A 47,168-nucleotide genomic window follows, 5' to 3' on the forward strand; every position below is an offset into this window, starting at 1 on the left:
GACGCTCACGGATGTTCTGTGCGCCCATGCGCGTGATGAAGGTCAGGCGGCCCGGCTCGCGCTCCGGATCGAGCTTGTCGATGAGAGCGAGCGCGTCGTCACCCGACGTCGTCGGGCCGAGCTTCACGCCGATGGGGTTCCGCACGCGGGAGAGGAAGTCGACGTGCGCTCCGTCGATGTCGCGGGTGCGCTCGCCGATCCACAGGAAGTGCGCGGAGGTGTCGTACGGCAGGGACGTACGCGAGTCGATCCGGGTGAGGGCGCGCTCGTAGTCGAGGAGCAGAGCCTCGTGGCTGGCGAAGAACTCGACACGCTTCAGCGCCTCGAAGTCCGTTCCGCAGGCGTCCATGAAGCGAACCGCGCGGTCGATCTCCCTGGCCAGGGACTCGTAGCGGGAGTGCGCGGGGTTCGCCATGAAACCCTTGTTCCAGTGGTGCACCAACCGGAGATCGGCGAAGCCCCCCTGCGTGAACGCACGGATCAGATTGAGGGTCGATGCGGACGTGTGGTAAGCCTTCACCATCCGGGACGCATCGTGTCCACGACTCCCGGGCGTGAAGTCGTACCCGTTGACCATGTCACCGCGGTACGCGGGAAGCGTCACGCCGTCGCGTGTCTCGTCGTTCGAGGACCTCGGCTTCGCGAACTGCCCGGCCATACGCCCCATCTTGATGACGGGGAGCGATGCGCCGTAGGTCAGGACGACGGCCATCTGCAGGATGGTCCGTACGCGAGCGCTGATCTTGTCCGCGGTGGCGCCGTCGAACGTCTCGGCGCAGTCGCCGCCCTGGAGGAGGAAGGCCTTGCCCTGCGCCGCGGCCGCGAGGCGCTCGCGCAGGACGTCGACCTCGCCGGCGAAGACGAGCGGGGGCAGTGTGGAGAGTTCCTTGACGGAGGCCGCATACACGCTCGGGTCCTGCCACGAGGGCTGCTGCACCGCGGCCATGGAACGCCAGGCATCGAGGCCGTCGGTCACGGAAGCGGTGGGTGCAGCGGTGCGCGGGAGGGCGGGAGCGAGGGAATCAGTCACAGCCAGATTCTACGGGGCCGCGGCCCGCTCCCCGATTCGGGCGTCATCCGCCCGTCACGGTCATCTGCCCGCCGGATCGGCGTCCTTGTCGGCCCGACGGCGCCTGGCGGACCGCCCACCGGTTCGGGCGTCATCCGTGGACGTGGGCGCAGGAGCATCGGTTACCGCGGGACGCCCGATCTCGGTGACCGCACCCGGCTCCGGCGCCGACGGTACCGCGGGCGCGGCATCGGGTGAGATCCTCACGGCGGCACGGCGACTGTCCGCGCCGGGCTTCGGGGTCTTCCGTCCGGCTGCCTTCTCGGCCGCGAGCCGCTCCTTCACGGTGCTGGCGTACGCGTCCACGTACTCCTGCCCGGAGAGGCGCATGAGCTCGTACATGATCTCGTCGGTCACGGAGCGCTGCACGAAGCGGTCGTCCTCGAGACCCTGGTACCGGGCGAAGTCCAGCGGCTCACCGATGATGATGCCCACGCGGCGGATGTTGGGGATCCGTCGCCCGATGGGCTGCACCTTGTCGGTCCCGATCATCGCCACGGGGATGACGGGTACGCCCGTGGCGAGCACGAGCTTGGCCACGCCGGTCTTCCCCCGGTACAGGCGTCCGTCAGGACTGCGCGTGCCCTCGGGGTAGATCCCGAGGATGCCGCCCTCGTTGAGGATGTCCATGCCTGCGGTGAGCGAGGAGGATGACGCCGCTCCGCCGGAGCGATCCATCGGGAGCTGGTTGGAGAGCCGGAAGAACAGGGCGGTCAGCCGTCCCTTGATGCCCTTCCCCGTGAAGTACTCCGATTTCGCGAGGAACACCACCGGCCGCGGTACCACGATCGGCAGGAAGATGGAGTCGGAGAAGGAGAGATGGTTGCTGACGAAGACCGCGGGGCCGGTTGCCGGGACGTTGTCGAGGCCCTTCACCCAGGGCCGGAACAGAAGGTTGAGGATCGGACCGACGATGATCCGCTTCATCACCCAATAGAACACGCTGCCAGCCTTCCTGGATGGACGGCGCGACGTGTGCCTGCCGCCCGTTTCTTCATTCGGAAGCCTACTCTAGGGCTGCTCTCCGATCGGCGCCGCAAGCACGAACGGCGCCGATCGACACACTGAACACCGGTTGACGCGGCGGGCGCGGGTGGTCACGATGGGAGGTGCACGCCCTCGGAATCCCGAGAGAACGGTCGGACGTCCGCCGACCCGAGCCACCGCACCCCGACAGCAGGTAGCAACGCATGGGCCACCGAGGTCAGGAACCGAACGAATCCACCGACGACGCCGTCTGGCAGGACCTCGTCGCGCGTCTGGAAAGTACGACCGCGGAGTCGTCGGCGACCACTCCTGACCATGCTCCGGCCGCGCAGGACGAGCCTGCCGCGTCACCGCAACCGGCGCCCCCCCTCGCCGACGACAATCAGACCCCGCGGCCGATCGCGCCGGAGAACGGCGGCGGGGCCGACGCCGGAAGAGCACCGTCGGCGGACCGGCCGGGGCCGACCGACCGCGAGCGGGCCGAGGCGATCTTCCGCAACCAACCATTCGGCTCCCGCGGACCGCGCGACTACAGCGCACCCGACGACGGCGACGTGCTCGACGACGACGAGGGCTTCGTCCCCGAAGAACCGCCGCCGCTCGGCACGGGCGAGCCCCTCACGGTCCTCGCCTGGGTCGGCGCCGCCGGCGGGCCGATCGCGCTACTCCTCATCGCCATGTTCTGGCGGAGTGCACCCCTCGGTGCGACGCTCGGCATCCTCGTCGTGTTCCTCGCCGGAGCGGGTTACCTCATCACGAAGTTGCCGAAGCACCGTGACATCGGGGACGACGGCGCCGAGGTCTGAGCGCCGACGAACGGACGGACGGATGGACCGACGCACGGATAGACGGACGGACGGAGTGTCCGGTCGACCGAGGTGATCGTTCGTCGGGGCCGTCGGGGCCGTCGGTGCCGGCCGACGCGGCCGGCCGTCGATGCCGAACAATGGTGCCCGCCATGCGGCCTGCCGTCGATGCCGGTGCTCGAGCGGCGGCGATCAGGCGGTGGCGCGCGAGAGCTGCCTCGACAGGTCCGCAGCTCCGATCAGACCGGCCTCGGGACCGAGCGCGGCCCGCTCGAGCCGTGCCGCCGGGCGGAACCCGCGCCCGGTGAGGTTCCGTCCGAAGGCCCGCCGCGCCGGGTCGAGGAGCAACTCCCCGGCGGCGCTGAGTCCCCCGCCGATCACGAACGTCCCGGGATCGAGCGCCGCCGCCAGATTGGCGAGGCCGAGGCCGAGCCACTGCCCGACGTCGTCGACGAGTTCGCGCGAGGCGGCATCGCCCTCCATCGCCAGCCGGGTGACGAGGGCACCGGTGATGGGCGTGCCGTCCGAGGCCGCGCCGATGATGGCCTGAGCGACCGGCGAGTTCGCCGCCGCGAGTTCGCGCGCTTCCCGACCGAGGGCGTTCCCGGAGGCGTACTGCTCCCAGCACCCGCGGTTCCCGCACTCGCAGCGGTGCCCCTGGGGGACGATGATCTGGTGGCCGAACTCCCCGGCCACGCCGAAGCGACCGCGCTCCACACGCCCGCTCATGATCATGGCGCCGCCGATGCCCGTACCGAGGGTCACGCAGACGAGCCTCGACTCACCCCGACCCGCGCCGAACCGCCACTCGGCCCACGCAGCGGCATCGGCGTCGTTCACCACCGTGACGCGTCGACGCAGCAGCTTCTCGAGGTTGTGCCGGAGGGGCTCGTTGCGCCAGGCGAGGTGCGGACTGAAGAGGACCGTGCTGTTCGTCGGATCCATCCACCCCGCGGCGCCGATACCCACGGAGCGCACGCGGAACTGCTCGGACAGCTCCGCGACGAGTTCGGCGATGACCGCCTCGACCGCCCGGGGGTCGTGACCGGGGGTCGCGCGACGGGCGTCCGCGAGGATCCGGCCATGGACGTCGACCACACCCGCCGCCACCTTCGTCCCCCCGATGTCGATCCCGACCGCGAGCCCCCTGCGGGTGGGGTTCGGGAACGCGCTCCGCGGAACGGCGGTACCCAGCGGGCCTGCACCCGACGCCGGCAGGAACCGGTCCCGTCTGCGGCGTCGCGAACGGGCCGCAGCCGGTTCGGGCGTGATCGCCATGCGGCGCTCCCTTCGTCGGTAGGGCAGGAAGCCCGCCATAGTTACCGTTTCGTACAGTACGGGACGGTGCACGGCGTCCATCTGCCTATAGGCTGATGCGACCGCGATTGTGGTGATATCGAAGGAGCTATCGTGCGCGACATCAGCGTTCCCGTCCTCGTGGACGTCCCCCGCCAGACCAACACCGCGGATCTCGTCATCCGGCAGGCGACCAAGCCCTCGAACCCCGCGCTCTTCGCGGTCAAGGGTGCGTCGGGCGAGTGGACGGACATCAGGGCCACCGAGTTCCGCCGCCAGGTCGAGGACGTGGCGAAGGGCCTCATCGCCTCGGACGTCCAGCCCGGTGATCGCGTGGCCATCATGGCGCGGACGCGGTACGAATGGTCGCTCGCCGACTTCGCCATCTGGTTCGCCGGGGCGGTCTCGGTGCCGATCTACGAGACGTCCTCACCCGCCCAGGTGGCCTGGATCCTGAGTGACTCGGGAGCGGTGGGCGCCTTCGTCGAGGCCGCCCGTCACGAGAACGTGGTCCGCGAGGCCGTGGCACTCGAGAACCTCGCCTCGCTGCAGCACGTGTGGCAGTTCGACGGCAACGGTCTCGACACGCTCCGTACCGCGGGCGCCGGGACGGACGACCAGACGCTGGCGGACCGCCGTGCCTACGCGGGCCTCGACGACGTCGCAACCATCATCTACACCTCCGGCACCACCGGGAAGCCGAAGGGGTGCGAGCTGACACACGGGAACTTCGTGGATCTCTCCGAGAACGCCGCCGCCGCGCTGCCCGAGGTGGCCCACGAGGGCGCCCAGACGATCATGTTCCTCCCGCTCGCGCACGTCTTCGCACGGTTCATCTCCGTGCTCTGCGTCGCAGCCGGCGCCACCGTTGCGCACACGCCGGACGTCAAGAACCTGCTTCCCGACCTTCAGAGCTACAAGCCCACCTTCATCCTCGCCGTACCCCGCGTGTTCGAGAAGGTGTACAACAACTCCATGCTGAAGGCCGAGGACGGCGGCAAGGGCAAGATCTTCCATGCCGGCGCCGACGTCGCCATCGCCTGGTCCAAGGCGGAGCAGGCCGGGAAGATCCCCCTCGGCCTCAGGGTCAGGCACGCCGTGTTCGACCGCCTGCTCTACGGCAAGATCCGCACCGCGATGGGTGGACGCGTGCAGCACGCGGTCTCCGGAGGGGCGCCGCTCGGCGACCGCCTCGGCCACTTCTTCCACGGCATCGGGCTCATGGTCCTCGAGGGGTACGGCCTCACCGAGACCACCGCCCCGATCACGGTGAACACCCCGAAGCGCATCAAGATCGGCACCGTCGGCGCGCCCCTGCCCGGCAATGCGGTGAAGATCGCGGACGACGGCGAGATCCTGACGCGCGGCGTCTGCGTGATGAAGGGGTACTTCGACCGTCCGGACCTCACCGAGGAGAACTTCGTGGACGGGTGGTTCCGCACGGGGGACATCGGCGAGCTGGACGACGACGGCTTCCTCAGCATCACGGGCCGCAAGAAGGAGATCATCGTGACGGCCAGCGGCAAGAACGTCATCCCCGCACTGCTGGAGGACGCGATCCGCGCCAACGCCCTCGTGTCCCAGTGCGTGGTCCTCGGGGACCAGCGCCCGTTCATCTCCGCGCTGATCACCCTCGACGAAGAGGCGCTTCCCGGCTGGCTCGAGCGGCACCAGCTGCCCGCCGGGACCACCATGGCTCAGGCAGCCGAGCACCCGAAGGTCCTCTCGGAGATCCAGGAGCTCGTGGACCAGGCGAACATGACCGTCTCACGTGCCGAGGCCATCAAGGTGTTCCGGATCGTGCCGACCGACTTCACGGAGACGACCGGCCACCTGACCCCGAGCCTGAAGATCAAGCGCGCGCAGGTCCTGAAGGACTACTCGGACGTCGTGGAAGCCATCTACTCGGCCGCCAAGGTCTAGCCCGGCGCCACCGCGCCGGCCAGGGTGAGCTCGGGTGAACTCGGGCGTGAGATGTCGAGGCTGAGCAGCGCGTTCTCGACCACTTCGGTGAGGGCGGGGTGCACCCAGTACTGACCCCTCGCCATGGTGTGGGCGTCGAGCCCGAAGGACATCGCTTGGATGACCGGCTGGATGATCATGGACGCCTCATGACCGAGCACGTGTGCCCCGAGGATTTTGCCCGTCGTCTTCTCGGCGATGACCTTGACGAAGCCCACCGTGTCCTCCATGGCCCAGCCGTACGCCGTCGACCCGTACTCCTGGACGGCCGTCACGATCTCCGTACCCGAAGCGGCCGCGGCAGCCGCCGCCTCGTCCTCCGTCAGTCCGACGGATGCGAGCTGGGGCTGCGAGAACACGGCCGCCGGGACGAAGCGATGGTCGCTCGCGCGCAGCTGCCCGGGGTGCAGCAGGTTGTGGGAGACAACCCTGGCCTCGTGGTTCGCCACGTGCTTCAGCTGGAAGGCACTGCTCACGTCCCCCAGTGACCAGAGCCCCTCCACGGGGTGGCCGTCGCGGAGCACCCGCTGGTACTCGTCGACGGCCAGCCGGCCGTCCTCGTGCACGTCGAGGCCCACATCGGCAGCGCCCAGGCGGTCGGTGTTCGGGACGCGTCCGACCGCGACGAGGACGGCATCCACCTCGAGGGTCACCGTGCCGTCAGGACCGTTGAGGTGCGCCGAGATGCTGCCGTCGTCGTTCGCGCGGAGTTCGGTGACGTCGGTGCTGAGGCGCAGGTCCCACTGGCGCGCCGCCTCGGCGGTGAAGGCGTCGGACACCGTGGTGTCGAGCCGCCGGAGCATGGCGTCCGATCGGACGGCCACGGTCACCCGGGTGCCGAAGGACCCGAAGACATGGGCGAACTCCGCTGCGATGTACCCGCCGCCCATGATCAGGAGCCGCTCGGGGCGCGTGTCGAGGCGCATGATCGTGTCCGAGGTGTGAACCTGCGGCAGGGATATCCCGGGGATCTGCGGCAGGACGGCTCGCGAACCGGTGGCGATGACGAGTTGATCGGCGGTGATCTCCTCGCCCGACGAGGTGACGAAGGACTTCTCCCCCGTCAGCCGGACGTAGTCCTCCACCAGTGTGACGTTCGGGAGCTCCTCCGCGCGGTAGGCCCTGCCGCCACGGGAGATCGCGTCGATGCGCGTGAAGATCCGGTCACGGATGTCCTCCCAGCGAACCCCCTCGAGGGTCAGGTCCACGCCGAGCCGCGAGGACTCCGAGGGCGAGGACGCGAGGTGGGCGGGATACACGTACATCTTGGTGGGGATGCACCCCACGTTCAGGCAGGTGCCACCGAACGTACCGCCCTCGACGAGGACGACGTCGCGGTCGTCCCAGTCGGGGGTGATGAGGGTGTTGCCGGAACCGGAGCCGATGATCGCGAGATCGTAGTGAGTCACCTCCGGAGTCTAGCGGCGCTCAGGACGTGAGCTGATCCACCACCAGCGCAGCGAGCTCGGTGACCGCGCGGCGCGTCGCCGGGGTGAGTTTGGCGAGCTCGACCCGCGAGCCCTCGGCGAGGTGACGGTCGTAGGGGATCCGCACCACGGTGTTCACACGTGACTTGAAGTGCTGCTCGATCTGGGAGACGTCCACCTGGGTACCGTTCCCCGAGGAGAGGTTGATGACGACGATCGCCTTCGCCAGCAGGTCCTGCCGCCCGTGGGCCTCGAGCCAACTGAGAGTCTCCGAGGCCAGCCTGGCTTCGTCGACGCTCCCACCGGAGACCAGCACCACGGAGTCGGCCTTCTCGAGGGTCCCCTTCATGACCGAGTGCACCATCCCGGTGCCGGAGTCCGTCAGCACCACCGAGTAGTACCGGCTGAGGACGTCCGTCACCGCCCAGTAGTCGGCGTCGTCGAAGGCCTGGGCCACCGCCGGGTCCGTGTCGGAGGCCAGGACGTGCAGGCGGGACCCGTCACGCGTGACGTAGCCGGCGAGCTGCGCGAAGGACTCGATCGAGTAGCGGTTCTGCACGAGCTGGCGCGCCGTGAACTCCGCGCGGCCGGGCGAACGGTCGGAGAGGGTGCCGCGGTCGGGATTCGCGTCCATGGCGATGATGCGATCCTCCCGGATGTCCGCGAGAGCCATGCCGAGCAGCGTGGTGACGGTCGTCTTGCCGACGCCTCCCTTGCGTGAGAGCACCGGTACGTACCGGGTACGGTCCCCGAGCCGGACGGCGATGCGGTGCTCGAGGGCGCGCTGCACGCGTACGGCGTCGGAGTCCCCCAGGTTGACCCGTCCGAAGGTGGACCGGTAGAGCCAGCGGCGCCACCCCGAGGTGGGCGGGCGGGCCACCCCGGCCAGCAGGCGATCGGCTGTGAGCGCCGAGGCGGGCTCCGGCCCGGCGTCCTTCTCCCGGCGGCTGCTCCGCTCACCGCCACGATCAGCGGTACCGGACGCCGGGCGGGCCTCCTTTGATCCACCTGCGGTGCCGGAACCAGCCGAGCCGGTGGTGGCTGCGCGCGTTCCCGAGGGCTGCCATCCCGTCTCCCCGGTGCCGGACGCAGGCTCGGACGGTGCGGCGGTCGCCGACGCCATGTCCGGGTAGGCAACACCGGACGGCGCCTGCACGCTGATGGTCGGTCCCTGCAGCGCGGACGGCGGCACGGCGGCGACGGGAACGGCGAACGTGTCCAGATCGATCCCGTCCGACCGATCCGTGGACCCGGGGCCGATGTCGCTGTCCCGGAGAGCGTCCCCGTCGGGCAGATTGCCGCCCGCGGCGTCACCGTCGAGGTCGGAGGGATCCGAGGCGGAAGAGTCCGAGCCGGAGGAGCCATCATCGGAGCCACGTGGCTCCTCGGCGGACTCACCGACGTCATCGCCGCCCGGCATCACCGTCGGCTCGGAAGAGCCCGACGTGGCAGCCCCCGACGCAGGCGCCGGACCGGTCACCTCCGTCTCGCCGGGCACGCCAGCCACGCCGGCCAGGTCGATCTCGCCGGTCGTGTGAGCCGCGTCGGTGTCCCCGACCAGATCCGCGGCCGCGTCGGCGTCGTCCACTCCTTCGGCTCCGCGTGCCGGGTCCGCCGAGGCGGCCCCGTCCGCCTGATCCGACAGGAACGGGACACCCGGCAGGATGGGGACACCCTGACCAGGGTCGTCGCCCGCCTGGTCACGAGGTTCCGGGGAGTCGTTCTGCTCGTTCGCCATGGTTCCTTACATCGTCGGGTCGGACGTTCCCGCACCGGGGCAGCGGCCGAGATGGATATCCCAGCCGCTCACTCTAGCCTGCAGCTGTGATCACGCGGGAGCGATCACCAGGAGAAGGTCTCCGCCCTGCGCGGGGCCCGCTCCGGTGAACGCCACCCGCTGCACCGTTCCAGCCACCGGGCTCGTGATGCTCGCTTCCATCTTCATCGCCTCGATGGTCGCCACGGTGTCGCCCGCCGCGACGGTGTCACCCTCGGCGCGACCGATCGTCACGGACCCGGCAAAGGGTGCAGGGATCTGTCCGGGCACGGAGGGATCGGCCTTCTCCGCGACGACGACATCGCTCTCGACGCTCCGGTCACGCACGCTGACGGGCCGCATCTGGCCGTTGAGCGTGCACATCACGGTGCGCATGCCCTTCTCGTCGGGGTCCGAGACCGCTTCGAGGGTGGCTATGAGCCGCACACCCTTCTCGAGTTCGATCTCGTGCTCCACGCCGGGCTGGAGTCCGTACAGGTAGTCGGCCGTGGCGAGGAGGGAGACGTCGCCGTAGGTGTCGCGGACGGTCTTGAACTCCTTCGTCGGCCCCGCGAAGAGCAGCAAATTCAGCGCGTCGCGACGCTCGGCCGAGGAGCCCTCGAGTTTCGCCGCGTCCTCGGGTGCGAGCTCGGCGATCTGCTGCTTGACCTCGCGCCCTTGCAGCGCCTTGGACCGGAACGGCTCCGGCCAGCCACCGGGTGGGTTCCCGAGGTCCCCGTTCAGGAAGCCGATGACGGAATCCGGGATGTCGAAATCCTGCGGGTTCTGCTCGAAGGCGACCGGATCCGCGTCCCTGCCCACGAGCGCGAGAGCGAGATCACCGACCACCTTCGACGACGGCGTCACCTTCACTAGACGCCCCAGGATGCGGTCCGCGGCCGTGTACATGTCCTCGATCGCCTCGAACTTCTCACCCAGACCCAACGCGATGGCCTGCTGGCGCAGGTTGGACAGCTGGCCGCCCGGGATCTCGTGACGGTACACGCGGCCCGTGGGACCGGGCAGCCCCGATTCGAACGGTGCGTACATGCGTCGCACCGCTTCCCAGTAGGGCTCCAGGGAGCAGACCGCCTGCAGGTCCAGGCCGGTGTCGCGCGGCGTGTGCTCCAGCGCCGCCACCAGGGCGGAGGCGGAGGGCTGGCTGGTGGTCCCGGCGAGGGCGGCACTCGCGACGTCCACGGCGTCGACGCCGGCGTCGATCGCTGCGAGGAGTGTCGCCAGTTGACCGCCCGTCGTGTCGTGGGTGTGGAGGTGGACGGGGAGGTCGAACCGATCACGCAGCGCCGTGACGAGCCGTGATGCAGCCGCCGGGCGGAGCAGCCCCGCCATGTCCTTGATGGCGAGGATGTGGGCTCCGGCGTCGACCATGCGGCCGGCCAGCTCCAGGTAGTAGTCGAGCGTGTAGAGCGACTCGTCGGGGTCCAGCATGTTCGAGGTGTAGCAGAGCGCTGCCTCGGCGACGGCCGTACCGGTCTCGCGGACGGCCCGGATGGCGGGCTCCATCTGCGTGACGTCGTTGAGCGCGTCGAAGATCCTGAAGATGTCGATCCCGGACGCCGCCGCCTCCTGCACGAACGCCGCGGTCACGGCCTCCGGGTACGGGGTGTAGCCGACGGTGTTGCGCCCGCGGAGCAGCATCTGCAGGCAGATGTTCGGGATCTCACGGCGCAGGGAGTCGAGGCGTTGCCACGGGTCCTCGCCGAGGAAGCGCAGTGCGACGTCGTAGGTCGCTCCGCCCCAGGCCTCCACGGAGAGGAGCCCCGGCGTGAGCCGCGAGAGCGCGCTCCCCGCGGCGGTGAGGTCCCTCGTGCGAACGCGGGTCGCGAGGAGGGACTGGTGCGCGTCCCGGAAGGTGGTGTCGGTGACGGCGACCGCTGTCTGGTTGCGCAAGGACCGCGCGAACCCCTCCGGTCCGAGGTCGAGGAGCGTCTGGCGACTGCCGGAGGGCAGGGCGGTGTCCCGCTGGTCCTCGGGGACGGCCGGCAGCTTGTCCCGGGGATCCAGGTGGGCGGGGCGCGCACCGTGCGGCTGGTTGACGGTGACATCGGCCAGCCACGTCAGGAGCTTGGTCCCGCGGTCGGCGGGTACGCGGGCGGTCAGGAGCTCGGGGCGCTCGTCGATGAAGGACGTCGCCACGTCCCCGGCGATGAACGCAGGATCATCGAGTACCGCCTGGAGGAACGAGATGTTGGTCGAGACACCGCGCACCCGGAACTCGGCGAGGGCGCGCCGAGCACGGGTCACGGCCGCCGGGTAGTCCCGGCCCCGGCAGGTCAGCTTGACCAGCATGGAGTCGAAGTGGGGGCTGATCTCCGCCCCGGCGTAGACCGTGCCGCCGTCCAGGCGCACGCCCGCACCACCCGCCGAGCGGTACGCGGTGATGCGTCCGACGTCGGGCCGGAAGCCGTTGGCGGGATCCTCGGTGGTGATGCGGCTCTGCAGCGCGGCGCCGCGCAGGGTCACGGTCTCCTGGCTCAGCCCGAGGTCCGCGAGGGTCTCCCCCGCCGCGATCCGCATCTGTGACTGCACGAGGTCGACGTCGGTCACCTCCTCGGTGACCGTGTGCTCCACCTGGATCCGGGGGTTCATCTCGATGAAGACGTGCTGGCCGGCCCGCTCCCCCACGGTGTCCACGAGGAACTCCACGGTGCCGGCATTCACGTACCCGAGCGCCGTCGCGAACTTCACGGCGTCGCGGTGGAGCGCCTGGCGGATCGAGTCGTCGAGGTTCGGCGCGGGGGCGATCTCGATGACCTTCTGGTGGCGCCGCTGCAGCGAGCAGTCCCGCTCGAACAGGTGCATGACGTTCCCGGAGGCATCCGCGAGGATCTGCACCTCGATGTGGCGGGGCCGGAGCACGGCCTGCTCGAGGAACATGGTCGGGTCGCCGAAAGCGGACTCTGCCTCGCGCATCGCCGCTTCGAGTGCCTCCGGAAGGGCATCCCGGGTGTCGACACGGCGCATGCCGCGCCCGCCACCACCGGCGACGGCCTTCGCGAAGACCGGGAACCCGATCTCGTCCGCGGCCGCGATCAGCTCGGCGACGTCGGAGCTGGGGCGCGAGGATGCCAGGACCGGGATACCCGCCGCCCGCGCGGCGTCGAGCGCCTTGACCTTGTTGCCCGCGAGTTCGAGGACGTCCGCGGGCGGACCGATGAACGTGATGCCGGCATCAGCGGCCGCGCGGGCCAGTCCGGGATTCTCGGAGAGGAATCCGTACCCGGGGTAGATGGCGTCACATCCCGACTCCCGAGCCACCCGGATGATCTCCTCGACGTCGAGGTAGGCACGGACGGGGTGGCCCTCCTCACCGATCAGGTATGCCTCGTCGGCCTTCTGGCGGTGGATCGACCCCCGGTCCTCGTGGGGGAAGACGGCGACCGTCTTCGCTCCCAGCTCATGACCGGCCCGGAAGGCCCGGATGGCGATCTCGCCGCGGTTGGCTACCAGAATCTTCGAGAACATCGCACTCCTGCATCATCACCGGGGTCCTGCACGTTGGACCGATCCTACTGGTAGGCCCGCGCGGTGAGACAGGGACCGGATGTGCGCTGCGTCACCAACTCGGCACGCCGTCGTCAGACCCCGTACACGGGCCGCCGCCGCGCCCACCCGGCGCTGTCGGGCCGCCGATGACGCCACCCGGTGTGCACGAGTCGCTTCGCCGTCCCCTGCCGCGTCGACCGGTCGCGGTGCCTGCGCACCTATGATGGTCGGAGATCAACGAGCAGCCGCCCGCGGCTGCGGCACAGAAGAGGTATGGGTCCACCACGTGCAGGTAGTCAGCATCAGCAGCCTCAAGGGCGGCGTCGGCAAGACCTCCGTGACCCTCGGTCTCGCCTCGGCGGCACTCGCAGCCGGCATCCCGACGCTCGTGGTGGACCTCGATCCCCATGCGGACGCGACCACGGGGCTCGCCGTTCGTCCGTCGGGCCAGACCGACGTCGGACGCCTCCTCAAAAACTCCCGACGGGCCGACCTCTCGGCGAACACGGTGGCGAGCGGTTGGGTGGCGACGGCCGCCGCGCGCGGAACCGCCGCATCACGCCTGGACGTCGCCATGGGCTCCGCCTACTCGGGTGTCTACGATCGCCCCGATCTCGGACGACGGGACCAGCGTCGCCTCGCCTCGCTCCTCTCACGCGTCAGCGGGTACGGCCTCGTCCTCATCGACTGCCCGCCCTCGCTCAACGGATTGACCCGCATGGCGTGGACGGCGAGCAGCCGGGTGGTCCTCGTGGCCGAGCCCAGCCTGTTCTCGGTGGCCGGTACGGAGCGGACCATGCGGGCGCTCGCCCTGTTCCGCAAGGAGTTCGCACCCACGCTGCAGACGGCCGGCATCGTGGCGAACCGGGTGCGCCCGGCGTCGACGGAGCACGTCTTCCGGCTTGAGGAGATGCGTCAGCTGTTCGGCGACGTGCTGCTGAGCCCCACCATCGCGGATCATGCGGACTGGCAGCAGATCCAGGGAGCGGCGCATGCGGTGCACCACTGGCCCGGCGAGTCCGCGCAGGCGGCGGCGAGATCCTTCGACGAACTGCTCAGCGGGGTCGTCAAACCGGGAAGGACGAGGAGCCGGAGCGCCCGCCGTCAGGCGTGAGGTTCTCCCCCGGCTCGTGACCGGACCTGCTCGGTGATCAGCTGATCTTGCGCGTGGCCCGGCGCTTGCTGAGTTCGTCGCCCGGGAAGGCCTGATCGGGAGCATGCTCGCTGGGCAGGGCGGCGAGGCTGCCCTCGACCTCCCGCCACACGCGCCCCACGGCAATCCCGAAGACACCCTGACCGCCCTGGACGAGGTCGATGACCTCGTCGGCGGAGGTGCACTCGTAGACACTGGCGCCGTCGCTCATGAGGGTGATCTGTGCGAGGTCCTCCACGCCGCGCTCGCGCAGATGCTCCACCGCGGTGCGGATCTGCTGCAACGAGACCCCGGTGTCGAGGAGTCGCTTGACCACCTTGAGCACCAGGATGTCGCGGAAGCCGTAGAGCCGCTGGGTCCCGGAGCCCGAGGCGCCGCGGACGGCGGGTTCCACGAGACCGGTGCGGGCCCAGTAGTCGAGCTGACGGTAGGTGATCCCGGCCGCCTTGCAGGCGGTGGGGCCGCGGTACCCGGCGTCCTCATCGAGAACGGGGAGGTCTTCCGTGAAGAGGAGCCCTTGGGCGCTCGCCGGGATGCCAGCACCTGCCGGGCTGGCTGCCTTGCCGGCGTCACCCTTCGGACTCACGTGCTGCCTCCTCGTCGCGTTCCCGGGGAAGTCTGCGGTTCGGGCAGGGCCTCAGGGTGTGCACTCAGTGTGCGCCCGGGCCCCCAACGCACGCAATGGGAACTGTATGCTCCGACGTTAGATCGCGGGAGGGTCGAGGTCAAAGAGGCTGCCCCGCAACCGTCCGCGTGTCGGTCGGTGAACGCCGCCCGATGCGCGGCCCGCGTCACCGCTCGAAATCCTCGGGCTCGACGTCGGCCAGGAACTCACGGAACTGGAGGACCTCCTTCTCGGCGGTCTCCTCCGAGGCGCCCTCCTCGGCGTCGTCGTCGTCCGCGTCCGCGATCTCGACACCGGCGACCGCCAGCACGTCCTCGGAGCAGTAGATGGGGCACGGGATCCGCAGGGCGATCGCGAGGGCGTCCGACGCCCGGGAACTCACGGTGACGCCGTCCGAGAAGACGAGCAACGCGTAGTAGACGGTGTCCTCGACGGAGGTGATCCGGACCTCGGTGATCTCCTTGCCCATGGCCGCCACGACGTCCACCAGGAGGTCGTGCGTCATGGGGCGGGGCGGCACGATGCCTTGCTGCACGAAGGCGATCGCACTCGCCTCGGGCGCGCCGATCCAGATGGGTAGATGCCGCTCACCGGTGGTCTCCTTGAGGAGCACCAGGGGCTGGTTGGACGGCAGCTCGATCCGCACGCCCACCACGTCGACCTCGATCACGGGCGCCGCCTAACTGTCCATCCGGGCGATCTGGCTGTGTACCAGAGCGCTGTGGAGTCCGAGGCACAGCTCGCTGATCTCGCGTGCCCTCTCCGCCGCCCGCGCCTTCGACGCGACGTCCTTCCGCGACGCCAGCGGGGCGACGACGCGCTCGACGAGACCGAGCTCGCGGTCGGCGGCAGCGCGGAACGGCCGCAGGTGCCGCGGCTCGATGCCATGGTTCTCGAGCTGAACGCAGGCGACCGTGATCTTCAGGGCGTGCTCGTCGAACCGGTCGTCCACAGCGGTGATGAGTCCGAAGCTCACGAGTTCGTCGACGAGCTCCCGTGGAGCGCCGGCCTCCGCAGCGAGCGTCTCGGCGGTCAGCCTGCGCGATCGCGCCGTCAGCTCACCACTGAGCTGGTCCGACACCATGCGGGGTAAGAGCGTCATCCCGCCGGGGAGCGAGTCCGGCTTCTCCCCGCGATCGATCGCGTCGACGTAGTCCTTGATGACCTTGAGCGGGAGGTACTGGTCGCGTTGGAGCGCCAGGACGAAACGGAGTCGCTCGACGTCGTGGGCCGCGTACTTGCGGTACCCCGCGCGGGTCCGCTGCGGCGCGATCAGGCCCTTCTCCTCGAGGAAGCGGATCTTCGAGGCGGAGACCTGCGGGAAGTCCTCCGCCAGTTCGCGGAGCACTTCCCCGATGTTCAGGACACCGGTACCCGCGGTGGCGGCGAGGGGGCCGGCCGGACGACGGGCGGAGGGGGAGACAGGCATGGAGCGGACTAGGCCTGCGCGGTCGTGTTCCGGGCGCCGGGCGCCGCCGTGCTCCGCGCCGCGTAGAAGGTCAGACGGAACTTGCCGATCTGGACCTCGTCGCCGTTGCGCAGCGCGACGCCGTCCACGCGGTCGTTGTTCACGTACGTCCCGTTCAGGCTCCGGGTGTCCGCGACCATGAAGCCGTTGTCCGTGCGGCGGAACTCGGCGTGCTGGCGGGAGACGGTGACGTCGTCGAGGAAGATGTCGGCGTTCGGATGGCGTCCGGCCTTCGTGATGTCCTCGTCGAGCAGGAACCGGGCACCCGCGTTGGGGCCGGAGTGGGCGATCAGCAGGGCGGAACCGGAGGGAAGAGCCGCGACGGACGCCTGCTCCTCGCGCGTGAGGTGCCGTTCCAGCTCCGCCTCGACGGTCTGGGGCGGCAACCCGATCGTCGTTGTCTCAGGAGACGTCATGCTCGGCTCTTCTCCGTTCACGGCTGGATTCACGTCTGGCACCATCGGTTGTTCCTCCCCCTGCAGCATGCGGTCCCGATCGTCGCCGACCGCGCCGCCTCCACTGCCGTCCACGTCGGGTAGAGCTAGCCTACCTGCTGGGAGTAGGCGGCCGAACTCAGCAGACCCTGGACCTCGGAGACGTCCGAGACCTTGATCTCGAGCAGCCAACCCTCCCCGTACGGATCCGAATTGATGAGCGACGGGTCGTCGTCGAGCGCTTCGTTGCGCGCAACGACCTCACCGGAGACCGGGGCGTAGATGTCACTGACGCTCTTGGTCGACTCCACTTCCCCGATGACGTCGGAGCCCGTGACGCCTGTGCCCGCCTCGGGCATCTGCACGTAGACGACGTCGCCGAGGGCATCCTGTGCGAAATCGGTCACGCCGACCCGGACCGTGCCGTCGACGGCCGGCTCACTGACCCATTCGTGCTCGGCGGTGTAGCGGAGGCCGTCGGGAATGGTGCTCATGATCGCCTTTCGAACGCGGTGCCCGGCAGCGGCGCGGAAGGCTGCCCGGGACAAGTACTGGTCGAGTATAGGCACAACCGGAGCGGGTGTGACGCGGCTCGCAGGGCGACCTGTGGAGGGGGAACGACGCCGTCGGTGCGGGCGCCCGACGACGACGCCGCACCGACCCCTGAACGCACGGAACGCCCTCCCGAAGGAGGGCGTTCCGTGTTCTGTGTCGGGATGACAGGATTTGAACCTGCGACCCCTTGACCCCCAGTCAAGTGCGCTACCAAGCTGCGCCACATCCCGATCGGCTCGGCCACGAGGGCCAAACCACTCGGTTTACGATACAGCATCCGCGGGCCCGGACCGCACAGCGGCGAACCGGCCCGGATGCTGTCAGCGCTTCTTGCTGCGCTTCTCGCGCACGCGCATGTTGACCTCGATGGGCGTGCCCTCGAAGCCGAACGTCTCGCGCAGGCGACGGGTGATGAAACGGCGGTACCCGGGGTCGAGGAACCCCGTGGTGAACAGCACGAACTTCGGCGGCCGGCTCGAGGCCTGCGTCCCGAAGAGGATGCGCGGCTGCTTGCCGCCCCGCACCGGGTGGGGGTGCGCCGCGACGAGCTCGCCGAGGAACGCGTTGAGGCGTCCGGTGGGGATACGGCGGTCCCAGGACTCGAGCGCGACGTCGAGAGCCGGCACCAGGCGGTCCTTGTGCCACCCGGTCAGCGCCGAGATGTTGACGCGGGGCGCCCAGTCCACGTGGGCGAGATCTTGCTCGATCTCGCGCTCGAGGTACCGGCGGCGCTCGTCGTCCAGCAGGTCCCACTTGTTGAAGGCGAGCACCACGGCGCGGCCGGACTCGATGGCCATGTTCAGGATGCGGATGTCCTGCTCGCTGAGCACCTCGTCGACGGCGAGGAGCACGACGGCGACCTCGGCCTTCTCCAGCGCCGACTGCGTCCGCAGCGACGCATAGAAGTCCGCGCCCTGCTGCATGTGCACGCGGCGGCGGATGCCCGCGGTGTCCACGAACCGCCACGTCCGCCCGCCGAGTTCGATCATCTCGTCGACGGGATCACGCGTGGTGCCGGCGAGGGGGTCCACGACCACGCGGTCCGACCCGGCGAGCTTGTTCAGCAGCGAGGACTTGCCGACGTTGGGCCGCCCGATCAGCGCGATGCGGCGCGGACCGCCGGAGCGCTCGATGCCGCCGTGCTCCGAGAACTCGGGGAGGATCTCGACGACCTTGTCCAGCATGTCGCCCGTCCCGCGCCCGTGGAGCGCGGACACCGGCCAGGGCTGACCGAAGCCGAGGCCCCACAGCACCGAGGCGTCGGCCTCGTTCTGGATGTCGTCCACCTTGTTGGCCACGAGGATGACGGGCTTCTTCTTGCGGCGCAGCATCCGCACCACGGCCTCGTCCGTGGCGGTGGCCCCGACGGTCGCGTCGACCACGAGCAGCACGGCGTCCGCCATGTCGACGGCGATCTCCGCCTGGTCGGCGACGCGCGCGTTGATGCCCTTGGCGTCCTGCTCCCAGCCGCCGGTGTCGACGAGCGTGAAGTTGTGGCCGGTCCACTGCGCCGGGTAGGACACCCGGTCACGCGTGACGCCCGGGGTGTCCTCCACGACGGCCTCGCGGCGGCCGAGGATGCGGTTCACGAGGGTCGACTTACCGACGTTGGGGCGCCCGACGATCGCGAGGACCGGGTTGAGACGGCCCTCCGTCTCGTCCTCGTACTCCTCGTCCTGCCGCGCGAGGAGTGCGGCGTCCTCCTCGTCGAGCTCGTAGTCCTCGAGTCCCGCGCGCAGGGAGGCGGCACGCTGGTCGGCCTCGGCGTCGTCGAGGGTGCCGAGCAGCTCCGTGACCTGGTCCTCGCCGGCCGGCTCGTAGTCCTCGTCCGCACCGGCGCTGTGGCCGTCTGCGTTCGGCGAAAGGTTCTCGCTCATCGTTGGTTCCTTCGGTTGGTGTTCGCCGTCTCCCGACGGCGCTGGCGGGCGCGAGCCCTGTGCGTGGTGGTTGCGCTGCGGTTCCGTGCGGTCAATGAGCCACGGACCGCACGATGTCGAGCACGGCGGTGATGGTCTGCTCGTAGTCGAGGTCGGAGGAGTCGAGAGTGACCACGCCGTCCGCCGCCTGATGGAACTCGACCACCGTGGAGTCCCGGGCGTCGCGTTCCGTGACCTGCTGCTTCAGCTGTGCGTCGGTCTGTGTCCCGCCGAGCTGATCGCCCCGCCGTCGTAGCCTGGCCTCCTCGCTCGCGGTGAGGAGGATGCGCACCTCGGCGTCAGGGGCGACGACGGTGGTGATGTCGCGGCCCTCGGCCACGATCCGGTGGCCCGCGCCCGCGATGAGGGCGCGCTGACGGCGGATCAGCTCCGCGCGGGCCCCCAGGGTCGTCGCGACGGCGCTCACCGCCGAGGACACGGAGGGCTCCCGGATGGCGTCCGTGACGTCCTCCCCGCGGACGGTCACGGACTCGCGGTCGGGGCTCGTGCTGATGAACAGCTCGATGGAGCGCGCCGCGGCCTCGACCGCAGCGGCGTCCTGCAGGTCCACGCCCGTGGCGATGCAGTGCAGCGTGACCGCGCGGTACATGGCGCCGGTGTCGAGGTAGGCCGCGCGGAGGCGGCGTGCCACCTCCCGGCTGACGCTCGACTTGCCCGACCCGGACGGGCCGTCGATCGCGACGACGAGGGACTTGCCGAGCCGGAACGTGGACAGGGCCTCGTGGGCGGCCGCGGTGTCGATTCCCGTCCCGACGGATGACAGCTTGCTCATTGCACGACCTTCCAGCCCCGCTGCGTGAGGGACTCCGTCAGTTCCTGGCGTCTGCCCGGCAGCACCGAGATCTCAGCGAGACCCACCTCACGGCCGGGCGAGTGCTCCAGCCGGAAGTCCTCGAGGTTGATGCCGGTGTGCCCGATCTCCGTGAGGAGCCTCGCGATCTGCCCGGGGGTGTCGTCGACGAGCACGATCAGGCGCGCGAAGGAGTTCGGCGGCGAGCCGTGCTTCCCGGGGATCCGTGCCTGGCCCGCGTTGCCCTCCGACATCAGCTGGGCCATGTCGAGCCGGGCGCCGCCGGCCGTCGGGTCCTCGAGCGTCGCGATGAGCCGGTCGAGGTCCTCGCGCACGCCGTACAGGATGTCGACGAGCCTCCCGGCGTTGGCCGCGAGGATCTGCACCCACAGCCGGGGATCGCTCGCGGCGATGCGGGTCACGTCCCGGAGTCCGTTGCCGGCGAGGGCGAGGGACTGTGGCGGGGAGTCCTGCAGCCTGCTCGCCACCAGGGACGAGACGACCTGGGGAAGGTGGGAGATGAGGGCGACGGCGGCGTCGTGCTCCGCCGCGGTCATGCGCGCGGGGACGGCGCCGAGGTCGACGGCGAGGGACTCCGCGCGCAGCACCGCGCTGGACCCGCTGCGCCCGTGCGCGCACAGCACCCACGGGGCACCGGTGAACAGTTCGGCGCGTGCTGCCACGGGACCGGAGCGTTCGCGACCGGCCATCGGGTGGGTGCCGACGTAGCGCTCGAGGTGCGGCACGGCGTCGTCGTCCGTCTCCAGGGCATGGAGGATCGACTCCTTGACGCTGCTGATGTCGACCACGACGGCGCCCGGGTAGGCACCGAGCGCGCCGGCGACGACTTGGGCGGTCACGTCCGGCGGGGTCGCGACGACCACGAGTTCGGGTGAGAACGGCTCCCCCGCGGCCTCCACGTCGGTGAGCAGACGGCCCGCTCCGATGTCACGGGCCACCGCCTCGGTGGAGGGTGAGCTGTCGGACAGGACCACGTCGAGTCCGCGGGCCCGCAGGCCGAGGCCGATGCTCGCCCCGAGCAGGCCGGCCCCGATGACGAGGACGGGCCCGCTGAGGTGCGTGCCCTGATCCGTGCGTACCTCCACGGGTCAGAGACCCACGGCGGCCAGCAGGTGCCCGACCTCCTGGCGACCGAGCACGCGCACGCTGCCCTGGCGCTGGTCACCCACGCGGATGGGACCCACCTGGGTCCGGACGAGGCGCTCGACCGGATGCCCGACGGCGTCGAACAAGCGGCGGACCACGCGGTTGCGGCCGGAGTGGAGCACCACCTCGACGAGGATGTGCCCGGGGGTGGAGTCCACGAGCTTGAAGGAATCGACCTGCGCGAGGCCGTCCTCGAGCTCGATGCCCTCCTTCATCTGCGCCCCGATGCCCTGCGGCATAGGACCACGGACCTGCACCAGGTACGTCTTCGGCACCTCGTAGGAGGGGTGGGTGAGCCTGTTGGTGAGCTCGCCGTCGTTGGTCAGGAGCAGCAGCCCCTCCGTCTCGGCATCGAGCCGGCCGACGTGGAACAGGCGCTCGCTCTTGTCCTTGTTCTTGAGGAAGTCGCTGATGCAGCGGCGACCCTCCGGATCCTCCATGGTGGAGACGACGCCGCGGGGCTTGTTGAACACGTAGTACTTGAGGTTCTCGTTGAGCTGCAGCCGGAGGCCGTCGACGTGGATGGCGACCTTCGCGGGATCCACCCGCACGCCGAGCTCGGTCACGACGGTGCCGTCCACCTCGACGCGGCCGTCCTCGATCATCTCCTCGCACACGCGGCGCGAGGCGACTCCCGCGAGAGCCATGACCTTCTGCAGGCGGACTCCCTCGGGATCGTGCACGTCGACCTGGTCGGCCGGCCGGCCGGAGCCCTTCGGCCTCGACGATCGCACGGGCCCGAGGTTCTGGCCGAACCGCTCCCGGCCGAAGGCCTTCGCCCCCGCCGGCCGCTGGCGCTGACCGCCCTCACCCGAGCGCGTGCCGGCACCGGTCGAGGACCTGCCTGCGGGTGACCCGCCCCGTCCACCCGTCGACTTCGCGAAGCGGCCGGACGGCGTTCCCGCGGACGGACGTCCACCGGCGGCACGCGCACGGTCACCGGCGGGACGCTTCTCGGCCCCACCGGCATCGCGACCGCCGGAGGCGGACCCTGCACGCGCGTCGCGGCGGGGTGCCTGTCCCGAGCCGGTCCGACCACCGTCGCGGCTCTGGCCGCGGCTGTCGTCACGACTCTGCCCACGGCTGTCATCGCGCGGTTGCTGACGTCCGCGGCCACGATCCTGGGGTGCGCGCTCGTCCGGCGCGCCTGCCCGCTCGTCGCGGTCGCGGAAGGGCCGCCCCTCGGTGGGGCGACCGCCCTGGCCGGTGCGGCGCTGCGAGGGCCTGCCCGTGCGAGCGGCGTCGGACGAGCGCCCGGCCGCGCCACCGCGCCGAGGAGCGTTCCGTCCGGAAGCGGATCCTGGCTGCTGCGTCATGGGTGTTTCCTTCGTCTAGGGTCGTGCTCGTGCTTGCTCGTGCCTGCTCGATCCGCGGTCACGCTGCGGATCAGTACATCGTCTGATCGAACTCACCGAGGCTCTCGAGCCCCGGGAGATGGGGTGCTATGCGGGGCAGCTCGTCGACGCTGCCCAGCCCCAATCTTTCCAGAAAGAGGGTGGTGGTCCCGTAGAGAGAGGCGCCCGTCTCGGCGTCGGTCTCCTGCTCGACGACGAGTCCGCGCTGCAGTAGCGTCCGGACCACGGAGTCGACGTTGACGCCCCGGATCGCCGAGACCCGGGCCCGGGACACGGGCTGGCGGTACGCGATGACTGCCAGCGTCTCGAGCGCGGCCTGCGAGAGTCTCGCCGTCTGTCCGTCGAGCACGAACTCTGCGACGACGGAGGAGAAGTGCTTCCGGGAGAAGATGCGCCAGCCGCCCGCGATGCTCCGCAGTTCGAAACCGCGCACCATCGACCGATCGACAGCAGTGGGATTGACTCCAGTATAGCCGTCGTACTCCCGCTGGAGTTCCACCAGGAGCGCGCGCACGAGCTCGGTGGGCCGCTGCAACGTCGCCGCGAGCTGCTCCTCGGTGACCGGCCGGTCGGCGACCATCAGGACTGCCTCGACCGCACCTCGCATCCCGCCGGGGAGATCGTCGACCGACTCGGGGTTCGTGCCGGCGGTGACGCCGTCGTCCCCCGCTCCGAGGGGCACGTCCTCACTCATCCGACTCCCCGTCGGGTCCATCGGCGTCGTCACCCTCGAAACTGCTCGTCACCCGGTCCGCGGACCACGCGTCGTCGGCGCTCCACCTGACGAGCAGCTCCGCCAGCGGTGCCACCTGCTCGAACGAGACCGCACCGTCGCGGAACAGCTCGAGCAGCGCCAGGAACCGGACCACCAGCACCAGCCGCGGGCCGGCGTCCTCCGTGAGGTGCCGGAAGGAGACCGATCCCCTGCCGCGCAGGAGATCCTGCAGTACCTCGGTCTGCTCCCGGACACTGACGGCGGGCGCGTGGAGGTGCGCGATGTCGACGTCCGTCCTCGGTTCTGCGCGCGGAACGAGCACCCGCGCGGCGAGGGCGGCGAATTCCTCGGGCGAGTGCTTCCAGACGAGGTCCGGCAGGAGGCGTGTGAACTCCGGTTCGAGCGGGACCTCCCGCGGATGCCGGGTGTCCTCTTCCCCGAAGCGCTCCTGGAGGTGCCGGGCCATCTCCTTGAACGCGCGGTACTGCAGGAGCCGGGCGAAGAGCAGGTCGCGGGCCTCGAGGAGCGCGATGTCCTCCTCGTCCTCGACGGCGCCCGAGGGCAGCAGGCGCGCGGCCTTGAGGTCGAGCAGCGTGGCTGCGACGACGAGGAACTCGCTCGCCTCGTCGAGCCTCCACTCCCCCTCGGCAGCCTTGATCGCGTGGATGTGCGCGATGAACTCGTCCGTGACCTGGGCCAGGGCAACCTCGGTGATGTCGAGTTCCCGCCGGGAGATCAGGTTCAGCAGCAGGTCGAACGGACCGGTGAAGTTGACCAGCCGGACGGCGAAGACGGGCGGGCCCTGCACCGCTGTTCCGCCGGCCGCGACGACGGAGGTGGACGCCCCGTCGTCGACCCCGCTCACAGCGAGCCGCACCTACCGCTCCCGGACGGCCGCGGTCGCGGTGCGGGTCACGGCGCTCCGCCCCTGGAGATCAGCTCCTTGGCGAGCCTGCGGTAGGCGTCCGCGCCGGAGTGGTTGGCGGCGTAGGTGGTGATCGGCTCGGCGGCGACCGTGGCGTCCGCGAACTTGATGGTGCGCTTGATGACGGTCTCGAAGACCTTGTCGCCGAACGCCTCCACGAGCCGGGCGATCACCTCGCGGGAGTGCAGCGTCCGGGCGTCGTACATCGTGGCGAGGACGCCGTCGATCTGCAGGCGCGGATTGAGGCGGTCCTGTACCTTCTCGATGGTCTCCACGAGCAGCGCCACGGCGCGGAGCGCGAAGAACTCGCAGATCAGCGGGATGATCACGCCGTGCGCGGCCGTCAGCGCGTTGACCGTGAGCAGACCGAGGGACGGCTGGCAGTCGATCAGGATGACGTCGTAGTCGTCGGCCACCTTGCGCAGCGCCCGGTCCAGCACCTGTTCACGAGCCACCTCGTTGACCAGCTGCACCTCGGCGGCGGAGAGGTCGATGTTGGCGGGCAGGAGGTCGATGTTCTCGATGGCGGTCCGCTGGATCGCGTCGTGGATGGTGACCTTACGGTCCATCAGCACGTTGTACACCGTCACGTCGAGTTCGTGTGGATTGGTGCCGAGGCCGGCGGAGAGTGCGCCCTGCGGGTCGAAGTCCACCAGGAGGACGCGCCGACCGGCTTCAGCGAGCGCTGCTCCCAGGTTGATGGTCGACGTCGTCTTCCCGACCCCGCCCTTCTGGTTCACCATGGCGATCACGCGCGCGGGGCCGTGCGACTCCAGCACGGGCGGCTCGGGGAACTCCGTGACAGGGCGGCCCGTGGGGCCGAGATCGGCCTCCGCCACGCCGGGCAGAGTGGTCGGACCCTGTTCGCTGCTCACCTATGTGTCCACGCTTCCATCAGTATCGGTGCTGCGGGTCCGTGCATCGGCGCGGCCCGCGTTTCGTCTAGTCAACGGTACAACGCCGGGCAGCACCCCCGTGGAGGGAGCACGTCGGCGCCGGACGAGCCTTGAGCCTCAGCCTGACGTCGAACGTTGCTGCGGCGGCTCCGGCCGAGCGCGCCGCCCGCGGCGCTCCGGGCCGGACGTCCCGGGTCGATGCCACCACGCACGACGGCGGCGAGCCGGAGTCCGGTTCGCCGCCGTCGTGGCGGGTTGTGCGCCGATCAGGCGCGGCCGTGGTCAGCGGGCGGAGGTGTTGCCGACCGCCGCATCGGTGGTTGCCGCGGAGCCGCCTTCGACGTCGTTCCCGAAGCGGTGGTCCGTGCTCATGGTGGTCTCGTCGAACGGGAGACGACCCTCGAGCACCTCGTCCACGCGTGCGCGGTCCAGCTCCTTGGTCCACTTCCCGATCAGGACCGTCGCGACGGCGTTGCCCGTGAAGTTGGTCAGCGCGCGGGCCTCGGACATGAAGCGGTCGATGCCGACGATCAGGCCGACGCCGTCCACGAGGTCGGGGCGGTGCGACTGCAGGCCGCCGGCCAGGGTGGCCAGCCCGGCACCGGTGACGCCCGCGGCGCCCTTGGAGGCGATGATCATGAAGACCAGCAGGGAGATCTGCTCACCGAGGGCCAGGGGCTTGCCGAGGGCCTCCGCGACGAACAGCGCGGCCATGGTGAGATAGATCGCGGTGCCGTCCAGGTTGAACGAGTACCCCGTGGGGACGGTGACACCGACGACCGGCTTGGAGACTCCGAGGTGCTCCATCTTCGCGATGAGGCGGGGAAGTGCCGCCTCCGAGGACGAGGTGCTGAAGATGAGCAGGTACTCGCGGCCGAGGTACTTCATCAGCTTGAAGATGTTCACGCCCGTGACGGCCCGCAGCAGTCCGCCGAGGATGACCACGATGAACAGGGCACACGTGAGGTAGAAGGCGATCATGAGGGTGGCCATGCTGATGATGGCCTGGACGCCGGTCTCCCCGACCACGGCGGCGATGGCACCGAAGGCGCCGATGGGCGCGAGCCACATGATCATGACCAGGATGCGGAAGACGAGCGCCTGGATGTGACCGATCCCGCGGAGCACGGGCTTGCCCGCCTCACCCATCTTCTGGAGCGCGAAGCCCACGAGGAGTGCGACGAACAGCGTCTGGAGGATGCTGGGACCCGTCAGGGCGGACAGCAGGGTGGTGGGGATGATGCTCAGCAGGAAGCCGACGGTTCCGCTCGACGCCCCCTCGGCGCTCTCCGGGACGTCGTAGGTGGACCCGGAGATGTCCAGTCCCTCGCCGGGCTGGATCAGGTTGCCGACCACGAGGCCGATCGCCAGGGCGAAGGTGGACATCAGCATGAAGTACCCGAGGGCGAGGCCGCCGACCTTGCCGACCGTCGCTGCCTTGGCGATGGAACCGATACCGAGCACGATGGTGCAGAAGATGATCGGGGCGATCATCATCTTGATGAGATTGATGAAGCCCGTTCCGAGTGGCTTCAGCGTCTTCGCGAACTCGGGAGCGGCGAGGCCGAGAATCGCTCCGAGGACGACGGCCGCGATGACCGCGATGTAGAGGAAGTGGGTCTTGTCGACCTTCTTGCGAGGCTGAGCCGGTCCGCCGTCGGACCGCGCTGACGCGATGGCCATGGTGTACTCCTGGGGTCGTGCCGCCCGGCGGCTCGCGGCGGACGAGGGTCTTTCGTCGTCCACCGGGTCTGACCAGGAAGCATAAGGTTGAATGGTTCCTGGTCATCATGGCACCCGACGTGACCCCGATCACGATTGAGTTCATACTGGTCGTGGCCCGCACCGGGCCCGCCGTTCCCCGAGCGGCGACACGGGAGGGAGCAGGATCACCGCGTGAGCCGATGGAGCCTCGCTCGGCAGTTCTTCCTGGTGCAACTCGTCGTCACGCTCGCCCTGTCGGTGTCCCTCTCCGTGATCCTCTACGTCGACGCCGAGAGGGGCGCGAACGCCTCCGCCGCCGAACGCATGCTGGCGGTCTCCACCGCCATCGCACTGGAACCGGATGTCCTCAGGGCCGTCGAGGGGCCGGATCCCACGGCTGACCTCCAGCCGTACGCCGTGGCGGTCATGGACGAACTCGGCATCGACTTCATCACCATCATGGGGACCGATCGCACGCGTTTCACCCATCGCAACCCGGAGCAGATCGGGAAGCCGTACATCGGGTCGGTCGCCGAGGCGCTCGCCGGCGGCACCCACACCGAGACCTACGCGGGGACGCTCGGGCCGTCCATCAGGTCCATCGTGCCCGTGAGGGACGGGGACGGGACCGTTCGGGCCATGGTGGCTGCGGGCATCACGGTGGACCGTGCGGCGATCGCCCGCAACGCGCAGCTGCCGCTGGTCGCCGGTATCGCGCTGGGCGCACTCGGGCTCGGAGCCCTGGTCTCCTTCCTCCTGAGCAGGCGCCTGCGGGATGCGACCCTCGGCATGGGGCCGGCCGAACTCTCGCGCACCTTCGTGTTCTACGACTCGGTGCTGCACTCCGTCCGCGAGGGCCTGCTACTCACCGATGCCTCGGGTCGGCTGGTGCTCTACAACGACCAGGCCGCCCGTCTGCTCGGCCTCGACGGCAGCCAGGAGCCCGTACCGGCCTCGCAGCTCGCCGTGACGCCGTCGCTCCGTGAGCTGCTGTCCACGGGGAGGCGCGCACACGACGAGGTGCACCTCACGGAGGACCGCGTGCTCGTCGTCAACCAGGAGCCCGCGGTCCCACCGGGGCCGGCGCGACGGGGCCGCTCGGAACCGGGGCCGCTCGGCACCGTGACCACGCTCCGTGACCACACGGAGATCGAGGCGCTCACCGGTCAGGTCGAGACGATGCGCACACTGACGGACGCGCTGCGCTCGCAGACCCACGAGCACGCGAACCGCATGCACACCATCGTGTCGCTGGTCGAGCTCGGCAGGAGCGCCGAGGCCCTGGACTTCGCCACGCGCGATCTGCAGCAGTCCCAGCGCCTCACGGACGAGGTGGTGGAGGCGATCGACGAGCCCTTCATCGCGGCACTGCTGCTCGGGAAGGCAGCCCAGGCGAACGAGCGCGGCGTCAGGTTCGTCCCGGAGATCGCCGACGACGCCGGCGCGGGCTCCTTCAATCCGGTGGACCTCGTGACGATCATCGGCAACCTGCTCGACAACGCCTTCGACGAGGCGGCGGCCTCCGACGAACCGCGTGTGGTGCTGACCGTCGCGCGTGACGCTCCCGCGTTGTCCGAGGGGTCGGCCCGCCTCCTCATCGTCGTGGAGGACAGCGGGAACGGTCTGCCCGACTCCGAGAAGGCGAGGGTGTTCGACTTCGGCTACAGCACCAAGGACCCGCACAGTGCGGGTACGGGAGCGGGGCGCGGTATCGGCCTGGCCCTCGTACGCCAGGCCGTCCAGCGGTTCGAGGGCTCGCTCGAGGTGTCGGACACGGACGACGGCGGCGCGCGCTTCTCGGTCCGGCTCCCCTACCCGGTGAGCACCGCGGACGCGTCGGACGCCGCGCACCCCGACCGGACGGGTGCGCGTGCCACCCTCGGCTCCGGCGCGCACGCCGGCGCGCACGTCGATTCGAATGCCATCGCAGATGACGCGATCCGGACCCCGGACGGTCGTGACCCTCCATGAGCGTCATCCGCGTCCTCGTGGTGGAGGACGATCCGATTGCCGCGGACGCCCACGCCGAGTACGTCCGGCGCCTCGAGGGGTTCGAGCTCGCCGGTGTCGCCCGGAGCGGGGCCGAGCTCGCGGCCTTCCTGCATCTCGCGGGGGACGCCGCGGGCCGGGCGGACACGACGGTGGACCTCATGCTCCTCGACATGAACCTGCCGGACGCCCACGGACTCGACATCATCCGCAGGGTGCGCGGGCTCGGCCTCCCCGTGGACATCATCGCGATCACCGCCGTGCGGGATCTCCACGTGGTCCGGTCCGCGATCTCCTCGGGGATCGTCCAGTACCTGATCAAGCCGTTCACCTACTCGGCGTTCAGCGAGAAGCTCGGCGCCTACCAGGACTTCCGGCGGAACCTCGTGGAGCAGGCGACCGCCACCACCCAGGCCGAGGTGGACCAGGCGTTCGCGTCCCTCAGGACGCTCACCGCGCCATCCCTGCCGAAGGGTCTGTCCGCGGAGACCCTGCGCGCGGTGTCCGCGCTCCTCAAGGGACGCTCGTCACCGACCTCCGCGATCGAGGTCTCGGAGGCGCTGTCCATGTCCCGGGTCACGGCCCGGCGCTACCTCGAGCACCTGGCCGACCAGCAGTCCGTCCTGAGGACACCGCGCTACGGGACGCGCGGGCGGCCCGAGTTCGAGTACAGCTGGGCGCGGCGACCCGGGGAAGGGTAGCCGGGGGCCGGGCCTTCCCCCGCGCAGCTCGGACGGGCGAAGGACTCAGTCGCCGGTCACGTCCGTCCTCGGTCGCAGCAGGGGCGCCAGCGCCTCCAGCACGGACGGGTCCTCGATGGTCGAGGGCACCGCGTAGTCCTCCCCCGCCGCCATCTGACGCATGGTCTTCCGGAGGATCTTGCCGGACCGCGTCTTCGGCAGCGCGTCGACCACGGTCGCGGACCGGAAGTCGGCGACAGGACCGATGGTCGTGCGGACCAGGTGGACGAGCTCCGCCTGGAGGGCCGTGCCGTCGAGGGTCACCCCGGCCTTCAGGACCACGTAGCCGCTGGCGCGCTGTCCCTTGAGAGCGTCCTCGAGCCCGAGGACCGCGCACTCGGCGACCGCTGGGTGCTGGGCGATCACCTGCTCGATCGCGCCCGTGGAGAGCCGGTGCCCGGCCACGTTGATGACGTCGTCGGTCCGTCCCATCACGAACACGTAGCCGTCCTCGTCGATGTAGCCGGAGTCGCCGCTCGAGTAGAACCCGTCGAACGCCCGGAGGTAGGAGTCCCGGTAGCGCTCGTCACTGCCCCACAGCGTCATCAGCGTTCCCGGGGGCAGCGGCAGGCGCAGGGCGATACTGCCCTCCGCCCCCGGCGGCAGCGGTTCCCCTGCCTCGTCGAGGACGACGACGTCGAACCCCGGGGACGGCAGCGACGGCGATCCCGGCTTCAGCGGCACCCCGCCGAGGCCCCGCGGGTTGGCGCAGATCGGCCAGCCCGTCTCGGTCTGCCACCAGTTGTCCACCACGGGCACGCCGAGGACGTCCCCGATCCACGCGGACGTCCCGGTGTCGAGCCGCTCCCCCGCCGAGAAGAGGGACTCGAGGGAGGAGAGGTCGTGGCTGCGCAGGAGGGCGCCCTCCGGGTCCGCCCTCCGAATGGCCCTGAGGGCGGTCGGTGCGGTGAACAGCGCCTTCACGCGGTACTGCTCGATCAGCCTGCCGAACACGCCCGCGTCGGGCGTGCCGAGGGGCTTGCCCTCGTACAGGACCGTCGTCGCCCCCACGAGGAGGGGCCCGTAGACGATGTAGGAGTGCCCCACCACCCACCCGACGTCGGAGGCCGTGAGCATGGTGTCGCCCGGGCCGATGCCGTAGATGGCCCGCATCGACCACGACAGGGCCACGGCGTGGCCCCCGTTGTCGCGCACCACGCCCTTCGGTGAACCGGTGGTCCCGGACGTGTAGAGGATGTACAGCGGGTCGGTCGCCGCCACGTCGACGGGCGCGGCGGGGTGGGCGCGGGAGACGGCCTCGTCCCAGTCGACCCAGGTGCCCTCCTGCTCGATCCCGTGGTCGAACCCGTCCCGGTGCTTCACCACCACGGGCGTGCCGGCGCTTCCCGCGAGCGCGAGGGCCTCGCGGACGGCCGGCAGGTACTCGACGCGCCGTCCGGGTTCGAGCCCACCGGTCGCGGTCACCACCGCCGAGGGTCGGGCGTCGCGGATGCGCGCGGCGAGTTCGGCGGGAGCGAACCCTCCGAACACCACGGAGTGGACGGCCCCGAGGCGAGCGGTGGCCAGCATGGCGATGACGGCCTCGGGGATCATCGGCAGGTACACGAGGACGCGATCCCCCTTCCCGACGCCGAGTCCGGCCAGGACGCCGGCGAAGACCGCCACCTCGTCCCGGAGTTCCGCGTAGGAGTAGCTGCGGGAGACACCGAGCATCGCGGAATCGTAGACGAGGGCCGTCCGCTCCCCGTGACCGGCGTCCACATGCCGGTCCAGCGCGTTGTGGCTCGTGTTGAGGCTCGCACCCGGGAACCACCGGTACAGCGGGGCGGACGAGTCGTCGAGCGCGGTCGCCGGCGGTGTCACCCAGTCGACGGAGCCTGCGGCGTCCAGCCAGAACCGCTCGGGTTCCGCCAGGCTGGCGGCATGCAGGCGCGCGTAGTCCTCGTACCCGTTCCCGGCACTGTTCCCGGCACTGTTCACTGCTGCAGCCATGATCGCCCTCCCTCGCGCGGTGGGGGAACGGTACCACAGCGCCCACGGACCGGGATCGCGCTGTGTATACAGAGCAGGCGTCGAACGCCGATCTGGCCGACTCGTGCTGGTCATCCCAGCGGGATCTGTATACATTGAAGACTGTTCGCGCCCTCATGCGGTGGTGGTGTCGGGAGAAAGGAAGGCTCGGTTTGCGCGCAAGTGATCGCGCCTACGGCCTCCTCCGCGCCGACATCGTGGAGTGGCGGCTCGCCCCGGGCGACCTCCTGGCCGAGGTCGAGCAGTCCGCCCGGCTCGGCGTCTCCCGCACACCGCTCCGCGAAGCGTTGTCCCGTCTCGTCGCCGAAGGCCTCGCCGCACCCCATGCCGGCCGGGGCGTCGTCGTCTCCGCCATCTCACTGGACGCCGTCGCCGATCTGTTCGACGTGCGCCTTCCGCTCGAGTGCGCCGCGGTGCGCCTGGCCGCATCGCGCGGACCCGCCGACGTCTTCGCGGCGCTGGCCATGGAGTTCGAGGCCGCCGCACACGCGCTCGCGACGGACGGACGGCACGAGGACTACTACCCCCTGGTCGCCCGGCTGGACCAGGGCATCGACGACGCCGCGGGCAACCCCTATCTCCTGCAGGCGCAGAAGCCTATCCGCACGCACCTCGCGCGGGTACGCAGACTCGCCCGGGACAATCCTGCCCGGCTCCTGGCCTCCGCGCGCGAGCACGAGCAGGTGGCCCTCGCTATCGCATCGGGCAACGCCGACCTCGCCGAGGCCTCCATGCGCGTCCACCTGCACAACAGCCTCGGTCACCTCCTCGCGCAATCCCCGGTCGACGCCGGTCACGCACCCGCCTCGCCGTCGACTCGGACAGGGATACCCGCGAGGAATTCACCGAGATCCGCCCCATCACTCGTCCCCTCAGCCGTCCCGGCCCATCGCCCTGCCCCCCGCCCAGCCCCTCCCACCGCGTCCCCGAAGGAACACCATGGTTGATCTGCACCCCGTCCGCGTCCACCGCAGCGAGGAGAACCTCCCGACGACCGGCCAGCTCGCGTGGAAGATCGCGGAGGTGGCCACGGACCCGGTGGACGTCACCGCGGACGTCACCGACATGGTCATCAACCGCATCATCGACAACGCATCCGTCGCCATCGCCTCCCTCACGCGGGCACCCGTCGTGGCCGCGCGCTCCCAGGCGCTCAGCCACCCCGTGTCCGCGAACGGCGCGGGAGCCTCCGTCTTCGGGGTGGACACCCCGGTCTCGGCGGAATGGGCCGCCTGGGCCAACGGCGTCGCGGTCCGGGAGCTCGACTACCACGACACCTTCCTCGCCGCCGACTACTCGCACCCCGGCGACAACATCCCGCCGATCCTCGCCGCGGCGCAGCACACCGGCGCCTCGGGACGCGATCTCGTCCGCGCGATCGCCACCGGGTACGAGATCCAGGTGGACCTCGTGAAGGCCATCTGCCTCCACGAGCACAAGATCGACCACGTGGCGCATCTCGGGCCATCCGCAGCGGCCGGGATCGGCACGCTCCTCGGGCTCGCACCCGACGTCGTCTTCCATGCGGTCGGTCAGGCCCTCCACACGACGACGGCGACTCGACAGTCCCGCAAGGGCGAGATCTCGACGTGGAAGGCGCACGCACCGGCCTTCGCGGGCAAGATGGCCGTCGAGTCCGTGGACCGGGCCATGCGCGGGCAGACCTCGCCCACACCCATCTACGAGGGTGAGGACGGCGTCATCGCCTGGCTGCTCGACGGTCCGGACGCGGCGTACGAGGTGCCGCTCCCCGCTCGCGGGGAGGCCAAGCGGGCCATCCTCGACACCTACACGAAGGAGCACTCCGCCGAGTACCAGGCGCAGGCCTGGATCGACCTCGCGCGACGGCTGCACGGCGACCACCCCGAGGTGATCGACCCCGCGAACGTCGCCTCGATCGTCATCCACACCTCGCACCACACCCACTTCGTGATCGGCTCCGGGGCCAACGATCCCCAGAAGTACGATCCGACGGCCTCCCGCGAGACCCTCGACCACTCCATCCCGTACATCTTCACGGTGGCGCTGCAGGACGGGCGCTGGCACCACGAGGACTCCTACGCCCCGGAGAGGGCAGCACGCCCGGACACCGTGTCGCTGTGGCACAAGGTCACCACCGTGGAGGACCAGGAGTGGACCCGGCGGTACCACTCCCTCGACATCGCCGAGAAGGCCTTCGGCGGCCGCGTCGAGATCACGCTGACGGACGGCACCGTCATCACCGACGAGATCGCCGTCGCGGACGCCCACCCGCTCGGGGCGCGGCCCTTCGCCCGCGCCGACTACATCGCCAAGCTGCGCATGCTCGCCGCGGGGATCATCGAGGACGCCGAGCTCGACCGCTTCCTCGCCGCCGTCGAGTCATTGCCCGACCTGCCTGCCGGGTCGCTCGGGCAGCTGAACGTGGTCGCCCGCCCCGGCCTCCTCGATGCGGCCGCCGCGCCGCAGGGACTCCTGTAGGAGGGGCCGTGCTGTACTCGGACGTCACACCCTCGCAGAAGCGCCGCGCTCTCCGGGACGGGCTCGCCTCCGGACGTCTCCAGCAGTTCCCGGGAGCCTTCAATCCCCTGTCCGCACGCCTCATCGGTGACAAGGGCTTCGACGGCGTCTACATCTCCGGCGCGGTCATCGCCGCCGATCTCGGATTGCCCGACATCGGCCTCACCACCCTGACCGAAGTGGCGCAGCGGGCGGGACAGATCGCCCGCATGACGGACCTCCCCTGCATCGTCGACGCCGACACCGGCTTCGGCGAGCCCATGAACGTGGCGCGCAGCGTCCAGGAACTCGAGAACTCCGGCCTCGCCGGGTGCCACATCGAGGACCAGTTCAACCCCAAGCGGTGCGGCCACCTCGACGGCAAGAACGTCGTCGATCTCGACACGGCGGTCAAGCGGGTGCGGGCCGCCGCGGACGCACGCCGCGACCCCGACTTCCTGATCATGGCGCGGACCGACATGCGGGGCACGGACACGCTCCTGGCCACGCAGGAGCGCGCTCGCGCGCTCGTGGACGCCGGCGCCGACGCGATCTTCCCCGAGGCCATGCGCAGTCTGGAGGAGTTCGCCGCCATCCGCGACGCGGTGGACGTGCCGATCCTGGCCAACATGACCGAGTTCGGGAAGAGCGAGCTCTTCACGGTGGACCAGCTGCAGGGCGTCGGCGTGAGCATCGTCATCTACCCGGTGACCCTGCTCCGCAGTGCGATGGGCGCCGCCGAGCGTACGCTGGACTCGATCCGGGCGCACGGCACGCAGGAGCCGGCCGTGGAGCAGATGCAGACACGCAGCCGGCTGTACGAGCTCGTGGACTACGAGGGTTACAACCGCTTCGACTCGTCCGTGTTCAACTTCGAGGTACCGGGCGGCGCGTCCGCCGCCCCGCCTGCACCCGCAGGTCCAGATGCACAGGAGGAGCGATCGTGACAGAGCCGCAGATCTACAAGGGCCTCGCGGGTGTGGTCGTGGACCACACCGCCATCTCGAAGGTGAATCCGGAGTCCAATTCCCTGCTGTACCGGGGATATCCCGTGCAGGAGCTGGCCGGGCACCGCGACATGGAGGACGTCGCCCATCTGCTCTGGCACGGTGAACTGCCGGACGCCGCCCAGCGCCGCGAGTTCGACGCCTTCGAGCGCGCGCACCGTGCCCTGCCCGAGGAGGTCGTCGCTGCCATCGACCTCCTCCCGCTGACGGCGCACCCGATGGACGTCGCACGCACGGCCGTCTCGGTGATGGGCGCGCGTCATCCGCTGGCGGCCGACAACTCGGTCGAGGCGAACATGGAGAAGGCGGCCACGCTGTTCGCCGCCTTCCCCGCCGTCGTCGCCTACGACCAGCGACGCCGCCGCGGCCAAACCCTCGTCGAGCCGCGCGACGACCTCGGGTACTCCGCCAACTTCCTGTGGATGACATTCGGCGAGGAAGCCCCCGCCGAGGTGATCCACGCGTTCGACGTCTCGATGGTCCTCTACGCCGAGCACTCCTTCAACGCCTCCACCTTCACCGCGAGGGTCGTCACCTCCACGCTCGCCGATCTCCACTCGGCGGTCACCGGGGCCATCGGCGCGCTCAAGGGTGCCCTGCACGGCGGAGCGAACGAAGCCGTCATGCACACCTTCGAGGAGATCGGCATCCGGGAGGACGAGAGCGCGGAGGACGCCGCGGCCCGGGCGAAGGCCTGGATGGAGGACGCCCTTGCGCAGAAGAAGAAGGTGATGGGCTTCGGACACCGCGTGTACAAGAGCGGCGACTCACGCGTGCCCACCATGAAGAAGGCCCTCGACGCGATGGTCGCGTACTACGGACGCAGCGAGATCCTCGGCCTGTACTCGGGGCTCGAGACCGCCATGGACGAGGCGAAGGGCATCAAGCCGAACCTCGACTACCCCGCCGGGCCGACCTACCACCTCATGGGCTTCGACACCGAGATGTTCACGCCGCTCTTCATCGCCGCGCGCATCACGGGGTGGACGGCACACGTCATGGAGCAGGCCGCTTCGAACGCGCTGATCCGCCCGCTGAGCCTCTACAACGGTCCCGAGGAGCGGCACGTCCCCTGACGGATTCCCGCTGCGGCGGCCCCACCGGGCTGCCGCGGCGTGAATCAGGAGAGGACGGCCTCCGCCACGGCTTCGTTGTCCTCCGCCATGACGATGCGCGCGTCGATCATGGCGCCCTCGAGCAGCCGGGGTAGCCAGTGAGGCGCGTCCTGCCACATCGCCTGCCACGGGATGGAGCCGACGGGGTACCAGCGGGGCTCGATCTCCTCGCAGGGCACCGGTTCGACGTCGCCCACGTCCGCAGTGAAGAGGGACGCAGCCATGTTCCAGCCCGGCTGGGCAGGGAAGGCCCAGCGGATTCGACCGGCGGACCGCACCGACGACGGCGGCAGCTCGAGGGCTGTCTCCTCGCGCACCTCGCGGACTGCAGCGTCGAGGTCCGACTCCGCGCCGTCGATCTTGCCGCCGATCGCCACGACCCGTCCGGTACCGAAGCCGGTGAGCTTGAGCCCGAGCAGCACGTCCCGGGAGCCGCCGACGGAACGGAAGATGAAGCACAGGACCACGCGTCGGTAGGTGACGCCGTCGAGCATCACCCATTCGCCCGAGGTCTCGGGAGACGTATCGCGAGGTTCGGGGTGCTCAGGCACGGGCCCTCGGATGCGCGGCGGCGTAGACCTCGCGCAGCGTGTCGGCCGTGACGAGCGTGTACACCTGCGTGGTGGTGACGGACGCATGCCCGAGGAGTTCCTGCACCACCCGGACGTCGGCCCCGCCCTCGAGGAGGTGCGTCGCGAAGGAGTGGCGGAGCGTGTGCGGCGAGACGTCGCGCGTCACCTGCGCCCGCTCGGTCGCCGACTTGAGGATGCTCCAGGCGCTCTGTCGGCTGAGCCTCCCACCCCGCATGTTGAGGAAGAGGGCGGGTCCGCCGGCTCCCGAGACCGCGAGGGTGGGCCGGCCGCGCACCAGGTAGGCGTCCACCGCGCGAGCCGCGTAGGAGCCGACGGGCACGAGCCGCTCCTTGGACCCCTTCCCCAGCAGCCGGACGACGGCGGGGCCATCGACCGAAGCACTGACGGAGACGTCGTCGACGTCGAGACCCACGGCCTCGCTGATCCTCGCTCCCGTGGAATACAGGAACTCGAGGAGCGCTCGGTCTCGCAGGCCGGGCGGTGTGGAGGTGTCGACGGATTCGAGGATCCGGACGACGTCCGCCACGGGGATGGCCTTCGGCAGCCGCTTCCCCGTCATAGGTGGGTGCACGTCCCTTGCGGGATCACCCGGGGTGATGCCCTCCAGGGCCCAGAACCTGTGCAGTCCGCGGACGGAGACGACGGTCCGGGCTGCGGACCGCGGGCTGAGGGGAGCCAGCCCGTCGTCACCGGAGACGACGGCCTGCGCGAAGGCGGACACGTCGTGCCGCGTGATGCGCTGCACCTCGTCGACACCGCGATCCACGAGGAAGGCCTGGTACCGGCGGAGGTCCCGCCGGTACGCGGCCAGCGTGTTGACGGACAAGCCGCGCTCCACGGACATGTGCTGCAGGTAGTCCCGCACGAGCTCGGCCACGGGACCATCCGGTTGCTGCGGCTGGGCGCGCGGACCGGCCGCCTGCTCCGCACCGGCGTGCGAACCGTCGGACGGTAGCGATTGAGCGCGCGGACGGTCGGACTGCTCCGCCTCGACGTGCTGGGCGCTCACCGACGGTTCGTCGACTCGCTGCTCGTCGGCTGGATACCCGTCGGTCCCATACCCGTCCGCGCTCGGCGATGCCCCAGGCACGGCGGTCAGGTCCCGAGGACTGCGCCGTGCGGCCAGGTGGAGTGCTGGCTCGGATGCTCCGGCCAGGGGGCGAGAGCTGGCCGAAGGTCCACGAAGCCGTTCTCGCGTGCCACGCGCACCGCGAGGATCGCGGCGACAGCGGACGGGCTGTGGATGCGGCCCTCGAGCACCGCGGCAACCGCGGCGTCCAGGTCCACCCATGCGAGTTCGATCTCGGCTTCCTCGTGGGTGCGGGTGTGACGGTCGGCCTCGGGTACCTCGCCGATCCCCCGGGCAAGGTAGACGCGAAGCGCCTCGGAGGACGAACCCGGCGAGAGGAAGAGGTCCACGAGGACGTCCCACTGCCGCGCCGTGAGGTCGGCTTCCTCGGCGAGCTCACGGGCGGCGGCGTCCACGAAGTCCTCGCCCTCCTCGTCGAGCAGACCCGCCGGGATCTCCCATAGGGCCATCCGCACCGGGTGGCGGTACTGGCGCAGGAGGAGCACCCGGCCGTCGTCGTCCAGCACGAGGACCGCCACGGCACCCGGGTGGCGGATGAAGTCCCGTGTGATGGTCTCGCCGTCCTCCGTGAGCGTGAACCGCTCGCTCACGACGTCCCACACGCGCCCCTCGTAGACGGTGGAGGTGCCGAGCAGCCTCCGGGGACTCTGCTCGTCACCGAAGCCGGACTCGCTGAACGAGGTCACATCAGACCTTCGTGGTCCGGCGCCCGAGAGCGGCCTTCACGAGACCGGCGAACAGCGGGTGCGGACGCGTGGGACGCGAGCTGAGCTCCGGGTGTGCCTGCGTGGAGACGTAGTACGGGTGCACGTCCTTCGGCAACTCGGCGAACTCCACCAGCTTTCCGTCCGTCGTCGTGCCGGAGAACACGAGACCGGCGTCCGAGAGCTGCTGGCGGTACTCGTTGTTCACCTCGTAGCGGTGGCGGTGGCGTTCGAAGACCGTCGTGCGGCCGTAGGTCCCCGCGATGACGGAGCCCTCCTGGAGCTTCGCCTCCCAGCGGCCGAGGCGCATGGTCCCGCCCATGTCGCCGTCGCCGGCGACGATCTCGAGCTGCTCGGCCATGGTCGCGATGACGGGGAACTCGGTGTCCGGCTCGAACTCGCTCGACGACGCGCCGACCAGTCCGACGACGTTCCGTGCGTACTCGATGACCATGCACTGCAGTCCGAGGCACAGTCCGAGGGTCGGGATCTTGTTCTCCCGTGCGTAGGTGAGGGCGCCCAGCTTGCCCTCGAGTCCGCGGATACCGAACCCTCCCGGGATGCAGACGGCATCGACGCCGGCGAGCGCCTTCTTCGCCCCCTCGGGAGTGCTGCACTCGTCGGAGGGCACCCACTTGATGGTCACCTTCGCCTGGTTGGCGAATCCGCCGGCACGCAGGGCCTCGGTCACGGACAGATAGGCGTCGGGGAGGTCGATGTACTTGCCCACGAGGGCAACCTCGACCTGGTGCTTCGGGTTGTGGACGGCGTCGAGAAGCTTGTTCCACTTCGTCCAGTTGACGTCCTTGAACTTCAGGTCGAGGGCCTGGACGATGTACGCGTCGAGCCCCTGCGCGTGCAGGGTCTTCGGGATGTCGTAGATGCTCGCGGCATCGGCGGCGTTCACCACGGCGTCGATGTCGACGTCGCACATGCGCCCGATCTTCTCGCGCATGGCTGCCGGGACCTCGCGGTCCGAGCGGATCACGATGGCGTCCGGCTGGATACCGATGGAACGCAGCATCGCGACGGAGTGCTGCGTCGGCTTGGTCTTCAGTTCCTGCGAAGGGCCGATATAGGGCACGAGGGAGACGTGCAGGAAGAACACGTTGTTCCTGCCGACGTCCTGACGGACCTGACGCGCCGACTCCAGGAACGGCTGGGACTCGATGTCGCCGACCGTCCCGCCGATCTCCGTGATGATGACGTCGGGCACCTTCTTGCCTGCGGACGGCTCCGCGGGCAGACGCATGCGGCGCTTGATCTCGTCGGTGATGTGCGGGATGACCTGGACGGTGTCGCCGAGGTACTCACCCCTGCGCTCCTTGGCGATGACCGTCGAGTAGACCTGACCGGTGGTCACGTTGGCCGAGCCGTCGAGGTTCTCGTCGAGGAACCGCTCGTAGTGCCCGATGTCGAGATCCGTCTCGGCGCCGTCGTCGGTGACGAAGACCTCGCCGTGCTGGAAGGGATTCATCGTGCCGGGATCCACGTTGAGATAGGGATCCAGCTTCTGCATCGTGACGGAGAGGCCGCGCGCCCTCAGGAGGTGACCCAGGCTGGATGCCGTCAGTCCCTTGCCGAGTGAGGAGGCCACGCCGCCAGTCACGAAGATGTGCTTGGTCGTTGCGGGTTTCAGGAACCGGGAGTTTATTTGCTGCGCCACGGAGTTCAAGGCTATCACCGAGCGGACGTGCGGGCGGCATCCGCGAGGAGTTCCTCCGCATGTGCACGCGCTGACGCCGAGTCCTCCTGGCCTGCGAGCATCCTCGCGAGCTCCCGCACCCGCTCGTCGTCGGGCAGGACCTCCACGTCGCTGGCCGTGAAGCCGCCACCGTCGCCGTCCCGTGTGACGTTCTTCGTGACCCTGATGTGACGCGCCGCGAAGGCGGCGACCTGCGGCAGGTGCGTCACGACGATGACCTGGACGTGCTCGGCCAGCATCGCCAGGCGGCGTCCGATCTCCACGGCGGCCTTGCCGCCCACCCCGGCGTCGACCTCGTCGAACACGAAGGTGGGCACGGGATCCACCGCGGCGAGCACCACCTCGATGGCCAGCATCACGCGCGAGAGCTCACCGCCCGAGGCGCCCTTGCCGAGAGCCCTCGGCCCCGAACCGGGATGCGGCTGCAGCAGGAAGGCGATGTCGTCGGCGCCGTGGACGGTCAGGGACTCCGCCGGGGTCACCTCGATCAGGAGGCGTGCGTCCGGCATCGCGAGGGCGGTCAGCTCGTCGCTGACCTGCTGGGCGAGGTTCTCCGCCGCCGTGCGGCGCAGGGTCGAGAGGTCCTGCCCGAGCTGGTGGACCCGGCTGTCGAGATCGGCGATCACGTCGTCGAGCTCCTCCACCCGGGAGGAGTCGCTGCTGAGCTCGAGGAGTCGCTTGACGGCGTCCTCCTGCCAGGCCAGCACGTCGTCGATCGTGGGAGCGTACTTCCTCACCAGAACGGACAGCGCGGCACGGCGGGACTCCACCTCCTCGAGCCTGCCCGCCCCCTCTCCGTCCAGCGACGCGCCGTAGCCCGCCAGTTCGGCAGAGATGTCGGCGAGGAGGTAGCCCACCTCGGCGAGCCGCTCCGCGAGCTTCCCGAGATCGGGGTCGTGCTCCGCGACGGCCTCGAGCTGGCGCTTCGCCTCGTCCGTGAGCGACACCGCGTCGGCGCCGGCGCCGATGTCGTCGGAGACGAGTGCCTGGTGGGCCAGGAGGGCCGCGGTCCGCAGCTCCTCGACGTTGCCGAGGCGCATGGATTCCGCCTTGAGCGCGACGTCCTCCCCCGGCTGCGGTTCGAGCTCCCCGATCTCGGTGAGCGCCGCCTCGAGGCCCTCGGCCTCGCGCAACCGCTCGCGCGCCTCATCTTGGAGGCGCTCCCGCTCGGCGAGGGCGTCACGCCACGCATGGAAGGTCGAGCCGTACTCCCGGAGGGCGGCCTCGACCGGCTCGCCGCCGAACTTGTCGAGCGCCTGCCGCTGGGCCGGTGCGCCCTTCAGGCGCAGCTGGTCGGACTGCCCGTGAACGACGACGAGCTCGTCCCCGAGTTCGGCGAGGACACCCACGGGTGCTGCCCGGCCGCCCACGAAGGCCCGGCTGCGGCCCTCGCTCGTCACGGTGCGGGCGAGGATGAGTTCCGCGACGCCGTCGTGCTCCTCGAGCGCGGCTCCTGCGTCGGCAGCCCTCAGCGCCGCAGCGCTGCCGGGGTCCAGACGCAGCACGGCTTCGGCCGAGGCCGACTTCGCCCCGAGGCGGACGGCACCGGCGTCGGAGCGGGCACCACGGAGCAGACCGAGGGCGGTGATGACCATCGTCTTGCCGGCGCCCGTCTCCCCGGTCACGACCGTCAGTCCCGGGCCGAGGCTGAGCGTGGCGTCGGTGATGACGCCGAGGTCCCTGATGCGCATCTCCTCGATCATGAACTCGCCCCGTCCGGATCCGTCGACGGATCAGCGTGCTTCACCGGATCGGCGTGCCGCACCGGGTCCTGGTGCGTCACGGGCCCGCGCCAGCCCTGCACGGGAAGTTCGAACTTCCGCACGAGCCTCTCGGAGAACGGCGTCTGGCGGGTCCGTGCAAGGCGGACCGGGTGGTCCGACCGGCGAACCTCCACGCGCGCACCGGACGGCAGGTCGATGCTGCGGCGGCCGTCGCACCAGAGCACACCGGAGGCGTCGGTCCGGGTGAGGAGCTCGACGGCGAGCAGCGAGGTGGGCGCGACGACGAGAGGTTTGGCGAACAGGGCGTGGGCGCTGATCGGGACCATGAGCAGGGCTTCGACCTCCGGCCACACCACGGGCCCGCTGGCCGAGAAGGCATAGGCCGTGGATCCCGTCGGGGTCGCCAGCACCACGCCGTCGCACCCGAACGCGCTGACGGGACGGCCGTCGACCTCCATGACCACCTCGATCATGCGCTCCCGGTTGGCCTTCTCGATCGCTGCTTCGTTGAGCGCCCAGCTACTGCCCAGGAGCGTGTCCCCCAGCCAGACCAGGACCTCGATGGTGGTGCGTTCCTCCACCGTGTAGTCGCGGTCCGCCACCCACCGCACGGTCTCCTCGAGGTCAGCGCGCTCGCTCTCGGCGAGGAACCCGACGTGACCGAGGTTGACGCCGAGCAGTGGTACGTCGGCATCGCGGACCAGTTCGGCGGCACGCAGGATGGTGCCGTCGCCGCCGAGCACCATGACGAGCTCGACGTCGTCGAGGTGCACGTCCTCGCCGAGCACCTCTGCGGGCGCGGCGAGGACGCCGTACTCACGCTGGATATCGGCGAGCTCGTCAGCGCTCACCACGGGCTGCAGCCCGAGGTCGTGCAGGCGCGTGCACGCCTCCTGCGCGGCCACCATCGCTTCGCGTCGACCGGTGTGCGCGAGCACGAGAATGCGTCTACTCATGAAGCTCCGTCTGATTGGTCGGGCGGGACGGACGCGGAAACAGGCCGCTCTCCTCGAGCGACTGGTCCGCCATCCGGTCCAGCTCCTCCTCGATCCTAGGCACCATCGCGTCCGAGGGCATCTTTATCCACACGAAGTACTCGACGTTGCCGTCCTGACCGGGGAGCTCGCTCCGGGCGACCCCGCCGATCGCGGTACCGAGCCCGAGGGCGGTCCTCAGGACGCCGACGACGGCGCGTCGCCGTGCGTCGTCGTCCGTCACCACGCCGAGGCGGTTGAGCGCACCTCGCCCCACCTCGAACTGCGGCTTGACCAGGAGGAGCAGGTTCCCACCGGCCCGCGTGGCTCCGACGAGCGCGGCCACAACCAGCCGGAGCGAGATGAAGGACAGGTCGGCGACGGTGAGGTCCACCTGGCCGCCGATCTGCTGTGGCTCGAGGTGGCGGACGTTCATCCCCTCGAAGACCTGCACGCGGGGGTCCTCCCGGACCTGCTGCACCAGCTGCCCGTGCCCGACGTCGACCGCCGCGACCTCCCGCGCACCCCGTCGGAGCAGCACGTCCGTGAATCCTCCCGTGGATGCGCCGGCATCCAGGCACCGGGCTCCCGCGGGGTCCACCGCGGAGAAGGCACGCAACGCACCGTCGAGCTTCGTGCCCGCACGGCTGACGAAGTCCTCGCCCAGCCCATCGACCAGGACGTCGTCGAGCGGGCGGACGGTAGCGGACGCCTTGACGGTCACCGCACCGCCCACCGTGACGCGACCCGCGGCGATGAGCTGGGCCGCCTGGGAACGGGAGCGCGCGAGACCGCGGGTCACCAGCTCCTGGTCAAGACGCGCCATGGTCTCCTGCCCCCCGGAGCGCCCGCTCCGGGGCGAGCTCCCCGCTCAGGCGATCATGGACCTCCTGCAGGAGAGAGGCGTGCCCCCCCACGGGCGTGCGCCCGAGGGCGTCCAGCGCCGAGGCGATGCGATCGACGTGAGGGTCCCCGCTCGACCACGCGGCGTCCTCCGGTTTGTCCGTCACCGCTGCGCACCCTCCACGACCGTCGTCGGTGCCGCAACATCCGCGGGCTCCACGCGACCGGTGCCGGTCGGTTCGGCGGGGGCAGTCGCTGCGCGATCACCCGATCCCCCGCCGCCGAAAGCGACGCCGTGCGTGTTCGCTGTGTTCGCCCCGACCGGCGGCGTGAAACGCACATCGGGCTCGGAAGCCGTGTCGGTCGTCGGGTACGCCTCCCACCATGCGGCGCAGGCGGCTCGCCAGCTGTCGACGTCCTCCTCGGAGCCGACGACGTCGATCGACGTACCGTCCACCGTCGCCGAGGACCGTCCGCAGGAGAAGGTGCCGTCGGCCGAGGTGACCCGGGGGTACGCCTGGTACAGCTCCGCCAGCGAGCTGATGAGGAACACGGGGCGCTGATCGCTCGACGCAGCAAGTGCCGTCCGCACCGTGTCGATGCCCGTCAGCACGAGGGCCGTGGTCATGCTGGCCCTGTTCCCGCCGAGGATGTCCGTGTCCAGGCGATCGCCGACCACGAGGGCGCGGTCCACTCCCGCATGACGGGCGGCGGTCCTGAACAGGGCGGCTTCAGGCTTCCCGGCGACCAGCGGCGTCCGCTTCGTCGCTGCAGCCACAGCTCCGACGAGCGTGCCGTTCCCGGGCGCGATGCCCCGTTCCTGTGGGATGGACATGTCGGTGTTGGTCGCGACCCACACGGCTCCGGCGGCTACGGCGTAGGCCGCCTCGGCGAGGTCCTTCCAGCCGAGATGCGGCGAGAACCCCTGGATGACGGCGTCCGGTCGGTCCTCGGCCGACGCGACGACGGTGAGTCCCTGCGCCCGCACGGCTTCGGCCAACGTCTCGCTGCCGACGACGAGCACCGATGCTCCAGCGGCGACCTCGCCGGCGAGCAGCTCGGCGCCGGCCAGCGCGGACCCGAAGACCTGCTCGGCCGTGGCCGGCGCACCGAGTTCACGCAGGTGTGCCGCCACCTGCTCCGACGATCGGGAGGCATTGTTCGTCACGTAGGCCAGGCTCTTGCCCTCGGTCGCCAGTCGCTCGAGAGCGTCGGTCGCTCCAGGAATCGCCAAAGGCCCCGCGTAGACGACGCCATCCAGGTCGGTGAGCACGACGTCGAAGGCGTCGATCAGGCGCGGGCCCGTGGGCTGCGTGTTCATTCGGCGCTCTCCTGATCAGTTGTCCGCGTGCTGTCGGCCGAGCGTCGTGGTGCGACGGGGTCCATGGTGAACAGCATCTCGGACTGCTCCGGCTGCTGCTCGTCCTGCTCAGCATCGACCTCAGCATCGTCGTCTGCTGGATTTACCTCGTCGAGAACGACATCACCACTGCTCGCGGGTGCTCCGTCGTCCTCTGCGTCAGCTGCCGACTCTGCGCTGTCGGCAGGGTCACCTTCGCCGGTCGGACCAGAGAGAAGATCCGTCACTGCACCGTCATCCGCCGCGCCGTCAGTATCGAGCCGAACCTGATGCTCCACGTCCTGCTGCTGTATGTCGTCGCGCACTGCGTCCTGGTGCTCCATGACGTCCTGACGCACCCCGTCCTCGAGTTCCGGGGCCTGAAGAGACTCGGCAACGGCCTGCGGCGCAGCGCTCTCGGCGTCCTGCGCCGTCGTTCCACTCGTGGACCCGCCGCTCATCTCCGCAGTGTGGGTCCCAAGTAGATCCGACACCTTGGGTACCGGCTCGGCTACGACCTCATAGTCGTCCCCGAGGTCGATGATGTCCGGTTCGGTGTCGTCGTCGTTGCCGAGGGCTCGATCTGCGACGTCGGCTTGCCTGCGCCACCGCCCTGACTCGCTGGACCGCCCCGCGGCGTCGAGCGCGTCTGCATAGGCGCGGAACAGGCGTGGGCTGTAGGAGAAAGCCTTGTGCAGATCCAGCTGCGGAATCTCCAGCGCGGAGACTGCAGCGTCGAACTGACCGAGGTCGGCCCGCGCGCCGCTCACCACCATCGCCAACTCGACGGTGCCCGCGACGTCCAAGGACGCAGCCTCGTCGGTGCGCGCGAGATCGAGTGCCCGATCGGGCCGACCGAGACCCCGCTCGCAATCCGCCATCACCGGCAGATGCACGTTCAATCCGCTGATACGCCGGAACGTCCTGAATTCGCGGAGAGCCTCGCCGTAGTGACCAGCCGCATAGGCGGTGAGACCCACGGCCTCGCGCACAGCGGCAAGGCGACCACCTCGCCGACTCGCCGCAAGGGCATGCTGAAAGGCCAACTCCGGATCGAGATCGATCAACCGGCCTGCCATGACGAGGTGCTTCGCAACCCAGAGAGCGCTCCGCTCCTCGAGATTACGGATCTGGGCGCGGGTCACCCGATCGAGTTCATCGCCCTTGACGTCCTCATCGATCTCCGGTGACCGTTCCCGGTCCGGGCGGTTGGCACTGCGCAGGTCGCGTGCGTTGGGAACGCGAGGGCCGGCCGAGGGCGCAGCTGGACGGTTCGGTCCGCGACGATCATCGGAGCGCCGATCAGCACCGCCTGCTGGGTCCTGGCGGTCGGTCGGACGTCGGAATGGCGTGGTCCTGTCGGAGGAACGCCCGTCGGGAGACCGCCGTCCTTCACGTGCGCGGTCACCATAGGAGGGGCGGTCCGGTCGCGCGCCCGAACCACCGGACGGACGATCGGCGCGCGCATCGGTGCGACCGAAGCGTCCGTGCTTGTCCGCGGAGCCGGAGGCCGAACCGCCGCGCGACGCCGAGCCGCGCAGCTGAGCACCCCGGTCCTGATCACCACGGCGGTCGCCTCCTGTAGCGCCGCGCGTACCGGCGCGGTCGACTCCCGAAGTGCCGCGCGTACCTGCGCGATCGCCTCCTGAAGTGCCGCGGGGGCCTGCCTTGCCGTCGGCCCCACGATTGCCGCGTGCGAAGGGTGCCTTACGGTCGGGTGACGCATGTTGATCCCTGGAATCGGACCGTGGCGCCGACGCACGCTCCGACCGCACGCTCCGGTCCCGCCCGGCATCGCTCGGACCACGTCCCTCAGCGGCTTCGGTGGTGCCTGTGCCTCGTCCTGATACATCCCCGCCATCGGCCGAAAAGCCCTCGGTGCGCGACGCGCGTGTCGCTTCTCCCCTGGTTCCGGTGTCCGCAGAGGCGCGGTCCGACCGGTCCGACGACGCATCGTCCCGAGTACCGGACGCGCCGCTCACGGGGGCGGAGGAAGCCGCCTGGGCATTGGTCTTCGAGCCCCAAGCGTGTCGACGGGCGGGAGGCGTCCTCACCTGCTCCTCGTCACGGCTCCCCTGAGAGCCGGATGCGGCCCCGCGATCCTCGTTCCGTCCAGAGTCGTGCTCCTGATCGGCCATGGTTGCGGCGTCCTCTCGTCGAATGCCGGCAGAAGGAAGCCGACGCGTCTCTATTGTTCTGTATGTACTGCTCTTCAATGGAACCACGAGAGCCACTCATGATTCCTGCCCCACGTTGCTTCCCGCCCGGTGCGGGTGCTGGTCCGTGTTGAGGGGGTGTTGGGGGGGGTTAATGGGGTGAGGCCCCGCACCTGGTGGTGTGG

General features: G+C 70.1%; 37 protein-coding genes, 1 tRNA gene and 1 pseudogene (1 of these 39 only partly in view). 9 read left to right on the forward strand and 30 right to left on the reverse strand.

The annotated features are described in order from the left end of the window. Together AC4D12_RS08465 and AC4D12_RS08470 are read right to left on the reverse strand one after the other, a co-directional pair. Positions 1-1,030 carry the 5' portion of a class II 3-deoxy-7-phosphoheptulonate synthase gene (locus AC4D12_RS08465; RefSeq protein ID WP_490949446.1) on the reverse strand. 353 nt of this gene lie to the left of the window's left edge, so 1,030 of the gene's 1,383 nt are visible here — the first part of the coding sequence; its start codon is at positions 1,028-1,030; the stop codon falls past the left edge of the window. 60 nt (positions 1,031-1,090) lie between these two features. Then, positions 1,091-2,011 (reverse strand): lysophospholipid acyltransferase family protein, encoded by a 921-nt coding sequence (locus AC4D12_RS08470; protein ID WP_490949447.1) that lies wholly within the window; start codon positions 2,009-2,011, stop codon positions 1,091-1,093. 248 nt (positions 2,012-2,259) lie between these two features. Here AC4D12_RS08470 and AC4D12_RS08475 point away from each other — a divergent pair, with 248 nt between their 5' ends. After that, positions 2,260-2,862: a hypothetical protein gene (locus tag AC4D12_RS08475; RefSeq protein ID WP_490949448.1), complete on the forward strand. Its 603-nt coding sequence runs from the start codon at positions 2,260-2,262 to the stop codon at positions 2,860-2,862. Between the two features lie 192 nt (positions 2,863-3,054). On the opposite strand, the gene AC4D12_RS08480 is transcribed toward AC4D12_RS08475, so the two are convergent. Next, on the reverse strand, positions 3,055-4,140 hold the full coding sequence (locus AC4D12_RS08480; RefSeq protein WP_490949449.1) for an ROK family glucokinase: 1,086 nt from the start codon (positions 4,138-4,140) through the stop codon (positions 3,055-3,057). 132 nt (positions 4,141-4,272) lie between these two features. On the opposite strand from AC4D12_RS08480, the gene AC4D12_RS08485 reads away from it, so the two are divergent. Continuing rightward, the gene (locus AC4D12_RS08485; protein ID WP_490949450.1) at positions 4,273-6,081 is read left to right on the forward strand and encodes an AMP-dependent synthetase/ligase; all 1,809 of its coding nucleotides are present in this window, start codon (positions 4,273-4,275) and stop codon (positions 6,079-6,081) included. Here AC4D12_RS08485 and AC4D12_RS08490 read toward each other — a convergent pair. The 3 genes from AC4D12_RS08490 to AC4D12_RS08500 all read right to left on the reverse strand — a co-directional run bounded on the left by AC4D12_RS08490 (position 6,078) and on the right by AC4D12_RS08500 (position 12,789). Further along, a complete protein-coding gene (locus AC4D12_RS08490; protein WP_490949451.1) occupies positions 6,078-7,529 on the reverse strand; it encodes a mycothione reductase in 1,452 nt (483 codons plus the stop codon). The two genes, AC4D12_RS08485 and AC4D12_RS08490, sit on opposite strands and share 4 nt — an antisense overlap. 19 nt (positions 7,530-7,548) lie before the next feature. Next, positions 7,549-9,285 (reverse strand): MinD/ParA family ATP-binding protein, encoded by a 1,737-nt coding sequence (locus tag AC4D12_RS08495; RefSeq protein ID WP_490949452.1) that lies wholly within the window; start codon positions 9,283-9,285, stop codon positions 7,549-7,551. A gap of 90 nt (positions 9,286-9,375) precedes the next feature. Next, positions 9,376-12,789, reverse strand: a complete 3,414-nt coding sequence (locus tag AC4D12_RS08500; RefSeq protein ID WP_490949453.1) for a pyruvate carboxylase — start codon at positions 12,787-12,789, stop codon at positions 9,376-9,378. Positions 12,790-13,096: 307 nt separating this feature from the next. Between AC4D12_RS08500 and AC4D12_RS08505 the strand changes: the two genes are divergently transcribed. After that, complete coding sequence (locus tag AC4D12_RS08505) at positions 13,097-13,924, forward strand: ParA family protein (protein ID WP_490949454.1); 828 nt, start codon at positions 13,097-13,099, stop codon at positions 13,922-13,924. A gap of 37 nt (positions 13,925-13,961) precedes the next feature. Here the strand turns inward: AC4D12_RS08505 and AC4D12_RS08510 are convergent, their stop codons facing one another. The 14 genes from AC4D12_RS08510 to AC4D12_RS08575 all read right to left on the reverse strand — a co-directional run bounded on the left by AC4D12_RS08510 (position 13,962) and on the right by AC4D12_RS08575 (position 26,513). After that, positions 13,962-14,549 carry a MerR family transcriptional regulator gene (locus AC4D12_RS08510; protein WP_490949455.1) on the reverse strand — a complete coding sequence of 196 codons (588 nt, stop codon included), beginning with the start codon at positions 14,547-14,549 and terminating at the stop codon, positions 13,962-13,964. 205 nt (positions 14,550-14,754) lie between these two features. Further along, positions 14,755-15,258, reverse strand: a complete 504-nt coding sequence (locus AC4D12_RS08515) for a bifunctional nuclease family protein (RefSeq protein ID WP_490949456.1) — start codon at positions 15,256-15,258, stop codon at positions 14,755-14,757. Between the two features lie 9 nt (positions 15,259-15,267). After that, complete coding sequence (gene ftsR, locus AC4D12_RS08520; protein WP_490949457.1) at positions 15,268-16,017, reverse strand: transcriptional regulator FtsR; 750 nt, start codon at positions 16,015-16,017, stop codon at positions 15,268-15,270. A gap of 8 nt (positions 16,018-16,025) precedes the next feature. Then, entirely contained in the window at positions 16,026-16,517 is a 492-nt protein-coding gene (locus tag AC4D12_RS08525; RefSeq protein WP_490949458.1) for an FHA domain-containing protein, read from the reverse strand. A gap of 80 nt (positions 16,518-16,597) precedes the next feature. Beyond that, positions 16,598-16,984, reverse strand: coding sequence for a glycine cleavage system protein GcvH (gene gcvH / locus AC4D12_RS08530; protein ID WP_490949459.1), 387 nt, complete (start codon positions 16,982-16,984; stop codon positions 16,598-16,600). Positions 16,985-17,201: 217 nt separating this feature from the next. Next, positions 17,202-17,275, reverse strand: a tRNA-Pro gene (locus AC4D12_RS08535). A 90-nt stretch (positions 17,276-17,365) separates the two neighbouring features. Further along, entirely contained in the window at positions 17,366-18,922 is a 1,557-nt protein-coding gene (gene der / locus AC4D12_RS08540) for a ribosome biogenesis GTPase Der (protein WP_490949460.1), read from the reverse strand. 91 nt (positions 18,923-19,013) lie between these two features. Beyond that, positions 19,014-19,754: a (d)CMP kinase gene (gene cmk / locus AC4D12_RS08545; RefSeq protein ID WP_490949461.1), complete on the reverse strand. Its 741-nt coding sequence runs from the start codon at positions 19,752-19,754 to the stop codon at positions 19,014-19,016. Continuing rightward, the gene (locus AC4D12_RS08550) at positions 19,751-20,878 is read right to left on the reverse strand and encodes a prephenate dehydrogenase (RefSeq protein WP_490949462.1); all 1,128 of its coding nucleotides are present in this window, start codon (positions 20,876-20,878) and stop codon (positions 19,751-19,753) included. Before AC4D12_RS08550 ends, cmk begins: the two co-directional genes overlap by 4 nt. 3 nt (positions 20,879-20,881) lie before the next feature. After that, positions 20,882-22,255, reverse strand: coding sequence for a pseudouridine synthase (locus AC4D12_RS08555; RefSeq protein WP_490949463.1), 1,374 nt, complete (start codon positions 22,253-22,255; stop codon positions 20,882-20,884). A gap of 70 nt (positions 22,256-22,325) precedes the next feature. Next, the gene (scpB, locus tag AC4D12_RS08560; protein WP_490949464.1) at positions 22,326-22,988 is read right to left on the reverse strand and encodes an SMC-Scp complex subunit ScpB; all 663 of its coding nucleotides are present in this window, start codon (positions 22,986-22,988) and stop codon (positions 22,326-22,328) included. Next, a complete protein-coding gene (locus tag AC4D12_RS08565) occupies positions 22,981-23,874 on the reverse strand; it encodes a segregation and condensation protein A (protein ID WP_490949465.1) in 894 nt (297 codons plus the stop codon). Before AC4D12_RS08565 ends, scpB begins: the two co-directional genes overlap by 8 nt. Positions 23,875-23,921: 47 nt before the next feature. Then, positions 23,922-24,809 (reverse strand): ParA family protein, encoded by an 888-nt coding sequence (locus AC4D12_RS08570; protein ID WP_490949466.1) that lies wholly within the window; start codon positions 24,807-24,809, stop codon positions 23,922-23,924. Positions 24,810-25,112: 303 nt separating this feature from the next. Further along, the gene (locus AC4D12_RS08575) at positions 25,113-26,513 is read right to left on the reverse strand and encodes a cation:dicarboxylate symporter family transporter (RefSeq protein ID WP_490949467.1); all 1,401 of its coding nucleotides are present in this window, start codon (positions 26,511-26,513) and stop codon (positions 25,113-25,115) included. Positions 26,514-26,726: 213 nt separating this feature from the next. Between AC4D12_RS08575 and AC4D12_RS08580 the strand changes: the two genes are divergently transcribed. Both AC4D12_RS08580 and AC4D12_RS08585 read left to right on the forward strand, forming a co-directional pair. After that, on the forward strand, positions 26,727-28,505 hold the full coding sequence (locus AC4D12_RS08580; protein WP_490949468.1) for a sensor histidine kinase: 1,779 nt from the start codon (positions 26,727-26,729) through the stop codon (positions 28,503-28,505). After that, the gene (locus AC4D12_RS08585; RefSeq protein WP_490949469.1) at positions 28,502-29,224 is read left to right on the forward strand and encodes a response regulator; all 723 of its coding nucleotides are present in this window, start codon (positions 28,502-28,504) and stop codon (positions 29,222-29,224) included. The genes AC4D12_RS08580 and AC4D12_RS08585 overlap by 4 nt, the downstream gene beginning before the upstream one ends. 45 nt (positions 29,225-29,269) lie before the next feature. Here the strand turns inward: AC4D12_RS08585 and AC4D12_RS08590 are convergent, their stop codons facing one another. Then, a complete protein-coding gene (locus AC4D12_RS08590) occupies positions 29,270-31,216 on the reverse strand; it encodes an AMP-binding protein (RefSeq protein ID WP_490949470.1) in 1,947 nt (648 codons plus the stop codon). Between the two features lie 191 nt (positions 31,217-31,407). Between AC4D12_RS08590 and AC4D12_RS08595 the strand changes: the two genes are divergently transcribed. From AC4D12_RS08595 to AC4D12_RS08610, 4 genes are read left to right on the forward strand one after another with little or no spacing between them, the layout of a single operon-like run. Then, positions 31,408-32,202: a GntR family transcriptional regulator gene (locus tag AC4D12_RS08595; RefSeq protein WP_490949471.1), complete on the forward strand. Its 795-nt coding sequence runs from the start codon at positions 31,408-31,410 to the stop codon at positions 32,200-32,202. After that, on the forward strand, positions 32,195-33,715 hold the full coding sequence (locus tag AC4D12_RS08600; protein WP_490949472.1) for an MmgE/PrpD family protein: 1,521 nt from the start codon (positions 32,195-32,197) through the stop codon (positions 33,713-33,715). The genes AC4D12_RS08595 and AC4D12_RS08600 overlap by 8 nt, the downstream gene beginning before the upstream one ends. Before the next feature lie 8 nt (positions 33,716-33,723). After that, complete coding sequence (gene prpB / locus AC4D12_RS08605) at positions 33,724-34,680, forward strand: methylisocitrate lyase (protein ID WP_490949473.1); 957 nt, start codon at positions 33,724-33,726, stop codon at positions 34,678-34,680. Further along, the gene (locus tag AC4D12_RS08610; RefSeq protein ID WP_490949474.1) at positions 34,677-35,816 is read left to right on the forward strand and encodes a bifunctional 2-methylcitrate synthase/citrate synthase; all 1,140 of its coding nucleotides are present in this window, start codon (positions 34,677-34,679) and stop codon (positions 35,814-35,816) included. Before prpB ends, AC4D12_RS08610 begins: the two co-directional genes overlap by 4 nt. A 44-nt stretch (positions 35,817-35,860) precedes the next feature. Here AC4D12_RS08610 and AC4D12_RS08615 read toward each other — a convergent pair whose 3' ends face one another. The 9 genes and pseudogenes from AC4D12_RS08615 to AC4D12_RS08655 form a co-directional block, all read right to left on the reverse strand. After that, positions 35,861-36,406 (reverse strand): 8-oxo-dGTP diphosphatase, encoded by a 546-nt coding sequence (locus AC4D12_RS08615; RefSeq protein ID WP_490949475.1) that lies wholly within the window; start codon positions 36,404-36,406, stop codon positions 35,861-35,863. After that, positions 36,399-37,325: a site-specific tyrosine recombinase XerD gene (gene xerD / locus AC4D12_RS08620; RefSeq protein ID WP_490949524.1), complete on the reverse strand. Its 927-nt coding sequence runs from the start codon at positions 37,323-37,325 to the stop codon at positions 36,399-36,401. Before xerD ends, AC4D12_RS08615 begins: the two co-directional genes overlap by 8 nt. Before the next feature lie 218 nt (positions 37,326-37,543). Continuing rightward, complete coding sequence (locus AC4D12_RS08625; protein ID WP_490949476.1) at positions 37,544-38,224, reverse strand: NUDIX domain-containing protein; 681 nt, start codon at positions 38,222-38,224, stop codon at positions 37,544-37,546. Position 38,225: 1 nt separating this feature from the next. After that, positions 38,226-39,926: a CTP synthase gene (gene pyrG / locus AC4D12_RS08630; RefSeq protein WP_490949477.1), complete on the reverse strand. Its 1,701-nt coding sequence runs from the start codon at positions 39,924-39,926 to the stop codon at positions 38,226-38,228. Further along, positions 39,923-41,650: a DNA repair protein RecN gene (gene recN / locus AC4D12_RS08635; protein ID WP_490949478.1), complete on the reverse strand. Its 1,728-nt coding sequence runs from the start codon at positions 41,648-41,650 to the stop codon at positions 39,923-39,925. The genes pyrG and recN overlap by 4 nt, the downstream gene beginning before the upstream one ends. Beyond that, positions 41,647-42,627, reverse strand: coding sequence for an NAD kinase (locus AC4D12_RS08640; protein WP_490949479.1), 981 nt, complete (start codon positions 42,625-42,627; stop codon positions 41,647-41,649). The genes recN and AC4D12_RS08640 overlap by 4 nt, the downstream gene beginning before the upstream one ends. Continuing rightward, positions 42,620-43,471 (reverse strand): TlyA family RNA methyltransferase, encoded by an 852-nt coding sequence (locus AC4D12_RS08645; protein WP_490949480.1) that lies wholly within the window; start codon positions 43,469-43,471, stop codon positions 42,620-42,622. The genes AC4D12_RS08640 and AC4D12_RS08645 overlap by 8 nt, the downstream gene beginning before the upstream one ends. A gap of 354 nt (positions 43,472-43,825) precedes the next feature. Then, a pseudogene (locus AC4D12_RS08650) lies at positions 43,826-44,809 on the reverse strand (HAD-IIA family hydrolase); the annotation flags it as partial. Continuing rightward, positions 44,806-45,972 carry a hypothetical protein gene (locus AC4D12_RS08655; RefSeq protein WP_490949481.1) on the reverse strand — a complete coding sequence of 389 codons (1,167 nt, stop codon included), beginning with the start codon at positions 45,970-45,972 and terminating at the stop codon, positions 44,806-44,808. The pseudogene AC4D12_RS08650 and the gene AC4D12_RS08655, both read right to left, overlap by 4 nt. Between the last annotated feature and the right edge of the window lie 1,196 nt (positions 45,973-47,168).

It is taken from the genome of Arthrobacter sp. TJ-266 (assembly GCF_058269115.1).

Excerpts from the sequence above, each read along its gene's own strand:
- AC4D12_RS08555 (WP_490949463.1), bottom strand. The coding sequence starts at position 22,255 with ATGACGCAGCAGCCAGGATCCGCTTCCGGACGGAACGCTCCTCGGCGC.
- AC4D12_RS08645 (WP_490949480.1), bottom strand. The coding sequence starts at position 43,471 with ATGGCGCGTCTTGACCAGGAGCTGGTGACCCGCGGTCTCGCGCGCTCC.
- AC4D12_RS08640 (WP_490949479.1), bottom strand. The coding sequence starts at position 42,627 with ATGAGTAGACGCATTCTCGTGCTCGCGCACACCGGTCGACGCGAAGCG.
- ftsR (WP_490949457.1), bottom strand. The coding sequence starts at position 16,017 with ATGCCTGTCTCCCCCTCCGCCCGTCGTCCGGCCGGCCCCCTCGCCGCC.
- scpB (WP_490949464.1), bottom strand. The coding sequence starts at position 22,988 with ATGAGTGAGGACGTGCCCCTCGGAGCGGGGGACGACGGCGTCACCGCC.
- AC4D12_RS08495 (WP_490949452.1), bottom strand. The coding sequence starts at position 9,285 with ATGGCGAACGAGCAGAACGACTCCCCGGAACCTCGTGACCAGGCGGGC.
- AC4D12_RS08500 (WP_490949453.1), bottom strand. The coding sequence starts at position 12,789 with ATGTTCTCGAAGATTCTGGTAGCCAACCGCGGCGAGATCGCCATCCGG.
- AC4D12_RS08585 (WP_490949469.1), top strand. The coding sequence starts at position 28,502 with ATGAGCGTCATCCGCGTCCTCGTGGTGGAGGACGATCCGATTGCCGCG.
- recN (WP_490949478.1), bottom strand. The coding sequence starts at position 41,650 with ATGATCGAGGAGATGCGCATCAGGGACCTCGGCGTCATCACCGACGCC.
- AC4D12_RS08600 (WP_490949472.1), top strand. The coding sequence starts at position 32,195 with ATGGTTGATCTGCACCCCGTCCGCGTCCACCGCAGCGAGGAGAACCTC.
- cmk (WP_490949461.1), bottom strand. The coding sequence starts at position 19,754 with ATGAGCAAGCTGTCATCCGTCGGGACGGGAATCGACACCGCGGCCGCC.
- der (WP_490949460.1), bottom strand. The coding sequence starts at position 18,922 with ATGAGCGAGAACCTTTCGCCGAACGCAGACGGCCACAGCGCCGGTGCG.
- AC4D12_RS08575 (WP_490949467.1), bottom strand. The coding sequence starts at position 26,513 with ATGGCCATCGCGTCAGCGCGGTCCGACGGCGGACCGGCTCAGCCTCGC.
- AC4D12_RS08590 (WP_490949470.1), bottom strand. The coding sequence starts at position 31,216 with ATGGCTGCAGCAGTGAACAGTGCCGGGAACAGTGCCGGGAACGGGTAC.
- AC4D12_RS08480 (WP_490949449.1), bottom strand. The coding sequence starts at position 4,140 with ATGGCGATCACGCCCGAACCGGCTGCGGCCCGTTCGCGACGCCGCAGA.
- AC4D12_RS08475 (WP_490949448.1), top strand. The coding sequence starts at position 2,260 with ATGGGCCACCGAGGTCAGGAACCGAACGAATCCACCGACGACGCCGTC.
- AC4D12_RS08525 (WP_490949458.1), bottom strand. The coding sequence starts at position 16,517 with ATGGTGCCAGACGTGAATCCAGCCGTGAACGGAGAAGAGCCGAGCATG.
- gcvH (WP_490949459.1), bottom strand. The coding sequence starts at position 16,984 with ATGAGCACCATTCCCGACGGCCTCCGCTACACCGCCGAGCACGAATGG.